Origin of the sequence: Acinetobacter sp. 243_ASPC, assembly GCF_001054715.1 — a bacterium.
GTDB lineage: Bacteria > Pseudomonadota > Gammaproteobacteria > Pseudomonadales > Moraxellaceae > Acinetobacter > Acinetobacter soli.
Genome location: NZ_JVOR01000070.1, coordinates 1 through 47854 on the forward strand (window position 1 = coordinate 1; position 47854 = coordinate 47854).

Genomic DNA, 47854 nt, shown 5'->3' on the forward strand with positions numbered 1-47854 from the left:
CGACTGTTTGGGGTTGTATAGTCAAGTAATTAAGTGCATGTGGTGGATGCCTTGGCAGTCAGAGGCGATGAAAGACGTGATAGCCTGCGAAAAGCTCCGGGGAGGCGGCAAATATCCTTTGATCCGGAGATGTCTGAATGGGGAAACCCACTTATCATAAGATAGGTATTGCATGATGAATACATAGTCATGCAAGGCGAACGAGGGGAAGTGAAACATCTCAGTACCCTTAGGAAAAGAAATCAATTGAGATTCCCTTAGTAGCGGCGAGCGAAAGGGGAACAGCCCATTAAGTTGTGTGTGTTCTAGTGGAACGCTCTGGGAAGTGCGAACGTAGAGGGTGATATTCCCGTACACGAAAGGGCACACACAATGATGACGAGTAGGGCGAGGCACGTGAAACCTTGTCTGAATATGGGGGGACCATCCTCCAAGGCTAAATACTCCTGACTGACCGATAGTGAACCAGTACCGTGAGGGAAAGGCGAAAAGAACCCCTGTGAGGGGAGTGAAATAGATCCTGAAACCGCATGCATACAAGCAGTGGGAGCCGACTTGTTCGGTGACTGCGTACCTTTTGTATAATGGGTCAGCGACTTATATTCAGTAGCAAGGTTAACCGCATAGGGGAGCCGTAGGGAAACCGAGTCTTAATAGGGCGTATAGTTGCTGGGTATAGACCCGAAACCAGGCGATCTATCCATGAGCAGGTTGAAGGTTGGGTAACACTAACTGGAGGACCGAACCCACTGTCGTTGAAAAGCCAGGGGATGACTTGTGGATAGGGGTGAAAGGCTAATCAAGCCTGGTGATAGCTGGTTCTCCCCGAAAGCTATTTAGGTAGCGCCTCGGACGAATACCATAGGGGGTAGAGCACTGTTTCGGCTAGGGGGTCATCCCGACTTACCAAACCGATGCAAACTCCGAATACCTATGAGTACTATCCGGGAGACAGACTGCGGGTGCTAACGTCCGTAGTCAAGAGGAAAACAATCCAGACCGCCAGCTAAGGCCCCAAAATCATAGTTAAGTGGGAAACGATGTGGGAAGGCATAGACAGCTAGGAGGTTGGCTTAGAAGCAGCCACCCTTTAAAGAAAGCGTAATAGCTCACTAGTCGAGTCGGCCTGCGCGGAAGATGTAACGGGGCTAAAACTATGTGCCGAAGCTGCGGATGTAACTTTAAGTTACGTGGTAGGGGAGCGTTCTGTAAGCCGATGAAGGTGGATTGAGAAGTCTGCTGGAGGTATCAGAAGTGCGAATGCTGACGTGAGTAACGACAAAACGGGTGAAAAACCCGTTCGCCGAAAGACCAAGGGTTCCAGTCCAACGTTAATCGGGGCTGGGTGAGTCGACCCCTAAGGCGAGGCCGAAAGGCGTAGTCGATGGGAAATTGGTTAATATTCCAATACTTCTGTGTAATGCGATGAGAGGACGGAGAAGGTTAGGTCAGCCTGGCGTTGGTTGTCCAGGTGGAAGACAGTAGGCATGCATCTTAGGCAAATCCGGGGTGCTCTATGCTGAGAGTCGATAGCAAGCTAGTTTACTAGCGAAGTGGCTGATACCATACTTCCAAGAAAAGTCTCTAAGCTTCAGTTACACAGGAATCGTACCCGAAACCGACACAGGTGGTCAGGTCGAGTAGACCAAGGCGCTTGAGAGAACTCTGCTGAAGGAACTAGGCAAAATGGTACCGTAACTTCGGGAGAAGGTACGCTGTTGATGGTGATGGGACTTGCTCCCTGAGCGATTGACAGCCGCAGAAACCAGGCCGCTGCAACTGTTTATTAAAAACATAGCACTCTGCAAACACGAAAGTGGACGTATAGGGTGTGATGCCTGCCCGGTGCTGGAAGGTTAATTGATGGGGTTAGCGTAAGCGAAGCTCTTGATCGAAGCCCCAGTAAACGGCGGCCGTAACTATAACGGTCCTAAGGTAGCGAAATTCCTTGTCGGGTAAGTTCCGACCTGCACGAATGGCATAATGATGGCGGCGCTGTCTCCAGCAGAGGCTCAGTGAAATCGAAATCGCTGTGAAGATGCAGTGTACCCGCGGCTAGACGGAAAGACCCCGTGAACCTTTACTGCAGCTTGACATTGAACTTTGACCTTACTTGTGTAGGATAGGTGGGAGGCTTTGAAGATGGGACGCCAGTTCCATTGGAGCCATCCTTGAAATACCACCCTGGTAATGTTGAGGTTCTAACTCTGCCCCGTAATCCGGGGCGAGGACCATGTCTGGTGGGTAGTTTGACTGGGGCGGTCTCCTCCTAAAGAGTAACGGAGGAGTACGAAGGTGCGCTCAGCGTGGTCGGAAATCACGCGTAGAGTATAAAGGCAAAAGCGCGCTTAACTGCGAGACCCACAAGTCGAGCAGGTACGAAAGTAGGTCTTAGTGATCCGGTGGTTCTGTATGGAAGGGCCATCGCTCAACGGATAAAAGGTACTCTGGGGATAACAGGCTGATACCGCCCAAGAGTTCATATCGACGGCGGTGTTTGGCACCTCGATGTCGGCTCATCTCATCCTGGGGCTGAAGCAGGTCCCAAGGGTATGGCTGTTCGCCATTTAAAGAGGTACGCGAGCTGGGTTTAGAACGTCGTGAGACAGTTCGGTCCCTATCTACCGTGGGCGCTGGAAATTTGAGAGGATCTGCTCCTAGTACGAGAGGACCAGAGTGGACGAACCTCTGGTGTACCGGTTGTGACGCCAGTCGCATCGCCGGGTAGCTATGTTCGGAAGGGATAACCGCTGAAAGCATCTAAGCGGGAAGCCTACCTCAAGATAAGATTTCCCTAGGAATTTATTCCTCTAAAGAGCCGTTCAAGACTAGGACGTTGATAGGTTGGATGTGGAAGCATAGTGATATGTGAAGCTGACCAATACTAATTGCTCGTGAGGCTTGACTATACAACACCCAAACAGTTGTTGTATCAAGATAAATTCGATACGAATACTTGATTTAGTGAAAGCTAGAACATAAAATACCGACTCAATATTCCAATCCGTTAAACTCATTTGGTACAAAGTACGGCACATACTGTGAAATACAATCCACAGTCTAAGTAAGACCCGAAAATGTCCATAAACAGTTTGCTGGCGACAATAGCAAGAGTGAACCACCTGATCCCTTCCCGAACTCAGAAGTGAAACCTCTTCGCGCTGATGGTAGTGTGGCGTTAGCCATGTGAGAGTAAGTCATCGCCAGCTTTTAAATACGWAAGCCCCCTTAACATACGTTAAGGGGGCTTTTTTATGCCTAAATGAAAGGGAAAGAAAAAAGAATAGAAGATTAAGAAAATAAATAAAAAGTGCATATCAAATTAGAAAATACAAAATCTGCCCAGCACATCGATCACTTTACGTTATGATGAATGAAAACGGAGGGATCTTGTGTGCAGTTTAAAGTAATAAGCGCGAGCGATTTAACGCATAATCAAAGAGAGCAAATCGCAAAATTATGTTTTGAGGCTTTTGATGAAGATCCTTGGAGCCAATATGCATTTATGCAAAATGCTGTGCATGTTATTGGATCAGTAGATAATGTGATTGTGTCACATGCTTTATGGACAAAAAGAAACTTCACTGTAAATACGCTTCAGAATATTGAAACGGCATATGTTGAGTATGTCACTACCGATTTGAGTATGCGGGGTAAAGGCTATGCATCGCAGTTACTTAAGTATTTAATCCATTATTTAACTCTGAATCAGTATCCTCTTGCAGCTTTACAGCCTGAAGACGATGAGTTTTATAAAAAACTAGGTTGGTTACCATGGAAAGGTAATCTATACGTTCAAAATGGGCAGTCGTTGTACCAAACTGAAGACGTCGAGATTTTACTTTATCCATTGAATAAGGAGATTGAGGCACATCTCAAGTCACAACATCAACTTCTGTGTACAGACTGGAGAGAAGGTGAGCTTTGGTAAATGAATCAGATTTTATGATGAGATTTGACATGCTTATTTTGATTCTGAATAATGCATGAGAATCATTCCAACGCTAATAAGGATAGTTATGTCTACCGATCCACACTTCAAAACGCCTGAAAATCGTGGTGTTGCAGTTTATGCGAATAATGCTGATGCCATTGGTAATACGCCCTTAGTACGAATTAACCGTATTATTCAAACGGGTGCAACCGTGTTGGCAAAGGTAGAAAGCCGTAATCCTGCATTTTCTGTGAAATGTCGTATCGGTGCTGCACTGATTGCCGATGCTGAAAAGCGTGGTGTGCTTAAGCCGGGCATGCACATTGTGGAGCCAACAAGTGGAAATACTGGTATCGCATTGGCATTTGTGGCCGCTGCGAAAGGTTATCCAATTACACTCACAATGCCTGCAAGTATGAGTCTTGAGCGTCGTAAAGTGCTGAAAGCCTTTGGTGCGAATCTGGTTTTGACAGAGCCAGCGAAAGGTATGAAAGGTGCTGTCGATGAAGCTGTCAGACTGGCAACCGAGCAACCTGAGCTCTATTTTTTACCTCAGCAATTTGAAAATCCTGCAAATCCGAAAATTCATGAAGAAACGACCGGGCCTGAAATTTGGGAAGCCACGCAAGGTCAAGTGGATATTCTGGTAGCTGGTGTAGGAACTGGTGGTACGATTTCAGGTATTTCGCATTATTTTGAAAAAATACAAAACAAACCGATCTATTCGGTTGCAGTTGAGCCGGCAGAATCTCCAATTATCTCTCAAACCAGACGTGGTGAAGCCATCACTCCAGCTCCTCATAAAATTCAGGGAATTGGAGCGAACTTCATTCCAAAAAATCTAGATTTAGATATAGTCGATGAAGTGATCACGGTCGAGAGTGCAGATGCGATTGAGTGGGCACGCAAGTGCGCAACTCAAGAAGGGATTTTGGTGGGGATATCATGTGGTGCAGCATTGGCTGCAGCAGCAAAAATTGCTGAAAGACCAGAAAATGCTGGAAAAACAATAGTCGTGATTTTACCTGATGCGGGTGAGCGTTATTTGTCTTCTGCACTTTTTGAAGGCATGTTTGAAGAGTAATATCAAGAAGGAAGAAGCCTATGTCGGGCTTCTTCTGATTTGGGTATCGTTCAATAGGTTATACTAAAGTTCCTTTTTTAAAGTTTTTTCAAAACGTTTGACAGATCGCGCATATTTCTTAGCTTTGTGTCTTGTCCAAAAGCTCGATTTATATCCTGTTGGTCCTACATTATAGTAGGCGCTGGCTTTAAACCAACTTCCAGCCATGCTGTTATAGCGTTCTAAAATATAAGCACTACATTGAATATTGGTATATTCGTCCAACAAGTCGCCCGGACAGCTCTGTTGCCAGTAACTTGGAATAATTTGTGCCAGACCGACGGCTCCACCTGAAGAACGAGCGTAGGAATTATAATTCGACTCTTGACGAATCGTGGCTGCAATTAATAGTGGTGGTACATTATAGCGATCTGCACTTTGAATAATCATAGGTGAAATACGGTTCGCTGCATTCGGGGAAACTGAATAGGCACGCTGTAGTCCGTGAGCAAGTTTATTTGAGCGTTCGACTACGGTTCCACTGTGTGGTCCTAGTGTCGTACATCCTGTAAAAATCAGACCGATTGTCATCACACTTAAGGTTTTTAAAGAATGAATCGGATTAATAAGAAATTTATGTTTATAAGATAACTGCGTAAATAAAGCCAAGGTGACGATCTATCAGAAATACTATTGTTCTGGATAGTAGTGATAAGCACATTTGAGGTCAATATATGATAACTTTTCATAACAACATGTTGCTCGCAACAGTAAAATGATGCTTATAAGCAAAATAAGTGTTTTAACGCACGCTAAACTATGAAAGAAATTGCACTCAAGCTAATAATGTAGGACATCAAAAATGAAGTGGATGGTTATTGCGCAGTATTCATTTCCCTATGAAGCACACATTGCAAAGGCTCGACTGGAATCGGTTGGTATTCCAGCATATATTGAAAATGAACATACTATTAATATGTATTGGCTGTATTCAAATGCTTTAGGCGGGGTACGTGTTTTAGTGCCTGATGAGCAGGTAGAAACGGCACGTTATTTAATTTCTCAAGATTTTAGTCAAGATCTAGATGATGAACTGAATCTGACTTCGGTACGATGCCCAAAATGCAACAGTACGCAAATTGAGCCATTTACTCAAGGCAAAAAAGCAGCTTTCATTGCGTTTTTTGTGATCAATGTTCCATTATTTATATACAAGCACGGCATGCGCTGTAAAGCATGCCAGCACTTTTTTAATTAATATTTTGTTTGCTATTGATGCTTTAAGTCCACCAGTATCTCAAAATATGAAAGAAAATCGGCGCTGAAAAACAAACGGAGTCGATACGATCCAGCATCCCGCCATGACCTTGAATCAATTGTCCCCAGTCTTTAACACCGCGATCGCGTTTGATTGCAGACATTACCAGTCCGCCAAAAAAGCCAAAAATACATACCACTAAACCAATTGCTGCTGCCTGCCAAAGATTAAAAGGCGTTAACCATTTCATGGCCACACCTAATGCGCTCGCCAGTATAACCCCACCAATTAAACCTTCAATCGTTTTAGACGGAGATAAAATAGGCGCAACTTTATGTTTGCCAAAGAGTTTGCCGCAGACGTATTGCAGTACATCTGAAGCTTGCACCACCATAATTAACCATATTGCCAGCCAGATTTTATCTCCATGAAAGTGAATTAAATTCAAATTGAGAAGTGCGGGCACATAAGAAACACAAAAGACACAGATCATCAGACCCCATTGAATTTTTGCACTTCGCTCTAAAAAATGTTTAGTATCTTCTTGTTTTAAACTTGCAATTGGAATAAGTAAAAAGGCGTAAAGTGGTATAAAAATAGAATATAACCCATACCAATCGGTATAAACCAAGTAATACTGATATGGAATCATAAAATAAAATGAAATGAGTAGAGGGAAATAATCACCACGTCGGGTCGGCAGTAGACTAATAAATTCACGTAAAGCAAATAACGAAATGAGCCCAAACAGCACAATAAATGCAATTTTTCCAAGCAAAATAGCGGTTGCAAGTACAATCAGCATGATCCACCATGCATTAATGCGTGCATTTAAATTGTCAATCACAGGGGAGGCTTGAGTGCCAGCGCGTTGCTTTAAAACAAAACCGATACTCGATGCAATAAGCAAAACGCCTGCAAAAATAGCAAAAAGCAGATAGGTTTGATATAAATTATGCGCCATCATTGGTATTCCGCCTGTTTAAGTTTAAGCAGTTCATCTTGAGCAAGGCTTAAAAAATGGTCTTTGTCTAATGCAGAAGATACTTGCAACGGACATCCAAAAATGACGCTAGAGAGTAACGGTAAAGGAATAAATGCACCTTTTGGCATGACTCGTTTCAGGTTTGAAATCCATACGGGTACAACTTCCACCTCGGGAAATGCCTGACTTAAATGATATAAACCACTTTTAAATTCAAGTAGTTCAATATCATCGTTTAAATTACGTGTGCCTTCAGGAAAAAAGATGATCGAATAGCCTTCTTGTAACACATCTTTGACGGGCTGTAAGGGATCTTCATGATGTTCTCGTTGGCGTTTAATGGTCACACCAGAGAATGTATCTTGAATTAAAAAGCGTCTGAAACCATCTTTTAACCAGTAATCCGATGCTGCAATGGGTCGGGTTTGTCTTCGAATCGCTTTGGGTAGTGATGACCAGAGCAAAATAAAATCGATATGGCTGGTGTGATTGGCATAGTAAATTCGTTGTTTCATTTCTGGTGCACAGCCCAACCAGACACTCCGTGCACCCGTCAATAACCGTGCACTGCGACGAATAATGAGCGAAATTAAACGCGCAAAAAGTCGACTGATTGTTGAGTTTGTGCGGGTAGTAGGATCAGATTGAGCAGGTATTGTCATTTTTATCTCTATGAATAGCCAGATATCATTTGAATCAAACTCATCATTAACATAGCGTATTGCAGCACAAGAAGAACAATTTGTAGTTTAAATAATCGCTTGCATCCATTTAAACGCTCTGTCCAAGTTCGACCTGCTTTACTGTTTGGCATTAATTTTAACGCGATTAAAGCCAAATCCAGATCATGAGTTCGTTCATTTAGCATTTTGGGGTCATGCTCAGCCAAGTAAAGCAAAAGTTCTGCATCGAGTTTGACACGGATAGAGACATAAAGATGACTAAATATCAGAATAAAAATTACAGCAAAATAACCCCATATCCAGATTGTTGGCCAGAGCGCATAAAAGAAACATAAAATGCATAACACAAAAGCCACATAGCCTGCCATCAACAATGAATGGGTGCTTTGTAACACTTTTGCGAGTACAACAAACTGCATTTGCATGATTAAAACTCCAACTTTTGAGCATAGTCATGTAGACATTGCATTTGCTCAATGTTCAAACGTACCCATGGTCGCTCCGTTTGAACGATACGTAGTGCATCTTCTGGATCACGTGCAAAGTTTTGATCAATCAGCCAGGCACACAAAATAGCGGTACTGCGTGAATAACCGAGTGCACAGAAAACAAGTAATTCATAAGGTCTTTCTGCTGCTTTAGATTTTTGAACGAGATCATCAAAAATACGCACTGCATATTTTAACTGTTTGGGTTGAAGCGGAATAAGATCTAGACTGAAATATGCTTGATAATGTTTTTGTGTGTGAACAGGCAATTCCGCGCAGCAATCAAATAATGCAGTATAGTTCTTTGCCACAGATGACGTTGGTATTCTACCCAGATAAAGATTTCCAGATTGATAAGTCAAAATTTTGGAATCTTCTGGATGTTTTTTGGTCCAAAGTCGACTATTTAGCCAAGCCATTACCAAATAAGGCCCCAACAATAAAGTCGCTGCATGCGTTAAGCGACCGTTGGCTTGTTTCTGAAAAAAATGCGGTCTGACCAACAGATATGCCAATCCGACAATGGTTAAACTGACGGCAGGATAGAGCAACCAGAGTGTCCAGCTGGCATAATAAAATGCAATAAAGCTAAGCCCTAAAGCGCCAACAAGATAATAACTAGCCAGACGAATATGCCGTGATGTACGGTACTGAAGTGCATCCGCTTGATAAGGTGCTTTGACATGAAAAGGGAACAGCCAAATACATAAGGCGCCCGCCAACACACCTGTTGGAATATCGATAAAATGATGTTGCCATGTCGTCAGCACTGAAAGACCAATCAAAAAGGACCACAGATCTACGATCCATTTATATGGAGCAACTACATGCCGACGGTAGAAATCCCACAAAATAACCAGAAGCACAATATGCAAAGAGGGCGCCTGATTAAATGGCTTGTCAAACCCCATCAGCACATCAAACCAAACACCAAAAAAACCATCAAGTGCGGGCCGATCAAAGCTAAATTTAAGCGGGAAAAGTAAGAAGCAACTTACAGCAATTAGCTGTGCGGTGAATAATCTTAGCGCATGTTGTTTAAGTTCTAAGCGATTCCAGCACAATAGCAACGATAAACCATAAAATAGATCAATCGACCAATATGGAACAATCGTCCAAGGCCATAGCGGAATTTTATGCTCCCAGTCAAATATAATACTTCCAACGTAAGGGAGATTGTCCGCATATTGATTGGCAAAGCCATAACTTAAGAAAAAAAAGGGTGCTAAAAAAACTAAACAGAGAAGTCCCCATTTCCATGTGCCAGCCTGTAGTTCAAAATCTTGCTGCATACGCGTCTTTCTCTGATCTCTATTTGATTTTTTGGGCAACCGATACACTAAATATTCCAAATTCATCAATACATTGATCAATTTTTTTAAATCCGGCTTCTTCTACCAACGCATCAATTTCGGCTTGAGAACGTAAACGCATCACCCAAGCATCTCCCTGACGGTGTGAGGTGAGTGCACGAGCTATAAATTCTTGTTGAGGATGCCAGATCTGACCGGTGTAAATAAGGTAGCCTTCTTTTTCAATGGCTTGAGAAAGACCACGAAGTGACTGTCTGAGTAGATCATTATCACTAAAAAGCTCGTACAATCCAGAGACCACAGCCAAAGTGATTTTAGGCTCAATACTCGCCAGTGAGGCTTCATCAAAGGCATCACCTTGTTTAAATACTGCAATATCTTCCAAACCACGAGAGCGAATTAGTGTATTACCTGCATTTACGTTCAGTGGGCTGTAATCTCTTAAAAGCACATGGGCTGGGCGCACAGAGAGATTTTGTATAGCATCGAGAATATATCGGCCATGACCTGCGGCGATATCTAATAGCCTAAGCGGTTTTCCTGATTGATTCAGTTTTTCTGCATATTGAATAAGTAACTGCTCGATATGTTGCTTGCGTATACGAATTCCTCGCCAGCCTATGGCATTTAAATATTGTCGATCAATCAGCTTACCCAATATAGAGGTGCTTTCTGGCTGGTTGCGATAAACAAAATCAAGGGTACTTCCTGAGTCATATCCTGTATCTTCACCCAATTGAAGCCCTTTAGAAAATCGGCTGCCTATTTTTAAATTTTGCTTTGTGATCGACCAAAACCAGTGTTTCAGTGAATTACGAGGAAAAGGCGTACTTAACTGTTCAGCGGTCGCACAGCTTGGCCCGACTTTATCGGCATCTAATATATCTGGCGCGGTATAAGCGTGTGCGAAGCATTGGAGAATATAGCGGCGGATTTTATGTACCGCAATATTGCGGTGCTGCTCTCCCAAAGTATCGTGATAAAAGCCTTCAAGTATATGGAATTCTTTATTGGGATGTGCCAGCCGCTGATAGAAAAGCTGTTGAGGTTTGCGATGTACGACAAAATCTGCACCCGAACATAACACTTGGGTAGGCACAAAAATGTGTTGAGCATCGTCAACGATACGTTGAGCAGCTGCATACAACCCAAGTAACATGCGCACTGAAATTGCTTTGGCAATCTGTGGATCTTGAGCATAGTCCGTTGCACGTTCGCGGTCATGCGTGAGCATGTTGGCTTTCACATAACTGGTAATAAAAAAGTTACCTTTTATCTTGCTGAGTAATGACAAGCCTGGTTTTGCAAACGGAACATAGAGCTTAATATCAAAAGCAGGTGAGGCAAGACACAGTGCCCGAAGTGGTGGGGCATAATCATGTACCCATGTGGCAGCTAAAACAGCGCCTACACTCTGTGCCACAATGGCGATATCGGATGTTTTGATCTGATACTCAGCTTCGATATGTCGCATAAAGTATTGAATATCTTTGACACAAGCCGAAAAACTTGGTGCATCTCCACGTTCGCCGGGTGATTGACCATGTCCTCGCGCATCCCATGCAAAAAAATCAAAATCTGGAAGATTCAGCTCTTCAACCAAGTGTGCCATACGTTCAGAGTGCTCATGACCCCGATGAAATAATAAGATGGCTTTTTTTGCAGGTTGATGTGCCGCCGCCCAGCGCTGATAAAACAGGGTAGTTCCGTCATGTGTGATAAATTGATGATGACTGTTGTGATGCATAGTATTTTGTCCTGTTTATTATTTTGAATGAATTGCGTGTCGAACTCGATTGGATATCGTGAGCATTAAAAGTAAAGCCATAATACCTAAGAGGCCGTTTGCTACAGAATGAAGGATCTGCTCTGAAATGATGGAATTCAACTTACTTGCCAAAACAATCCAGAGGGCAAGAAGACTAAAACAGAATGCTCGATCACTTTTACCCATGGGGCCATCATAGCGTCGTGCTTGACCAATAAGTGGCGCCATTACACCCGCATATTCACTTAAAATAGCCATAAAAATGACCGCCACTAAAAGTATCGGCTCGATAAAACCAAACGCGATAAAGCAGCCGTAGAGCGCCGTATCGGAAATCACATCACACAGCTCGTTTAGGTAAGCACCTAGCATTGTTTGCTGGTTGAATTCTCGTGCCAACATGCCATCTATAGCATTGAAACCCATACGCACCAACATCCAGAGCGGAATGAATAACCAAATCAAATAAGGCGCTATATTTTCATGTAACAGCAAATAGGCTGCCAGAGCGACAGAAATCAGCAATGCGAGTACTGTAACTTGGTTGGCGGTTACTCCCTTGTGATAGAGCTGTTTTACCAAAGGTCGTAAAAGATTCTGAAACGCTGGTTTTAATTGATAAATTGAAGGCATTTTTCGTTTTTTTAGTTCAATCTAAAACTTATTCTTATCATTTTGACTTATAACTTACAAGCTGATGCCGAATTTAACTAAAATAGCCTAAGTAATTTTAAAATCTATATAAAAGAATTTATACTCAATTTGCTTTCAATAACTGGACTAAAACAACATGACACCTGCCTGTAAGCTTCTTAAAAATCAAAAGATTGAATTTAGTCTGCATGAATACGAACACGATCCGCAGGCTAAAAGTTTTGGTCTGGAAGCCGCCGAAAAATTGAATCTGAATGTCGAAGATGTGTTTAAAACACTCTTAGTCACCGACGACAAAAACTATTTCGTTGCGATATTACCTGTTAATCATCAGCTTAATCTAAAAAAAATTGCGTCGGCTTTGGGCTGTAAAAAATTACATATGTCGGATCCTAAAGAAGCGGAACGGCTGACTGGATATTTAGTGGGGGGGATTAGTCCGCTTGGACAAAAGAAACGACTTAAAACAGTCATTGATGCAACTGCGATCAATAAACCCAAAATTTATGTCAGTGGTGGAAAGCGTGGTTTAGACATTGGCGTTTCACCACAAGATTTGTCCAAACTTCTTGGCGCAGCATTTGCCGATTTACTCGATATCTCATGATATTTAAATGAATGTCTTTAAATGGTCGTGAAAGCTTCATTAAAATGACATCTTGACTGCGCAAAATCAGTCAACTTTTTTTAATGCCTAAACAAAATGAAAACAAGAATGCTGCTTTTGATGATCTTGACGGGGAGTGGGTTGATCGGACTGACAGGCTGTAATGACAGTTCGAATGATGATTCGACTACCACAACTTCAGTTACAACCAACACATCTGGTTATTTTCAGACCAAAACACCGTATCAGGCGCAGCAGAGCATTGCTAGCTATCAGGCAGCACCGGCTGGATTTGAGCCCGTATTTACAGAACTGGTTGCGCGTCATGGTTCACGCGGTCTATCGAGTATGAAATACGACTTGGCATTGTACAATCTCTGGAAACAGGCCAAGACAGACAATGCATTAACACCATTGGGAGAAAAGCTCGGCTCAGATATTGAAGCGATGATGAAAGCCAATATCGTCCTTGGTTACGGCGTCGAGGGAATTCGCCAACCGGGTTATGGCAATGAAACTGCACTGGGGATAGACGAGCATCGCGGGATTGCAGATCGTTTGCTGCAACGCTTACCACAGCTTTTTAATGTCTCTGCGATGGGAAATCAGGATATTCTGGTGCAAAGTTCGGGGGTAGACCGAGCCGTAGACAGTGCCAAATTTTTTAGTAATGAACTTATACGCCAAAATGCCGCTTTATCAGGCAAAATTCGTCCTGCAAGCTATACGATTTTAAATACAAGTCTTAGTCCAACTGTTCAAGATCAGGGCATCGATCGCTTCTTACTGTATTTTCACAGCTTAAATAAAGACACTGATGCAAGCGAAATCAATTCAAGCTTCAAACAACGCATTTTTGACGCCAGCATGAATTATCAAAACTTTGAAAGCAATGATCTTCAGTTACAGCAAAAGCTCAAACAACTTTCTAGTCAAACGCAAGCGCAGCAAGTTGCACTGACAGTGCTAGCTCCACTTTTTAAAGATACATTTATTCAGAAGTTGGGAACGCCAGGTTATACCTTTAGCAACACGGGCTCTTTTTCAGCCACAGCATCAGACGGCACTGTTGTTACGGAAAAAGGCAAAGGCAAGAATACCATTAGTAGTGCAGTTGATGCTGCGGCATATTTATATGAGTTATATTCGATTGCACCGGGCATGAAAAAAGAATTGGTCAATACAGATTTTGCTCAATATATGCCACGAGAAGCAGCTAAATTTTATGCGGAATATAATGATGCCAACGATTTTTATGAAAAAGGACCAAGTTTTAGCGAGTCTAATCAGGTTACGAGTATGATGGCTCAAGGCTTGAAGCAAGACTTTTTTAACCAAGTCGATGCTCTAATGAATCAACAGCAGTCACATAAAGCGGTTTTACGTTTTGCACATGCCGAAATCATCATCCCATTGGCGACTGCGTTTGAACTCAAAGGCATGATGACGCCGTTACCGCTTGTCCAAACTTATTCATACAGCAACAGCGCATGGCGTGGTGAAGATATTTCCCCAATGGCAGCCAATATGCAGTGGGATATTTATCAAAATGCGCAAGGTTATACCTTGGTCAAAATGCTTTACAACGAGAAAGAGACCTTATTTAAATCGAATTGTGACTATGCTCGCTACGCACCGAATAGCTATTTTTATGATTATCTGAAATTGAAACAGTGCTACAACATTTCAAATTTTTAACAGATTTTGCGTGGGCAGCAGTGTTTGACTGCTGTCCAATTCTTACATTTAGTTTCATAGATTTCTTATAAAAACAATATTTTCTGATTGATTTGATTAAAAATGTTGAATAATAGACTATATTTTGTTTAAAAAATAATCAAAAATGTTTCATTTATTAAGATCAGCCCGCAAAGGACGATTTATTGGTTACTCTAAAAAACAACAAATTATAAACAAAGGGGAAAAATATGCTGATATTTCACTCGTTTTCTGTTCAGGGCGCGCTTTTTGATATGGATGGTACAATGTTTGATACTGAACGACTTCGGTTTCAAACATTGAAACAGGCATCTCAAGAACTCCTTGGGCAGAGCTTTTCAGATGATTACTTAATGCAGTGTTTGGGTTTAAGTGCCACCACAGCAGAGCAGTTGGCCAAAGAGCGCTACGGCGAGCACGTTCCTTATCAGAAGATTCGCCAGCGCGCCGATGTGCTCGAACTCGAACGTGTCCGTAACGAAGGTGTACCGATTAAAAAAGGCTTGGTGCAAGTTTTGGAGCGTTTACGCAAATCGGGATTACGTATGGCAGTTGCCACGTCGAGCCGCCGAGCGATTGCAGAAGAATATCTGATTAATGCCAATGTATATAAGTTTTTTGATGTGCTGGTTTGTGGTGATGAGGTGACTTGCGGTAAACCGCATCCTGAAATTTTTGAAAAAGCGGCAGAACAGCTCAACCTCAAGCCGACGCAATGTTTAATGTTCGAAGATTCTGAAAATGGCATTTCATCTGCACATGCAGCGGGTGGTGTGACTATTTTGCTCAAAGACATTAAAACGCCAAATGACAACATGCTTTCAAAAGCAAATTTTTACTACGAAACCATGTATGACTGTTTGCATGATCTGGATCAATTTGTCGCAACGATGGACATGCCTGAACTCGATGCGTCATTTCCGCAGTCATTAAATCAGCTCACCGTTGGTATTCATGGTTTTGGGGCAATCGGCGGCGGATATCTGGCTCAGATTCTCTCGCATTGGGATGGTTATACACGACCGCAGCGCATCTTGGCTTCCACCAGAAATTCCTTATATCGTGAAGCCGTCAATGCATTTGGTACCTACTGTATCCGTTATGGGCAACGTTCTTATGATGAGCGTATAGAATACATGTCGGTGATCGATGCCGATAATGAACAACAAATGCTGGATATGTACCTCGAATCGTCTTTGATCGCGTTATGCTTACCCGAACAAGCGATTCAAGATGAAGCCAAAATCATTGCAAAAGGCCTCTATGCACGTTATGCCTCCCAAACAATGCAAAATCATCATCCACTGACGTTTTTAATTATTTTAAATAAAGTCGGCGCTAAAAAGATGGTGATCGATCATATCCGTGACGCTTTGGCTCAGCTTTCAACCGTTGAGATTGCAGAACAAATCATGCAACAGCATTATTTCTGCGACACGGTGGTTAACCGCATGGTTTCAAAATTGTCAGAGCAAAATCTATATCGACAACTTAAGATTAAATACAACTTTTTTAAGCAATATCAGTCGGATGTAGAATGCGATAATGTCGAGATTGAAGATACGTCTAAGTTATCGAGTGAGCAAGAGCATCAAGCTGCGATGTATATCGATGATATGCGTCGAAATTTTCAGCCAAGCCATATTTTGCAAACGATGGATCTGATTTTGTTCAATAGCGAAGTAGATATGCCAATTTATGTAGAAAATTGCAGTCCGCTTTTAGCTAAATTAAGGCAAGTCATCCGAGTAGATAACATTGCAGATATTCAATTGATCAAGAATCGTTTATGGAACGGTGTACACGCCATGATCGCTTGGTATGCAGCGACGCTCGAACACGACACCATTGGAATTGCGATGGGAGATTCACGTGTAAAGGATTTTGCTGATGCATTGATCGGTAATGTGCAGGCGGGATTGAGTCGGCAGTTGCCTCATCGTGAAAAAGATTTACAGCGTTTGGCCAAAAGCTTCATCGAATCGTGCCAATACGCCTATAAAGACCCATGTGAACGTGTGGCACGCGATCCCTTACGTAAACTCAGTTATCCCGAACGTGTTTTTGGTTCGATTGCCATAAATCTTCAGCATGATCAATCTATCGATGTCCTAATTGTTGGCGCAGCGTTGGGCTATTACTACGCACAACATGCGCAAAAGCAGCCTTTAGCAACGATTCAGACACATTTACAGCAAACGCTAGATGCTATGAATATCGCTGCCAAGCACAAACATCTGATCAAGCAGCAAATCGTAAACTATTTAACCGAATGGAATGAAAACCCTGAACAGCTGCTGTCAACGAGTTTTTTGCAAGATGCATTAGAACATCATGCTGTAAGCGCTTGATCTAGACAATTGATTTCTAAATTTAAGCGCACTACAAAATCTAAAAGCATGTTTTAATATTGGTCTTAAAGTTTTCGGTGCCATGATGTGTTTATCAAGCCAAATCAGTTTGTTATACCAACCGAGCAACGTGATTATAGCGAATGGCACCGTGGACGCACACGTTATACACTATGGTATTTGTTGCTTGATCAGGTTAAACATGCAGAGATAATCAAACAGCTTGATCAGATCCGTCATCAGTTTTCGGACTGTTTAATAAAATCTTCAAACCGCCAATACCATATTACATTGTATATTGGCGGTTTTTTGACATGTGATGAGTCTATTTATAACGATGATTTTCCACAGTCATTGTTTGTCAAACAACAGCAACAGCTTGAATCTTTAAATTTATCTCATTCAATCACACTAAAGTTGACCGCTGTAAATAGCTTCGAAAGTGCGCTTTTTGTGCAGGTGAGTGACTCACTGCATCAACTCATATCGATCCGATCCGCTTTAAGATTAGCCCAACATACTGAAGTGGCTGCGCAAACATACTGTGCGCATATTACATTGGGGCTTTACGCTCAAAAAGTGATGGGACAAGATGTTTTGCAGCGTTTGGATGCATGTGCAGCACTTGATGTAGAACTCGAATTTGATCAAATCCATTTTGGTTATTACATTGCGCAAACACTGCAAGGCCCGTTACATTCACTTTATTGTTTTAATCTGGAATGATCTATGCTACAGCTGATCTTGGGCGGCGCACGCTCTGGAAAAAGTCGACATGCAGAGAAAACTGCTAAATCCTTTGCGTGTCCTGTGATTTATATTGCGACCGCAGAAGCGCGAGATGCTGAAATGCAGGAGCGAATTCGCCATCATCAATCACAACGGCCCGCCGAATGGAACCTAGTGGAAGCACCACTCGATTTAGTCGATCAGTTGCTGGCACATGATCATGACAATCAAGTGATACTGATTGATTGCTTAACGTTGTGGCTGAGTAATCTTTTAATCATAGAAGATGTGCATTTTCAGTCACAGCAATGCGATCGATTGGTTCAAATCTTACCGAGTTTAAAATCGGATGTAATCATGGTCAGTAATGAAACAGGCCTTGGTGTGGTTCCGATGGGGGAACTGAGCCGCCGTTTTGTCGATGAGTCAGGCCGATTACACCAGCGTTTAGGCGAGGTGGTCGATAAAGTAGAGTTTTGCGTTGCCGGTTTTGCAATGTGTTTAAAAGGAGAGGCATCGTGAATTGGTGGATGGCACAGATTACACCTGTAAATCAAATCGCACAGCAAATGGCCGAGCAGCGACAGCTTCAATTTACAAAGCCGGCAGGCTCACTTGGAATGCTTGAGCAGGTCGTGATTCAGCTTGCTGGATTACAAGGTACACCTCATCCGCAGCTTTGCAAGCCGTGGATCAGCATTTTTGCAGGCGATCACGGCATTATGCAAGAGCAGATTTCGGCCTTTCCGCAAGCGGTCACGCGCCAGATGCTACAAAACTTTGCAACAGGTGGTGCATGTATCAGTGTGATCGCACGTGAACACGCTGCTTACTTACAGGTGATTGATTGCGGAACGATGGGTGAGGCTTATCACATCGATGGTGTTGAAACCCATTGTATTCGTGCAGGAACAGCAAATTTTATTCAAACCCAAGCTATGACGGCATTCGAGTGTCAACAGGCATTAAATTTAGGGCGTGAAAGTGTCGAAAAAGCCCAGACCGCCCAAGCAGATATATACATTGCAGGTGAGATGGGTATTGGAAATACCTGTGCGGCTGCTGCGTTAGCCTGTTTACTTTTAAATGAAGATCCAGATCAGCTCACAGGCGTAGGAACGGGTATCGATGCAGATAAACTTAAACACAAAAAGGCAGTGATTCAAACTGCGCTGAATCTACATCGAGAAGCAAAAGGTAATGCCTTTCAATCACTGTGTGCAGTAGGCGGGCTTGAAATTGCTGCCATGACAGGCGCCTATATACGCGCAGCTCAATTAGGAATCGCGATGGTGGTGGATGGTTTTATCAGTTCGGTAGCAGCACTCTGCGCTGTACATTTAAATCCAGATGTTCGTCGGTGGATGATTTTTGGCCATGCCTCTGCCGAATACGGGCACCGCCGGGTGCTTGAAGCATTAAATGCAACTCCATTGCTCCAGCTTAATTTACGTTTAGGTGAAGGAAGTGGTGCGGGTGCAGCGCTTGGTTTGATTAAGCTTGCATGCAGCTTACACAATCAAATGGCCACATTTGCTCAAGCGGCTGTGTCGGATCATACAGGTTAACCGAAATGAATCTGCCAGTCATTCAACTCGATCTATTGCGCCACGGAGCCACCGAGCAAGGGCATACTCTACGTGGTCATATCGATGATGCACTGACAGCAGAAGGGCTTGCGCAGATGCAGGCATCAATCGATGCACATAGCAACCAAAACTGGCATGTGATTGTAAGTTCGCCTTTATTACGCTGTGCCCACTTTGCAGCGCCTTTGGCACAGCGCTTGGCTTGTCCATATATAGAAGTTGAGGCACTTAAAGAAATGTATTTTGGTGAGTGGGAAGGTAAAACCACCCAATCCATATATGAGCAATCACCCGAAGAATTGGCAAATTTCTGGCAGTGTCCTACACAGTACAGTGCTCCACAAGGTGAACGGCTAATCGATTTTCAAACGCGGGTTTTAAATGCCTTGAAAAAACTCATCGAACTGATGTCGATGCGGCATCAGTCGCATGCTTTGGTGGTGACGCATGGCGGGGTAATCAAACTATTACGCTGTCTTGCGCAGCAGCGCCCGTTAGACGAGCTCTTGACCATGCAAGCACCTTTAGGTGAGCTGGTTACACTGCAATTAAGCACTCAGGATGATCAGTTAATGATTCAAGAGATGTATCAATGATGCCGTTTTGGATTGCTTTACAGTTTTTGACGATTTTACCTGTACAGCTTGATCGCATGCCGACAGCAGAGGAAAATGCGCGAGCTGTATTGTTTTATCCTGTGGTTGGGCTACTTTTAGGTGGGCTTTTATACGCTCTGGCGCTGCTTCTTGTACCAGTGCCAACCATTTTAACAGCAGTGTTCATAACGCTTTTCTGGATAGGCCTGACAGGCGGATTGCATCTTGATGGTTTGGCAGACACGGCCGATGCATGGGTGGGTGGCTTTGGAGACAAAACCCGAACGCTTGAAATTATGAAAGACCCTGCATGCGGGCCTATAGGTGTATTAAGCTTAATTGCGCTGGTTCTTGTTAAATTGTGCTGTGTATATTTGCTTTTGATGCAAAGTCAGACACTATTTTTAATTTTTGTACTGGCACTGAGCCGCACGGTCCCTATATTACTGTTTTTGAGCACACCTTATGTACGCAAAAAAGGCTTAGGGCGCGATATTGCGGCAAGAATTCCTAGATTATATGCATACTTGATTTCAATCTTGATTGCACTGGGAGGCATCAACTGGGGCTTACGAGGTATGTTGGCTGTCTTGGTTTCGATAACGACCATTATTTTTTTGCGTAGATGTTTTATCAAACGTATCGATGGCATCACAGGAGATACCATCGGGGCGAGTATTGAAATTGTTGAAGCCATGCTCATCTTAAGTTTTGTTTTGCTTGGCTATTACTTGATGTAACCCGACTTAGGTGTTGAGAGTTTCAATTAACCTAGTAACTTGATAACCAGATGAATCAGGCTCGGACCAGCCACCACCATAAAAATACCAGAAAGTACCATCGTAAGGCTGGCAATCACGCCTTCATCTTTATGCCGGGCATAGGCTTTACTGGTGCCAAAACCATGCGCTGCATTGCCTAAAGAGGCACCTTGTGCCAGCGTAGAGCGTAAGCGCAAAATCGCCAATACCACATCACCGAGTACCATGCCTGTAATTCCGGTGATCATGGTAAAAACAATCACCAGTTGCACCGATCCACCGATGTATGCCGTGAGTGCCATGGCAAATGGTGTGGAAATTGAGCGCGACATTAAACTAAGCGTGGTTTGCTCATCAAAATGAAACCATCTTGCCAGATAAAATGCACTCACAATACCCGCCGTCATACCAATACATATTCCGAATCCGATTGCCAATGCATGACGACGGATGATACCCCGATATTCATAAATTGGAATAGCAAACGCGACAGTAGCTGGGCCAAGCATCCACACAATCCACTGGTTATCTTGCATATAGGTGTTATAGGAAATATTGAAAGCCACCAATATAAGTATGATGATGGCCGGCAATAATATGGCGGGTGAAAGCAGTAAATAGGGAAAGCGTTGGTGTAGGGCTTTGACCTGCACGTAACCAGCGAAGGTTCCGATTAAACACAAAAGTGATAGCATCATGACAATGACTCACTTTTACTGTTACCTTTGCCAAAGCGCAACGTATGTTGAAGCCATTGTTCAAGCTTAAAGCACAAATGGACTGTATATACGGTTGCAAGCATGACGCATACTGTACCAAGTACGACCGCCGTGATGAGCTGCAAGCCTTCGCTAAGAAAAAGCACTTTATAGTTCATTAGCCCGACCACACAGGGAACAAAAAATAGAACCAGTTCGCTCAAAATAAAATCTGAGCCCGATTTAATCCAGTTCAGCTTAAAAGTTCCACTGAGTAATCCGAGCAACACCAAAAATAACCCAATCACACCAGCCGGAATCGGAAGTTGAAACAGCTTTTGAATCAGTGATCCTATCCACCACAGCATGATCAAAAGGCCGATCTGTAAACTTATTTTTGCCAAAACCGAATAACGTGAGTTCATCACCAGAAGTATCCTAAACTTATGCGGGAGAAAGTGATGTAATTAGTTTAAATCGACTTTTTATATCAAATTATGAATAATAAAATTATAATTATGCTGTATTGGAATGTTTGATTGTGGATATTAAAGCCTTAAAAATTTTTGTGCAGATTGTTCAATCGCAAAGTTTTACACTTGCGGCTGAATATATGTTTGTAACTCAACCGACCGTAAGTAAGGCCATTTCTCTTTTAGAGAACGAACTCGGAACAGCACTATTTAAAAAAGGCGAGGCAGGGCGTAAGCGTGAAATTGAACTGACCTATACCGGTGAACTCATTTATCAGCATGCATTAAAAATTTTAGCCGAACAAAAGAAAATCTATGAAACCCTAGAAGATATCAAGCAGCTCAAAAAGGGCAAGTTAACTTTAGGTTTACCTCCTTTAGGCTCGGTTCTACTTACTCCTTTAATTGCAATGTTTCATAAACAGTATCCCAACATTGAATTAAGTTTTTTAGAAGTGGGTTCCAATACCATTGAGCAGGCGATTTTAGCGAAAAAAATTGATGTTGGAATTTTATTGAGCCATCTCAATCCGGTACTTGCGACTATACCCATCATCGATTCTCCTCTGTATTTACTTGCAGCAAAAGATTCATACTGGAAACATCATGAAGCTGTGGTATTGAGTGATTTACGTGAAGAATCATTTTTGTTGTACGACGATAGCTTTACCCTGAACCATTTAATTTTACAAGCAGCACAACTTGAAGGCTTTCAACCCAAAATCGTATGTAAAAGTAGTCAGTGGGATTTTATTGCCAAGCTAGTCGAGTTTTCGATGGGTGTTGCACTGCTGCCAAAAATTTATTGTGATCAACTTGATGCCTCCAGATTTACGATAATCCCTTTGATCAACACACCGCTACGCTGGACCTTAAGTATGGCATGGAATACCTCCGTACCCATGACTAGTGCTACGCAAGCGTGGTTAAAGATTGTAGAGCAACATAAGCAGCAGATTGGATTTAAAAAATAACTTGAACAAATTATAAAAAAATATATTATAAAAATATATATTGTTTGGTGAGGCTAAGCACATGCACGAAGTTCTGTTGGCTTTTTTTGGAGGTACGCTTCTGGGGCTTACTGTTGTTGGATATCTATATGTTCATGGACGCATTGCCGGCATTAGTGGCCTAATGGCACAACAATTTGGCTCGGGCTTGCCAACAAAGACACCGGCATTTTGGTTTTTGTCTGGACTCATTCTCACCTCATTTGTAGTCGGGCTATTCTGGCAACCAGAAATTCAGCTTAATAGTCATCCCTTGATACTGATTATTGCGGGTTTACTGGTGGGATTTGGTACACGTTTAGGATCAGGATGTACCAGTGGACATGGCATATGTGGCTTAAGTCGATTGTCATTACGCTCAATCATGGCAACGTTTACCTTTATGCTCACCGGTTTTATCACGGTTTATGTATTACGTCATATCATTGGAGGATTCTAATGAAAAATCTCCTTGCATTTGCTTTTGGTGCTTTATTTGCTTTGGGTCTGTTAATCTCTGGTATGTCGAACCCTGCTAAAGTTTTGTCTTTTTTAGACTTATTTGGAAATTGGGATATCAGCCTTGCCTTTGTTATGCTGGGTGCTATTGTAGTCGCATTTCTGCCGTTTCAGCGCGCCATCAGACACCCAAAAACTTGGTTAGGTGAAAAAATTGATTTGCCTTCAAATCAGCAAATAGATAAAAAACTCATTAGTGGTGCGATCTTGTTTGGTGTGGGCTGGGGGATCGTAGGTGTATGTCCTGCACCTGCATTGACATTGATTGGGCTTGGGCACTTTCAGGTTGTGTATTTTGTGGTTGCCATGCTGATTGGCATGTATATTCATCGTAAATGGTTTGGAGTATAAGCCCATGTCTCTTATGAAGCCGCAAGTGACTGCATTTTTTGATGAGTCGACCAAGACGTTCAGCTATGTAGTGACTGATCCAGACACCAAAATCAGTGCCATCATAGATAGCGTGCTGGATTATGATGCTGCATCTGCAACCACATCGACCGTACATGCCGATCAGATTGTTGAGTATGTCAATCAACATCGCCTTAGTATTGCTTGGATTCTTGAGACACATGTACACGCTGACCATTTAACGGCTTCGCAATATTTAAAAGAGCAGCTGGGTGGCCGAGTGGCCATGAGTGAAAAAATTAGTACGGTACAAGACACCTTTAGCCACATCTATCATCTAAATGCAGAATCATTCAAAGCAAAGCATACTTTTGATTATTTGTTTAAGGACGGTGAACAGTTTCAAATTGGTAATTTACAGGCTTACAATATTCCAACGCCAGGGCATACGCCCGCTTGTTTAAGTTATGTGATTGGCGATGCTGTGTTTGTAGGAGATACCCTGTTTATGCCAGACTACGGCACCGCGCGCTGTGATTTTCCTAAAGGCAGTGCAAGCCAGTTATTTGACTCGGTACAACGCTTATATCAACTGCCTGAATCCACACGGATGTTTTTGTGTCACGACTATTTGCCAGAGAGCCGAAAAGACTATGTGTACGAAACTGATGTGCGTACGCAAAAGGTTCACAATGTGCATATACATGAAGGTACATCTAAATTTGATTTTGTCGAAATGCGTCAGGCGCGTGATGCAACATTGGCAATGCCCAAACTCATTTTACCGGCGATTCAGATCAATATGAATGCGGGGAAATTTCCAGAACCGGAAGCCAATGGTCAGCGTTACCTTAAACTTCCTTTGAATTACTTTAAAGTCTAAATTATGTCTAATCTTGAAGATCCGCGCGTTTTACTCGCGCTTGAACGTACTTTACTGGCATGGAACCGAAGCAGTCTTGCCCTGATTGCTTTTGGTTTTTTAATTGAAAAATCGACACTTTTGGTTCATTTGATTGATCCAGTGCGTTATCACGACAAAATTATTTTCAATCGCTGGTTAGGCGTGATCGTGATCGTGATGGGTGTTGTGGTCAGTATTCTTTCGATCCAGCAGTATCGAATAGCACTACGTTCTCTTACACCGCTCGAAATGATACCTGGGTACAAAACCAATCTTGCCAGTGTATTAAGCTATTTCACCATTTTAGGTGCAATTATGCTGATTATTTCATTTTGGATGTAGTTTTTAACAGTAGCCCTCGAGAGGACTACTGTTACCTAAAAAATAATATTGAAGCGCTTAATAACACGCTTATTATACGGGCCACCTAAGGCTGGCCTGTATCTGATGTGCCCAAGGGCAATATTAGACATTATGATTGCTGCGGATCGTATTGTTTTTCCTTAATCAATAATGCTGGAATTACACCGCAAATCAAATAGGCAGCGCCCATGACTAAAAAGCCTAAGCCGATGGAGCCGCCCGAGGCTAAAAAGCCAATAGTCGCAGGTGCAATTGCCGCACCCAAACGACCCACATTGTATGCGCCACCTGTAGCGCTACCGCGAATATGGGTAGGGAAGCTTTCCGTCATATAGGTGGCATTCACGCCGTAAGGAATGCCATATAAGAAGCCAAACGCAATCAAAAGGAAAAGAATATTATCTGGGGAGTTGTAAAACACAATGAGTGGAAGAAAGATTGCAGTTCCAATGGCACCAAAGGCATAGGTAAAACGCCGTCCAAGTTTATCTGCCATAAAACCTGCAAGAATTTTACCTAAGATCATTGCACTGTATGTTCCGACCATGTAGGCAGTCATTTGCTTAAACTTCATGCCTAACTCACTTTCAAGGTAAGAAGGCATCCAGTTATTTACGCCATAATAGCCAAATTGCAAGAAACCCGCAGTTAAAGCCCACAAAATAAACATCTTACGGTTTCGTGGGTCTGCAAAAATGCGTTTTAACGCACTTTCTTGCGTGTTGGTATTTTGCCCATTTAGATCGTTGCGAGAATGATACCAAGCTTGTGGTTCGGGAACTAAAAAATGCATCAATACTGCAATAAGTACCGGCACGATCGCAACGTAAAATAGCATTCTCCAGCCATGATCCGGGATAATCCAGCCTGCAAGTAGAGTTGCTACAATATATCCAACCGTCCAGCCCGCTTGAAGTGTACCTAGAACAGTTGTACGGTAGCGAGTTGGCACATACTCGGCCATGAGAGTATTACAGGCAATATAAAGTGAGCCTAAACCCAATGATGCAAAAAATCTTAAGATACTAAATTGTATGAAATTTTGTGTGAGTCCTAATCCACAAGTCAGCACTGAAAACAGCAAAATCGAAATCACAACAATCCGAACTCGCCCGAATTGATCACAGGCCCAACCGCCAAAAATTCCACCAATTGCCATTCCCGCAAGGGTAAAGCTACCGAGCATACCTGCTTGAACAGAACTTAATTGGAATTCAGCCTTGATGCTATTAAGGCTGTATGACAGCAACATCAGATCGGCGCCATCGACTAAAAGGGCAAGAAAAGCAAAAAAGAATGCGATTTTCCATGTATGAGGGCTGAGATTGACCTTATTTTTCATATTTTTCACTGCTCTGTTCCTTAAGCACAACAACCGATATATCTCGTTAGCACTGATGATAGTGCGAGATGAAATCGATGAATTTTCCGGATAGTAAAACAAGAAAATTATATTTTCAATTAAAATAAAATTAAATATCGCTATGCGGTATAATATTTTCTTATATAAGATAATGTTTTTGCTTACAAATCTTTTGTGTTGGAAAGTTTAATCTTTTATTCAGTTTTTAAATCAATTTGATGTTTCATTAAATATCTGTATTATTGAGTTTTCATATCGCTATGCGAAATATTTTGCTAGTGTTTAACTTTTAATACGCCATAATAATGGAAATAAGAATGGGTGCACTTCAAGGAATCCGTGTTTTAGATTTAACTCGTGTTTTGGCTGGCCCGTGGTGTGGCCAAGTACTTGCAGATTTGGGCGCCGAGGTCATCAAGGTTGAGCGGCCAAAAAAAGGCGATGATACGCGTGCTTGGGGGCCACCCTGGATGAAAGACAACACAGGCCAAAATACTCAAGAGGCTGCTTACTATCAGTCGACCAACCGCAATAAACTTTCGGTTGCCATTGATATTTCTACGCCTGAAGGGCAAGAGCTTGTTCGCAAACTTACAAAAGAATCTGATGTTTTGATTGAAAACTATAAAGCGGGTTCACTGAAAAAATATGGTTTAGATTATCAAACTTTGGCAGAAATAAATCCTCAGCTGATTTACTGCTCAATCACCGGTTTTGGTCAAACTGGCCCACGTGCACAAGAGCCGGGTTATGATTTTATCATTCAGGGTATGGGCGGTCTGATGTCTGTTACAGGTGAGAGAGACGATTTACCCGGTGGCGGCCCGCAAAAACTTGGGATTGCATTTTCAGACATTACCACGGGCCTATATGCGGCCATTGCCATTCAAGCCGCGATCATAGATCGATATACGTCCGGACTTGGCCAATATATCGATATGGCTTTGCTCGATGTGCAAATCGCAACACTTGCCAATCAAGGCATGAATTATCTGGCATCGGATCAAATTCCAGTTCGCTATGGCAATGCGCATGCCAATATTGTGCCGTATCAAGTCTTTCAGGCGTCTGATCGGGATTTTATTATAGCCTGTGGTAACGATTCACAGTTTATCAACTTATGCACCGCGATTGATCGTTCAGATCTGGCACGAGATCCACGTTTTAAACGTAATGCCGACCGGATCGCACATCGAGAGCAAATTATTTCAGAGTTAGCGCATCATTTTAAAACCAAAAAGGCCGATGAATGGGTGAGAAAAATTCATGCTGCGCATGTTCCAGTTGGGCTAATTAATGATTTGAAGCAGGCTTTTGAAGAGCCACAGGTACGAGAGCGAAATATGCTGATCAAGATGGAGCATCCTCAGCGAGATGAGCTCACCATTGTGGGTTCACCTATTAAAATGTCGAGAACACCAGTTGAGTACAAACTTGCGCCACCCACTTTGGGGCAGCATACTAAAACAGTACTTGGGCGTTTTTTATCTTCAGATGAGCTTCAAAAATTATCGCAGCAAGGCGTGATTGAATAGTTAGCTTGAATTATTGAGTAAAAGAGGCTGGGCATTTGTCGCTTCTTTTGCTATTCCCAGAATAATTAGATTATAATTTTCGCAATGCGAAACATTAATTGAGTTGAGTGCACTCATTCTTATGACAGATTTAAATGACATTGAACATAATGAAAAATTATTAGCCCCGCTGCGTCATGAATTGCTTCATCCCATCGAAGATATGCAAGATGAAGATGACCGACAATTTATCACGGCTTTGGCGCGTGGTCTGGAATTATTGCGCTGTTTCTCTGCCAAACAACCGCATTTAGGTAATCAAGAATTGTCACAGATGACAGGCTTGCCCAAACCTACGATTACTCGCTTGACACATACCTTGTCGCGTTTGGGGTATATTCGTCAGGTGCCCAATTCGACCAAATTTCAATTGTCTGTTGGCGTCTTGGCGTTTGGTTATTCCATGCTTTCCAATGTATCCATTCGTTCAATTGCTCAGCCCTATATGAAAGATCTGGCCGATTATGCTGGTGCTGCTGTGGCCATGTCGACCCGCGATCGACTCAACATGATTTATCTGGATGTTGTGCAAGGTAAAGGTAATGTTACCATGCGCCGTCAGGTCGGAACGTATTTACCCATTCACCTCAGTTCGATGGGGCGTGCCTGTCTTGCTGCTATGCCTGAAGATGAGCGCGACTTTCTGTTAAACGCGATTCGTAGCAAGCATAAAGAAGACTGGATTAAAATTAATCGTGATCTGGATAAAGCATTTCGTGATTACCAAGATTTTGGTTACTGTTTTTCGATAGGCGACTGGCATAAAGATGTTAATTCGGTGGCGGTGCCACTCATGCATGAGCAACATGGATTACTGGTATTTAATTGTGGTGGGCCAAGTTTCATTATGAAGCGAGAGAAACTCGAAGAAGATATTGCACCGCGCTTATTGCATATGGTCAATAACATCAAGACAGAAATTAGCTGATTTTTTTACTATCACGCTGATTTCTAAAGCTGTTAAGCCTGCTTTGATATTAAAGTACTTTTACTGTCGAGGTAGGCAATCCATAAGGTCAGACCTCCAAAACCAATGCCGATCAAACATACGCCATGCCATCCTGAATGTCGCCAAGCATAACTTCCGACCGCTGTGCCGAGTGCGCCACCAAAAAAATAAGCCGTCATATAAATTGCGTTAAAGCGTGATTTCAACACCTGATTCAATCGAAAGACGATACTTTGATTGGTGACATGAAGCGCCGATAATGAGGCATAAATCAAAAGAGTTGCCAAAATATAAAATATAAAAGAGACAGGTAAAAATAAAAAAGAGGATCCAGCTCCCAATAAAGCCACCAGCAGAGATATAGGATATCCAGTGGACATTATGCTCATTTAAATGATGACCAGCCAGATTTGCAACCAAAGTTCCTAAAATGCCCACAAAGCCGAACAGTCCGATACTAAAATCAGAAAAATGATATGGCGCAGGCGCAAGTAGTAAAGACATTGTTGTAAATACCATACTCACACTCGCAAAAATTAAAAAACCAAGTGCGGCACGTCGGGCCAAGCAGGGTGAATTTTTTAATAATACTGGAATAGAAACAAGCGTTTGCATATAGCCCTGTCGCTGTGTGGCGGGAAACACATCGAGCTTGCGATACAACATAAATGCAATCATGAGCAAGGCGATTCCGCTGATCAAATAAATGATTTGCCAGTGCCAGAGCGTAGAGGCCAAACCAGATAATGACCGAGCTAATAAAATTCCAAGCATGAGTGCGCTAATTAAAAAACCAACCACACGGCCACTTTGTGTAATAGGCACCAGACTGGCTGCAAGTGGCAGGAGTAGCTGAGCAGAAACTGAAAATAATCCAGTTAAAATTGTGCCTACGATCATCCATCCCAAACGATCTGCGCTTCCGGTAATGAGCAGTCCACAGGCGGCAAGCACCATCAAAATGACCACCAATTGACGCTTTTCTAACAGATCTCCAAGTGGCATCAACACCAATAAACCAATGGCATAGCTGATTTGAGCACATGTGGGAATCCAAGCAACAGATGTTTCTGGAAGTGCAAGAGATAGCGCAATGGATTGAATAAGCGGTTGGCTAAAATAATTACTACCCGAACAAATTCCCGCTGCAATCGCCATGAGTATTAATGTAGGCGTATAAAATGAACAAGATCTCATAAAACCAGACGGCCATTGCTGTGCTTACAGAATTTAAGAGTAATAAATTTAAATTGTATTTACAATTAAATAAAACATTATTTTGCTATGCGGTACTTTAATTTGATATAAACATGAATCATGTGTCAGATGCATATATTACAGAATGAGGGATGCTATGGGAGCCTTAACAGGATTTAGGGTGTTGGATTTAAGCCGTATACTTGCTGGGCCTTGGTGTAGCCAGATTCTTGCAGACTTAGGTGCAGAGGTCATCAAAATTGAAAAGCCATTTCAAGGCGACGATACGCGTATCTGGGGACCACCGTTTTTAAAAACCGATCAGGGTGAAGATTCAAATGAGTCAGCCTATTATTTATCTGCAAATCGCGGTAAATATTCGGTGGCCATTGATATGGCAAGCGTTGAAGGTCAGGCTCTCATTAAAAAAATGGTACTTGAAAGTGACGTTCTACTCGAAAATTACAAAGCGGGTTCTTTAAAAAAATACGGGCTGGATTATGAAAGTTTAAAAGAAATTAACCCTAAACTGGTGTACTGCTCAATCACTGGATTTGGTCAAAAAGGCCCACGTGCTCAGGAGCCGGGTTACGACTTTATTATTCAAGGTTTGGGCGGGATGATGAGTGTGACGGGGGAGCGCGATGATTTACCGGGTGGCGGCCCTCAAAAAGCAGGTTTAGCTTTTGCAGATTTAACCACAGGGTTATACGCTGCGATTGCAATTCAGGCTGCTTTATTGTCTCGTGTGAGTACCGGTGAGGGGCAGCATATTGATATGGCTTTACTCGATACACAAGTGGCTTCACTTTCTGTATTGGCCATGAATTATTTAACTTCAGAAAAAATACCGGGCCGTTTGGGTAATGCGCACGCAAATATTGTCCCGTATCAGGTATTTAAAGCCTCTCAAGGCGAATTTATTATTGCATGTGGCAATGACCAACAGTTTAAGGCCTTATGTGAAAGTATTGAGCGTCCAGAGCTGGCTGTAGATTCAAGATTCAAACAAAACAAGGGAAGAGTGACGCATCGTGATGTACTTGTAGAGATCTTGCAGCAACACTTTATGAGCAAGCCTGCACAGGTCTGGGTAGAGCGGATTCATGCTGTGCAAGTACCTGTTGGCATGATCAATAATCTTCAACAAACGCTTGAAGAAGAGCAGGTGCGTTTTCGTGAAATGGTTGTTCAAATTGAACATCCGCTTAAGAAAGACTATGTATCGATTGGCTCGCCAATCAAACTCTCAAAAACTCCGGTGCAATACACCAAAGCACCGCCGTTTTTGGGTGAAGACACTGATCTCATCTTACAGCGTTTTGTTTCGCCGCAAGAACTTGCGCAGCTCAAAGATCAGCGTGTTGTACAGCAAGGTTAATAACGCAGTGAGGTGTGAGGCAGCGCGTATCATGATTTGGTTTAAGATCACAGGCTCTCAGTCAGCGCATCTTGAATACTATGCACCATATATTTCAAACGTGGTCCGATCTCGTCGACTAATTTTTCTGCGCTGAGCAAATAAGAAGGCGAGCCGCAGTTAAATACATAAATGCCGTGCTTTAAACTGACGAGGGGTACTGCAACTGAGTTAATGCCTTGTTGCCAATCGCCCAGAGACAAACAATATCCGTACTGGGCGTACTCTTCGAATGCTTTTTTGAGCATCGTTTCAATTTGTGGCCACTCTTCAGGATGTTTCTTCTGAATGGCCTCAAGTAAGCGTTTACGTTCAAATTCTGGTGTCGCAGCAAGGCAAGCTCGTCCCATAGAACTGCTATAAAGTGGTAAGGTGGAACCAATCGGGCGACGAATTTTACTATTGGTTTGAACAACATCCAGGTAGAGCATATTTAGACGATCACGCGCTGCCAATGCAACGGGTGCCTGAGCATATTGGCTCATTTCTTCCATATAGCGATGTGCAGTACTACGCACAGTTAAATTCGAGAGCGCGGCATAACCCAAAGACAATACGCCAATATCCAGCATATATTTTGGAGAATCTGGCATTTGTTTTAAATAGCCTAAGCAAACCAGCGTATTGGTTATTCTGGCAATGGTAGGTTTAGGTAGTCCTGTCATTTTTGCCAGCTCGAGATTACCAAGAACTTGGTGCTGTAAAGAAAAACAACGCAGAAGTTCAAGGCCACGTGCCAAAGACGCAATAAACTGAGGATTGTTTTCTCGATGAATATGGGAAATTGGATCTAAACGAATTTCATCAAAATTGAGTGGTTTATCATTTTTTTTAAGTTCAGTACTTTGCGACATTCCATGCTCAAACAGAAGGCTAAAGACCGATAATAGAGCATTTCATTTTGTATTGTAAGTATCTCCATTCATCGCAAGATACGATGAATGGATCTGATGAATACATGTAGGGCAGATCAATTATCCAGAAACATTTTCAATGACCATCGCTAAGCCTTGTCCTACACCAATACACAAGCTCACCACCGCATACCGTTTATTACGACGCTGAAGTTCTCTAGCAACCGTAAGAGCTAAACGTGCACCGGAAGCGCCCAGTGGATGACCGATCGCAATTGCTCCGCCGTTTGGGTTTACACGCGGGTCATCGAACGAAATGTCTAATCCCTTTAAACATGAGAGTACTTGTGAAGCAAAGGCTTCATTAATTTCGATAATATCTAAATCATCTAGCGTAAGTCCTGCACGCTGTACTGCTTTTTTGATGGCTTCAATTGGGCCAGCACCCATAATTCGAGGTTCAATACCTGCTGCTGCCGCAGAAAGTATTTTAGCCATAGGCTTTAATCCATATTTTTGACCCGCCTGTTCAGAACCGATCAGCAGTGCCGCTGCACCATCATTAATCCCTGATGCATTACCTGCTGTCACTACACCACCTTCAAAAAGAGGCTTAAGTTTACTCAAGGCATCGACGGTTGAGCTTGGGCGAGGGTGTTCATCTTCGCAGATGAGTTTAGGTGGCAGTTTTTTACCCTGAGGCACTTCAACAGGCGTGATTTCGTCAGTAAAAAAGCCATCTTGTTTGGCTTGCTGGTATTTTGCCTGTGAATCTGCTGCAAACTGATCGGCCTGTGCACGGTCTATACCGTATTCCACCGCGACATTGTCGCCTGTTTCAGGCATGGAGTGCCCACCAAACTGCGCGGTAATTTTTTTATTTGGGAAGCGGGTACCAATGGTGGTGTCATAAATTTTTGCTTCGCGGCTAAACGCACTTTCTGCCTTGCCCATCACAAATGGCGCTCTAGACATGCTTTCTACTCCACCCGCAATGTATAAATCGCCTTCACCACAGGTAATTGCACGTGCCGAATCGATGACTGCCCCAAGGCCGCTCGCACAGAGACGATTGATCGTCTGACCCGGTACCGTTACGGGTAAGCCTGCGAGTAATGCAGCATGCCGCGCAATATTGCGACTGTCTTCACCCGCTTGATTGGTATCTCCTAAAATAACATCTTCAATGTCTGCACCCGGTACGCCGGTTTTTTCAATGAGTCGTTGAATGACCAATGCGGCCAAATCATCTGGTCGAATCGAGGCCAATTCACCTGCATGGCGACCAAATGGTGTACGTAATCCGTCGTAAATATATGCATTTAACATGTCTGAAATCCTGAATTATGATGCGCTATAGGTAAGGGGTAATTGTAATGTCACTCTACGTTGCAGCCATGGACTAGGTCGATAACGTGGATCTAGAGTAAGTGCCGAGATGCGCGTTAGAATCAGTAAAATCTTATCGGCGCCCAGTACTTCGCCCCACTCAATAGGACCGTGTGGATAGCCTAAGCCTAAACGTACTGCTGCATTGATGTCATCTACGGTTGCAATATTTTGCTGAGCCATGTCACAGCCCAAGTTAATCACCATGGCGAGTACGCGCTGCGCAACAAAGCCAATACTTTCTGCAATCGTGCTTGCACCAACGCCGTCAAGGTTAAAAATAGAATGTGCAGCTTGGCAAAGTTCTGGTCGTGTTATCAGTGAAGGCATCAAGGTTCGATGGCGCTCAAGCCCATACAGTAGATCAATCGCAACGCATTGTTTGGCATCGAGTCCTAATCGCTTTGCGGCATGTGTTGTATCTTCGCCGTAGCAGGCCAATAAACATAAGCTGTCTGGCTGCGGTGTTGCGCCGTTATCCATTGTGATCTGCTGTTGTTTTAAATAATGGATCAGGGCATCATGATCTGCCGTGTAATCTGCAGCAACCCAGACCGCTGGATATTGTTCAAGCCGAGCGACATGTGAGGGGGCGGCTTCATTGGTTTTTTTACCAGCTTCGTAACGATAAAAGCCCTGACTGGTCTTACGTCCAAGCTGTTTACCCGCTAGAAGTTGTTGGGTAAGCGGGTTTGGACGATAGCGTGGCTCTTGATAATATTGCTGATAAATAGACTCCATGACAGGATGTGATACATCTAATCCGGTCAGATCGAGTAGCTCAAATGGCCCCATTTTAAAGCCAACACCCTCTCTTAATATTCGGTCAATTTCGCTGAACGTTGTAACCGATTCATTGAGTATTTTCAGTGCTTCAGTGCCATAACCACGGCCGGCATGGTTTACGATAAAGCCCGGTGTGTCTTTTGCCACAACTGCCCGATGTCCGAATGCATGAGACAGTTGAGTCATAGTCTCTACATGTTTTGCATCGGTTTTTAAACCTTGTATGACTTCGACCACTTTCATAAGTGGAACAGGGTTAAAAAAATGATAACCAATTACACGTTCTGGAATACGACACTGCGCCGCAATCGCAGTCACAGACAGGGATGAGGTGTTAGAAGCTAAAATCGTGCTGTCTGGCACAATCTCTTCAAGCTGCTGCATTAAGGCCTGTTTGATGTCTAGCCGCTCAATAATTGCCTCAATAATCAGATCACATACTTTCAGATCAGGTAGGCTTTCGGTCACGATCAGGCAGTCGATGGCCTTTTGAGCCTGTTCAGACGTGATTTTATTTTTTTCGACCAGTTTATTGAGGGTTTCAGTCAGTTTATCTTTGGCTTGTAAGGCTGCGCCTTCTTTGGTGTCATACAAATAGGTGGTATGTCCTGATTGAGCTGCAATTTGGGCAATTCCACTGCCCATAATGCCGACCCCAATAATCCCTATATGTTGTATTTGCTGTGTCATACCGTCGTTCCTCGGGTATTTGATTATTCTCTTAAACGTTGCACAAGTTTAAAAATTATTTGCCCTGATAAACGGGTTTACGTTTTTCCATAAAGGACTGAATACCTTCAGATTTATCTTGTGTTGAAAAAAGCAGCTGAAAAGACTTCCGTTCTAATGTCAGTCCTGCATTGAGAGGTACATCTTCACTGTGTAGCGCCACTTCTTTAATCTGCTGTAGCGCGATGGGTGGCATTGCGGCAAGGTTTTCTGCCATTTTGATTGCAGTTGGAATCGTGTCTGCATCTTCGGTCACTTGAGATACCAGCCCAATGCGATAGGCTTCATCGGCAGGTATCAATACACCAGTCATGATCATGCGCATGGCGTGAAATTTACCGACCGCACGAAACAGGCGCTGCGTTCCACCTGCACCCGGCATAAGTCCCACTTTAATTTCTGGCTGGCCAAAATTGGCACTTTTTCCGGCAATGATAATGTCACTATGCATGGCAAGCTCACAGCCACCCCCCAAGGCAAAGCCGTTCACTGCTGCAATAATTGGTTTTGGACACTGCGCAATGGCATTCCAGTAACGTTCGGTGTGTCTGAGCAACATCTCTGTAGAGGTAGCATTTGCCATTTCTTTTAAATCTGCACCCGCAGCAAATACCGAGTCTCCACCAGTGAGTACAATCGCATGAATATCATCATTAAAGCTTAAATCGTTAAATGCTCGAGCCAAATCTTTACGGATTTGCGTATTGAGCGCATTTTTTGCTTCTGGTCGATTAATTTTCACAACGGCTATGTTTTTAACTGAATAATCGACTTCTATGAAACATTCCTGTTGAAGATTTGTCATTTTATTATCCTTAATTTCGCACATCAAAACACTGTTCCTCATATCATGCGTATTTGTGATTTTTTTTCAAGCACTTTTTCCTTAATTGCGTATCATTTTTAAAAGATAAACAAAATAAAGCATCAAAAATTCAAAATTACGATAAAAAATTTCGTTTAACGAAATTTATTTTTAAAAAGTATTGTAAATTTGGTTTTAGTTCTCGTAGTATGAAATTAGTTCAAATTAATTTAGATATGTGAATTTGGTGGACAGGGAGAACACACATGATCCGCGATGATGGAATGTTGCAGCAGTTACTTTCAACCATTCGAGACTTTGTCCGCAATGAATTGATTCCCAGAGAGCACGAAGTAGATGAAAATGACCGTATTCCACAGGATATCGTGCAGCAGATGCGTGAAATGGGCCTATTCGGATTAACCATTCCAGAAGAATATGGCGGCCTAGGTATTACCATGGAAGAAGAGGTCAATGTTGCATTTGAATTGGGGCATACATCGCCAGCGTTTCGTTCACTGATTGGAACAAATAATGGCATTGGCTCGAGTGGCTTAATTATTGATGGTACAGATGAACAAAAGCAGAAATACCTGCCCAAATATGCCAGCGGTGAGATTATTGGTTCGTTTTGCCTCACTGAACCAGAAGCAGGATCTGATGCAGCATCCTTAAAAACGACAGCAGTGAAAGACGGTGACTTTTATGTGATCAATGGAACCAAACGTTACATCACCAATGCACCACATGCTGCAACCTTTACCGTGATGGCGCGAACCAATCCAGAGATCAAGGGGGCAGGAGGAATTTCAGCATTTTTGGTTGAGGCCAATACACCAGGAATATCGTTAGGAAAAATTGACAAGAAAATGGGCCAGAAAGGCTCACATACCTGTGATGTTATTTTTGAAAATTGTCGTGTTCCGGCTTCAGCACTCATTGGAGGCGTAGAGGGCGTTGGTTTTAAAACCGCGATGAAAGTACTCGATAAAGGGCGCTTACATATTGGTGCGTATAGTGTCGGAATTGCCGAGCGCATGCTCGATGATGCACTGCGTTATGCGGTAGAACGCAAACAATTTGGTCAACCGATTGCCAGTTTTCAATTGATTCAAGCCATGCTGGCCGATTCAAAGGCTGAGATTTATGCAGCAAAATGCATGGTGCTTGATGCCGCTCGACGTCGTGATGATGGTCAGAATATCAGTACAGAAGCCTCATGTGCCAAGATGTTTGCTACTGAAATGTGTGGCCGTGTGGCAGATCGCTGCGTACAGATACACGGCGGCGCTGGATATATCAGCGAATATTCCATCGAACGTTTTTATCGAGATGTTCGTTTGTTCCGTTTATACGAAGGCACAACTCAGGTTCAACAGCTCATTATTGCCAAAAACATGATTAAGGATATTACACACTAAACAAAAGTATATGAGGCAGAGGATGCCTCATCATTTAATTGTCTGAGGAAATAGACATGACAACGGATACAATTACACAAGATCGTCCTGTTGCAGTGATTGAAACACCCAAAAAGATTTGGATTACCGCGTTTGTTTTTGCTTTTTTAGCGCTATTGTGCGATGGCGCAGACCTTGGATTTCTGGCACTAAGCTTAACTAGCTTAAAGGCAGAGTTTCACCTTACGGGAGTACAGGCTGGTACTTTAGGCAGTTTGACTTTACTCGGATCGGCCATAGGCGGCTTGTTTGGTGGTTGGGCATGTGACCGTTTTGGACGAGTCAGAATTATTGTTTTTTTTGTTGCTTACTCGTCGATTCTCACCTGTGCGCTCGGATTTACTCAATCTTATATGCAATTTGCATGTATACGTGTGCTTGGAGCAATGGGGCTTGGTGCGCTATATATCGCGTGTAATGTGTTGATGTCTGAAATGGTGCCTACCAAACACCGCACCACCGTTTTGGCGACACTCATGACCGGCTACACTTTAGGCTCATTGCTTGCAACCTTACTCGCGGGACATATTATTCCCGATCATGGCTGGCGCTATTTGTACTGGTTATCGATTACACCTATTGTATTATCATTTTTTATGCATTTTATGGTGCCTGAGCCAGAATCATGGAAAATCTCATTCGAACGTCGTGCTCGTGTGCATGCCCAGCAACCAGCTGTAAAATCTACAAATCCATATCGGGAAATCTTTAAAGAGCGCCGTCATGGCGTCATGTTTTTACTTTGGGTGGTGAGTACAGGCGCCTTACAGTTTGGTTATTATGGTGTGAGTAACTGGTTACCTGCCTATTTAGAATCTGATCTTGGTATTAAATTTAAAGAGATGGCCATGTATATGGTCGGTACCTTTATGATCATGATCTTTGCCAAAATTATTGCTGGTATGATTGCCGACCGTTTGGGCAGACGCGCTGTTTTTGCCTTTGGTACGATTGGTACCGCACTGTTTATTCCGGTGATTGTTTATTTAAACACGCCTATGAATATCTTATGGCTCATGTTGATGTTTGGGTTTTTATATGGCATTCCGTATGCAATTAATGCCACATACATGACCGAAAGCTTTCCAACCTCAATGCGTGGCTCTGCCGTCGGGGGTGCCTATAACGTAGGGAAAGTGCTCTCTATTTTTTCTCCACTTACCATTGGTTATTTATCACAGCAAGGTTCTATTGGTTTAGGGCTACTCGTGATGGCTGCGGCGTACTTTATTTGTGGTGTCATTCCTTTGTTATTTATTAAAGATCGTTTGTTTAATCCACAAAAAGCAGATTAACTCTACGTAATTTTAAATGCGTAGAAAAGATTTCAAATGATTTTAGCAACAATAATGAGAACAATGGATCAATTAAAAAAGGTGTATCAATGAAAATGGAAGTTTTAGATTCGATACAAAATGACGTGGTTCAAACGCCTAAACGCATCTGGATGACTGCATTTATTTTTTGTTTTTTTGTTTTATTGTGCGACGGAGCCGACATCGGAATTTTGGCATTTACATTGACCAGCTTAAAGGCGGAGTTTGGCTTGACCAGTGTTCAAGCAGGAGCGCTGGGAAGCTGGTCAATTTTAGGCATGGCCATTGGCGGATTGGCGGGTGGTTGGGCCAGTGATCGTTTTGGTCGCGTCCGGATTATTGTGATTGCCACTGCCGCATTTGCAATTTTATCTGCATGTACGGGTTTTGCGCAGTCTTATACCCAAATCGCAATTTTAAGAACGATTACCTGCATGGGGCTGGGGTGCCTGTATATTGCCTGTAATACCCTAATGTCGGAATTGGTGCCAACCAAATATCGCACCACAGTTCTGGCCACACTCATGACGGGATATACCCTGGGCTCGTTAGTTATTACAGGTCTATCGGGTTGGATTATTCCAGAGTTTGGCTGGCGAATGCTGTATTTCATCACCATCATTCCCATTGTACTGGCTATTTTGATGTGGATGCTGGTACCAGAACCTGCCTCTTGGCAACGTGCACGCGAGTTAAAGTTGCATGCTGCACCCACAAATCATGCTCAATCGAAAAACCCGTATGTCGCTCTTTTTAAAGATAAACAGCACGGCAGAATGCTGCTGCTCTGGTCGTTTAGTTCTGGATTTTTACTGTTTGGTTACTTTGGAGTCAGTAACTGGCTGCCTGCTTATCTTGAGGCCGAACTCGGCATCAAGTTTAAAGAGATGGCGGTATACATGATTGGTACTTTCATTACCATGATGTTTGCAAAAGTGGTGGCCGGTTTTGTAGCGGATCGTATTGGTCGACGTATTGTGTTTGCTTTTGGCACCTTTGGAACAGCCCTGTTTATACCGGTTGTGGTCTACTTTCATACCGCTCAGAACATTGGCTGGCTGATGCTGATCTTTGGTTTTCTCTACGGGATTCCGTATGCCATCAATGCGACCTATTTAACTGAAAGTTTTCCAACCTCGATTCGTGGTACAGCAGTGGGTGGTGCCTTCAACATCGGACGTATTGGGGCTATTTTTGCACCGATCGCGATTGGATATCTTGCCATGCACAATTCCATTGGTGCCGGATTGTTACTCATGGGCGTGGCTTATTTTATGTGTGGCCTCATCCCGACATTACTGATTAAGGATCGTTTATACGATCCGCAACGTGCGGATTGAATCCGGTTTGTTTATCGAAACCATTCAAGGAATAGATGATTATGGTGAATAAAATCACGACAAACATAGAGTCGGTTTTAAAATCGATTCCAGATGGTGCAACCATTATGACCAGTGGCTTTGGTACGACAGGGCAGCCCGAAGCCTTGATTGAAGCGCTCATTGATATTGGCACCAAAGATCTGACCATTATTAACAATAATGCATCTTCTGGGCCGGGAGGGCTCACCAAGCTATTTTTGGCCGGTCGAGTGAAAAAGTTAATCAGTTCGTATCCTAAATCCATCAGCTCGACAGTATTTGCAGATTTATATCGTGCAGGGAAAATTGAACTTGAACTGGTGCCTCAAGGTAATTTGGCCTGTCGAATTCAAGCTGCTGGCGCTGGTCTGGGTGCAATTTTTACCCCAACCGGCTATGGAACCAAAATTGCCGAAGGAAAAGAGACACGTCATATCAACGGTAAAAACTATGTACTTGAATATCCATTAGAAGCGGACTATGCCCTGATTTATGCAGATAAAGCGGATCGATGGGGAAATCTGACTTACCGAAAAGCTGCCCGAAACTTTGGTCCTATTATGGCCAAAGCTGCAAAACAGACCATTGTACAAGTGAACCAAACCGTTGAACTGGGAACACTCGATCCCGAATGTATCATTACCCCCGGGATTTTTGTTCAACATGTCGTTGCAGTAGGAGACATTTAATGCATGTTCAAAAAAGAAATCGCGAAGAAATTGCTGCGCTCATTGCACAGGATATCCCTGATGGTGCCTACGTAAATTTAGGAATTGGCCTTCCTACGCATGTGGCAAAATATTTGCCAAAGGACAAAGAGATTTTCTTGCATTCGGAAAATGGTGTCTTGGCATTTGGTCCACCACCTATGGCAGGTGCAGAAGATCCCGATCTAGTCAACGCAGGAAAAGAGTTGGTGACGCTCCTTGATGGTGGATGTTTTATGCATCACGGTGATTCGTTTGACATTATGCGTGGCGGCCATCTGGATATTTGTGTGATTGGAGCATTTCAGGTGGCAATCAATGGAGATCTGGCCAATTGGCACACTGGGCGAGCCGATGACTTACCTGCGGTGGGTGGCGCAATGGATCTGGCAGTTGGTGCAAAAAGCATTTTTGTATATATGGAACACATCACCAAAAAAGGTGAACCCAAAATTGTGGAAACACTACATTATCCGATTACTGGGCAGCAATGTGTGGATCGAATTTACACCGATCTATGTGTGATTGAATTAAAAGCAGGTCAGGCGCATGTCATTGAAATGGTCGACGGACTAACATTTGAAGCATTGCAGGCTGTGACCGGATGTAAATTAACTGATGCAAGAGCCGCTGCATGATGATGTGCTCAGTACAGCAATGTGATCTCGCAGGTTGAAATCAAAATAAAATCTTTAAGGATAAAAGATGAAAAAACTATTACTGGCTGTGGCTTGTACCACGGCCTCAGGAGCGCTTTTTGCAAATTCGGGTACTACAGAACAACGAATTCAGACATTAGAAATGGAGTTAGCGCGCTTAAAGGCCGATTTGGCTCAGCAAAAACAACAAAATCAATCGGTTGAAAGTGTTCAAGCACAGCAAGTGAGTACACCTCAAAATACAGCCCCAAAAGATAAAGTAATTCCACCGTCTTGGGTCAATTGGACGGATCAAGTGAAGGTGTATGGAATTGCACGTCTTGATGCCGCTGTAGATTTTCAGTCTTCACCAGACAGTGGCGGACGTACTACAAGTAGTCTATATCGTACACCTTTTGAAAGTAGCACCAGAGCCAATCACGCACGTTCGGATGCCAGTATTAATGCCAGTCGAATCGGCGTGTATTTTAATAATCCCGATAAAACAATTTTAGGTAATGTCGAAGCAGACTTTTTTGACAGCTCGACCATGGGTACAGGCGATGGTAAATTCCGTATCCGACATGCATTTTTCACTTATAAAGATTGGACTTTTGGTCAAACATGGTCCTTGATGTCGAATATGGAAACTCGAACGGAGTCTGTCGATTATACGCAGTTCTTAGGTACCTCATACACCCGCCTGCCACAAGTACGATATGACTGGAAAATAGATGCTCAGCAGGACTTGAAATTAGCACTGGAATACACCGGTTCACGTGTATCGGCGTTGCCGTCTTTCACCACACGTTATAGTTATAAACAGGGCCCACTCTTGGTTTTGGCACAAGGTTTTATCAATGAAAAATCGGTCGATGTTGGGACAGAGAATATTAAAAAAATCAGTTGGGGCGCTGGTGGTGGCTTAAAATATGCCTTTACACCTATGCAATCGATTCAAGCCAATTATCAATATATCGTGGGCGATCAAAAATTTATGCCTTATACCGCGCAAAGTGGGCTGGCCAATGCTTCTACGCTCAATGCTGCTGGAGACTTTTCTTTAAATCAGGATAAAACGGCATTGGTCATGAATAAGTTGCATGCCTTTAATTTAGGATATACCTATAAGTTTAGTCCGTATTGGCGCACCAACTGGTCGGCATCGTTATTTAAGTATGACGATCGTACCACCTATGCAAAACTAAATCCCGATGCCAATAAGCAGCTTGTCGATTACGTAGCAAACTTATTTTATAGTCCGAATACTCAGCTCGATTTCGGTATTGAATATCATCAGGGGCAGCGAAAAGTGTTTGATGGTCGTACCGCCGATGTATCACGAATCAATGTTGTCTCTATGTACAAATTTTAGTTTGGGATGATCTAAATACAATGCAAAATGTCATGCAGTCTGCTGCTCAACCCTTGAACATGTCACGAGGTTTGGTATTTATCTTGGCCATGACATGCGGCATTTGTGCAGGCTCAAACTATTATAATCAGCCGTTGATCTATTCTATCGCGCACGCATTAGGAGTCAGTCCAGATCAAGCGGCACTAGTGATTGTGATTGGGCAGCTCTCATATGCGGTGGGGCTGTTTTTACTGGTGCCGCTGGGCGACTTTTTTGAAAAAAGACGCTATATCGTTCTGTTAATGTTATGCACCGGATTTTCACAAATCGGCATTTCATTTAGTCCAAACCTGAGTGCATTGTATGTTTTAACATTCATGTCGACATTTTTTTCGGTATCGACACAAGTGCTGGTTCCTTTTGCGGCTGGGCTGGTCTCTACACAGCAAAGCCCCCGTATTGTGGGTACGCTCATGAGTGGCCTGTTTATGGGGATTTTATTGGCCCGATCTGTTGCAGGCTTGATCTCTACATTGTGGTCGTGGCACGCGGTCTATTTACTCAGTGGTGGATTAATCCTGATTTTTGCAATTGTGGTTTGGTTCCGTTTACCTGAAGCACATCGAAGCGGGCAGATCAAACTTTGGCAAATCTATGTATCACTTTTTACGCTTGCCACCCATGAGCCACATTTGATTCGGCGTGGTATTGTGGGTGGTATCGGTTTTGGAATTTTAGCGCTCATCTTTACCACCATGACTTTTTTACTGGCCAATGCACCTTACTATTTTAATGATTTTCAAATTGGTGTATTTGGTGTGGTAGGGCTGGCTGGTGTATTTGCGACACATTGGGCAGGTAAAAAAATTGCTAAAAAACAAGAAAATTTAACCGCATTGCTCAGTTTGATCTTACTTATAGCAGCATGGTTTCCATTATTTTTTGCTCAAAAATCATTGATTCTTTATGCTTCAGGTGTAATTTTGGCCTATTTTGGATTATCTGCATTACACGTATTGAATCAAAATCTGGTCTATCGGATCTCACTTCAGGCAAGATCAAGAATTAACTCGATTTACATGACATTGTATTTTGCAGGTGCTGCACTGGGCTCACTCATGGCGGTCTATGCTTGGAAACATTGGGGCTGGACCGCCTGTGCAAGTATAGGTTTAGGTATGGCGATACTCAGTTTTATGATTGATCGTTATGACTTTTATATCATGAAACGCTCGGCTGATTGCGACTAAACAAAGCGTTTCATCGCGCTGACTTAACGTCGGATAATCATAAAGGTTGCTGAGGCAAAGGCATAAATCTTACCTTGATCATCAACAATTTTACCCTCGGTGGTAATGATATTCCGTCCCGCATTAATCAGTTCCCCATGCGCATAATAGGCGGTATCTATTTGCATAGGACGGATCATCTTCACATTTAAATCAATGGTGCCGTAGCCCGTATTTGAGCCAAGTACTGAATGTGCTGCGCCACCCGTGGATGTATCTAAAGCAGTGGCACAAAAACCGCCGTGTACGCCACCTTGTACATTTAAGTGGCTCTTGTTGGGAGTCACTCTATACACCACTTTTCCTTCAGATGCTTCAATTAATACCATTGGCAAGGTGTGTGCCATTGGGGAGGCATCTACTTCTCCTTGTTTTAAAGCGGTTAAAAACTCAAGACCCGTTTGCATATGACATCCTTGTTAAATGGTAGAATAAAAGAGAATTAAACATACTATAAAAACAAATTATTCAAAATATAATTTTGCATAACAAAAATAAAATTTATTTTCAGTTTTTATTTAATATTTTTATTAATACGTTGATAAGTTGTTAAGATGTTGTAATTATTCATTTATTTTTAAAATAAAAGTTCCTCTAAGCTATGTATTTGCATAATTAGCCTCGAATTCATGTTGTTTTGCAGAAATTAATTTTGCATTATGAAATTAAATTGGTTATTTTTGATTCATAGAATTACAAGATTGGATGTGTCTATCCATCACTTACAACACTGCAAGGGATTACAGAGATGCCGGTTTATCAAGCGCCACTTCGTGATATGCAATTTGTTTTACATGAGCTTTTAGAGGTTGAAACTACATATCAGCAATTTCATGATTATAAGGATATGCTCAGCACAGAGGTGATCAATCAGTATTTAGAGGCAGCCGCAGATTTTTGTGAAAATGAAATTGCACTGCTCAATCAATCTGGTGATCAGCACGGGTGTCGATTACATGAAGGTGTTGTGACCACGCCACACGGCTTTAAAGCAGCGCATCAAAAATATGCCGAGCTGGGTTTTCCATCCTTAACAGCAGATCCCGAATATGGCGGGCAAGGGATGCCAACCTTGCTTCGAATCGCAATTTCTGAAATGTTGTGCGGCTCGAATTGGTCTTGGGCCATGTATCAAGGGCTTTCACATGGTGCAATGCGTACGCTTGAGCATCATGGTACACCTGAACAAAAACAAAAATTTCTGAGTAAACTGATTACAGGCGAATGGACAGGCACCATGTGCCTCACCGAGTCACATGCCGGATCAGATTTAGGCTTGATACGTACAAAAGCAGAACCCAATGCAGACGGGAGCTATGCAATTTCTGGTGAAAAAATCTTTATTTCTGCTGGAGAGCACGATTTAACCGAAAATATTGTACATATTGTGCTGGCACGTTTGCCTGATGCACCTGCTGGAACCAAAGGTATTTCGCTTTTTATTGTGCCAAAATTTAATCTTGATAAGGCGGGAAATATTGCAGATCGAAATGCAGTGCTGTGTACATCAATCGAGCATAAAATGGGGATTCATGGTAACGCCACCTGCGCACTCCATTTTGATCGAGCAATAGGCTACTTAATTGGTCCGCCACATCGTGGGCTCAATTGCATGTTTACCTTTATGAATACTGCACGTATTGGAACGGCTGTACAAGGACTTGCAGCATCACAAATTGCCTTTCAAGGGGCTTTGGCTTATGCCAAAGATCGTTTGGCTATGCGTGGACTTACGGGTGCACATTATCCCGAAAAAAATGCCGATCCGATTATTGTACATCCCGCTGTTCGTAATATGCTAATGACGCAAAAAGCCTTTGCAGAAGGCGGCCGTGCACTTGTGTATTTTTTAGCACAGCATGCAGATATTATCGAAAAATCAAACGATCCTGCCCAAATTCAACACTCCGATGAGCTGCTGGCCTTTTTAACTCCAATTGCCAAGGCATTTTTGACCGAAACAGGTAATGAGTCGGCCAAACATGGTATTCAAATATTTGGTGGTCATGGATTTATTGTAGAACATGGTATGGAGCAAATTGCACGCGATGCCAGAATTTCTACGCTTTATGAGGGAACCACTGAAATCCAGTCGATCGACTTACTTGCGCGTAAAGTATTAAAGTCTAAGGGTAAACTTCTGAACAATATGCTTGATTTGATCGATACATTTATTGCAGCGCATCATGCAGATCCAGCCTTGAGTCTATATATTGAAAAGCTCATTGCATTAAAAAGAGAGTGGTTGAATCTTACTCAAGAGGTTACAACGGTTGCAAAGCAAAACCCTGAAGAAATTGGCGCTGCCAGTGTTGATTACTTATATTATTCTGGTTATGTAGTATTTGCTTATCTATGGGCAAAAATGGCACAAGTTGCCCATGAAAAACAACAAAATACAGCACAGGATACTCGTTTTTATGCGGCTAAAATTAAGACTGCGAATTTCTTCTTCGATAAGCTGCTGACCAGAACACAAAGCCATGCCGCTTCAATTAAATCAGGCGCTTCCTCTGTAATGGCATTGAGTGAAGAGGACTTTGCTTTTTAAAAAACAGATGATGCTTGAAGGCATCAGATTCTATTGATATACATTTTAAGCGCGACATTTTCACTGTTATTATACTCAGCCTATGATGAGGCTGAGTATTTCTTTATAAAATGATCAGATACGATCATCGAACAAGATGTATGGAAAATGAATTATAAAATATTGCGTAACTCACGTGCTGTTTCTTGCAATAGGGGCAAGATATGCTGAATCAGATATTCTTTTGTGGTTCGCATCGTGGGCGACACAATATTGAGGGCGGCCACCACACGTGATTGCTGCCCATAAATAGGAACAGCCAGTGCATGTACACCGAGTTCATGTTCTTCACTTGAATAACACCAACCCTGTTCTTTAATTTCAGATAACAGATCTAGAAAAATCACATTATCGGTATGGGTATACTTGGTTAAACGCTGTAAAGGATACTGATTTAGCCATTCTTGTTGTGCGAGATCATCTAGATAGGCCAACAGAATTTTTCCAGCTGAGGTGGCATGTGCAGGAAGTCGATTGCCCAAATGTAATCCGTAAGGATTTACACGATCTGTCTGTTGGTGCGCTGCGCTACGTGCAATGGTAATGGCTTCATATCCATCTAATACCATCACGGAGTAGATTAAGGAAGTTTGTGTGGTTAGTAAGTTGAGTAGGGGTTGCGAAATTTTTGGAAGCTGGGCACCGCCCAAATAAGAGCCTGAAAATTTTAAAATTTTTGGTGTTAAATAAAAGTAATGACCATCTGAATCTAGATAACCAAGATACTCCAGCGTGAGTAGATGCCGACGTGCTGCTGCGCGCGTCATGCCGGTGCGTTCGGCTGCCATGGTAATATTAAGGCGATGACGATCTGTGCCAAAGCTATCAAGTATTGCCAGACCTTTGCTAATACCTGCAACAAAGTCTTCATGACGAATCGTTTTTTTATTGGCAGGATTTTGAAGAATATTTTCTTCTCTGACTGAATTTCTATCCATGACGCACTCAAAATATGTTCGTTACAATACAGGTCATATTGCATGCTTACTATACTCTTAAAACGGATCAATTAAATGATGTTTTGTTCGAACATCGAACATAATTTTTATAAATCGAACAAAACCTTGTGGGTTGCTCTAGCGCTCAACCATAAAATTATAAAAAATGATCAAACAAGGGAATCCTACTAAATGACTAAGGAATAGTGATTTGTATCTCTCATTCATCTCCTTCTTCATGTCTGTTTTCCTTCCTTTCAAATTTGCTAGATGCACATTGGAGTTATCTAATGATAGATAAAAGTGCAGCGACCCTAACGGAAGCGCTCTCCCA

45 protein-coding genes and 2 rRNA genes are annotated in these 47854 nt (G+C 42.7%); 29 read left to right on the forward strand and 18 right to left on the reverse strand.

The window, feature by feature from the left end; translation table 11 throughout:
* Positions 1 to 19 precede the first annotated feature (19 nt).
* From ADA42_RS06745 to cysK, 4 genes are all read left to right on the forward strand, one after another.
* Positions 20 to 2909: ribosomal RNA gene (locus ADA42_RS06745) — 23S ribosomal RNA — on the forward strand.
* A gap of 185 nt (positions 2910 to 3094) precedes the next feature.
* A 5S ribosomal RNA gene (rrf, locus tag ADA42_RS06750) occupies positions 3095 to 3209 on the forward strand.
* Between the two features lie 185 nt (positions 3210 to 3394).
* Complete coding sequence (locus ADA42_RS06755) at positions 3395 to 3931, forward strand: GNAT family N-acetyltransferase (RefSeq protein WP_004947656.1); 537 nt, start codon at positions 3395 to 3397, stop codon at positions 3929 to 3931.
* A gap of 88 nt (positions 3932 to 4019) precedes the next feature.
* Entirely contained in the window at positions 4020 to 5018 is a 999-nt protein-coding gene (gene cysK, locus ADA42_RS06760) for a cysteine synthase A (RefSeq protein WP_004947653.1), read from the forward strand.
* A 63-nt stretch (positions 5019 to 5081) separates the two neighbouring features.
* Here cysK and ADA42_RS06765 read toward each other — a convergent pair whose 3' ends face one another.
* Positions 5082 to 5588 carry a lytic transglycosylase domain-containing protein gene (locus ADA42_RS06765; protein WP_227265891.1) on the reverse strand — a complete coding sequence of 169 codons (507 nt, stop codon included), beginning with the start codon at positions 5586 to 5588 and terminating at the stop codon, positions 5082 to 5084.
* Positions 5589 to 5859: 271 nt separating this feature from the next.
* On the opposite strand from ADA42_RS06765, the gene ADA42_RS06770 reads away from it, so the two are divergent.
* Positions 5860 to 6255, forward strand: a complete 396-nt coding sequence (locus ADA42_RS06770) for a DUF2007 domain-containing protein (RefSeq protein ID WP_004947649.1) — start codon at positions 5860 to 5862, stop codon at positions 6253 to 6255.
* Between the two features lie 22 nt (positions 6256 to 6277).
* Here the strand turns inward: ADA42_RS06770 and ADA42_RS06775 are convergent, their stop codons facing one another.
* The 6 genes from ADA42_RS06775 to ADA42_RS06800 are packed head-to-tail and all read right to left on the reverse strand — an operon-like array spanning position 6278 to position 12125.
* Positions 6278 to 7222 carry a phosphatidate cytidylyltransferase gene (locus tag ADA42_RS06775; RefSeq protein WP_048764288.1) on the reverse strand — a complete coding sequence of 315 codons (945 nt, stop codon included), beginning with the start codon at positions 7220 to 7222 and terminating at the stop codon, positions 6278 to 6280.
* Complete coding sequence (locus ADA42_RS06780) at positions 7219 to 7902, reverse strand: lysophospholipid acyltransferase family protein (protein WP_004947643.1); 684 nt, start codon at positions 7900 to 7902, stop codon at positions 7219 to 7221. The genes ADA42_RS06775 and ADA42_RS06780 overlap by 4 nt, the downstream gene beginning before the upstream one ends.
* Before the next feature lie 8 nt (positions 7903 to 7910).
* Positions 7911 to 8348 carry a hypothetical protein gene (locus tag ADA42_RS06785; RefSeq protein ID WP_004947640.1) on the reverse strand — a complete coding sequence of 146 codons (438 nt, stop codon included), beginning with the start codon at positions 8346 to 8348 and terminating at the stop codon, positions 7911 to 7913.
* Positions 8349 to 8350: 2 nt separating this feature from the next.
* Positions 8351 to 9703 (reverse strand): phosphatase PAP2/dual specificity phosphatase family protein, encoded by a 1353-nt coding sequence (locus tag ADA42_RS06790; RefSeq protein ID WP_048764291.1) that lies wholly within the window; start codon positions 9701 to 9703, stop codon positions 8351 to 8353.
* 19 nt (positions 9704 to 9722) lie between these two features.
* On the reverse strand, positions 9723 to 11471 hold the full coding sequence (locus ADA42_RS06795) for a bifunctional alpha/beta hydrolase/class I SAM-dependent methyltransferase (protein WP_004947635.1): 1749 nt from the start codon (positions 11469 to 11471) through the stop codon (positions 9723 to 9725).
* Between the two features lie 18 nt (positions 11472 to 11489).
* Positions 11490 to 12125 carry a CDP-alcohol phosphatidyltransferase family protein gene (locus tag ADA42_RS06800; RefSeq protein ID WP_004947633.1) on the reverse strand — a complete coding sequence of 212 codons (636 nt, stop codon included), beginning with the start codon at positions 12123 to 12125 and terminating at the stop codon, positions 11490 to 11492.
* Positions 12126 to 12282: 157 nt separating this feature from the next.
* On the opposite strand from ADA42_RS06800, the gene ybaK reads away from it, so the two are divergent.
* The 8 genes from ybaK to ADA42_RS06840 all read left to right on the forward strand — a co-directional run bounded on the left by ybaK (position 12283) and on the right by ADA42_RS06840 (position 20477).
* Complete coding sequence (gene ybaK / locus ADA42_RS06805) at positions 12283 to 12753, forward strand: Cys-tRNA(Pro) deacylase (RefSeq protein WP_004937900.1); 471 nt, start codon at positions 12283 to 12285, stop codon at positions 12751 to 12753.
* 120 nt (positions 12754 to 12873) lie between these two features.
* Complete coding sequence (locus tag ADA42_RS06810) at positions 12874 to 14451, forward strand: histidine-type phosphatase (protein WP_048764312.1); 1578 nt, start codon at positions 12874 to 12876, stop codon at positions 14449 to 14451.
* Positions 14452 to 14681: 230 nt separating this feature from the next.
* Positions 14682 to 16823, forward strand: a complete 2142-nt coding sequence (gene mtlD / locus ADA42_RS06815; protein ID WP_004947628.1) for a bifunctional mannitol-1-phosphate dehydrogenase/phosphatase — start codon at positions 14682 to 14684, stop codon at positions 16821 to 16823.
* A gap of 87 nt (positions 16824 to 16910) precedes the next feature.
* Complete coding sequence (locus ADA42_RS06820; RefSeq protein ID WP_048764295.1) at positions 16911 to 17549, forward strand: 2'-5' RNA ligase family protein; 639 nt, start codon at positions 16911 to 16913, stop codon at positions 17547 to 17549.
* A 3-nt stretch (positions 17550 to 17552) separates the two neighbouring features.
* Positions 17553 to 18074: a bifunctional adenosylcobinamide kinase/adenosylcobinamide-phosphate guanylyltransferase gene (gene cobU / locus ADA42_RS06825; RefSeq protein WP_048764299.1), complete on the forward strand. Its 522-nt coding sequence runs from the start codon at positions 17553 to 17555 to the stop codon at positions 18072 to 18074.
* Positions 18071 to 19120, forward strand: a complete 1050-nt coding sequence (gene cobT / locus ADA42_RS06830) for a nicotinate-nucleotide--dimethylbenzimidazole phosphoribosyltransferase (RefSeq protein WP_048764304.1) — start codon at positions 18071 to 18073, stop codon at positions 19118 to 19120. Before cobU ends, cobT begins: the two co-directional genes overlap by 4 nt.
* 5 nt (positions 19121 to 19125) lie before the next feature.
* Positions 19126 to 19737, forward strand: coding sequence for a histidine phosphatase family protein (locus tag ADA42_RS06835; RefSeq protein ID WP_048764306.1), 612 nt, complete (start codon positions 19126 to 19128; stop codon positions 19735 to 19737).
* Complete coding sequence (locus ADA42_RS06840; RefSeq protein ID WP_004947618.1) at positions 19734 to 20477, forward strand: adenosylcobinamide-GDP ribazoletransferase; 744 nt, start codon at positions 19734 to 19736, stop codon at positions 20475 to 20477. Before ADA42_RS06835 ends, ADA42_RS06840 begins: the two co-directional genes overlap by 4 nt.
* 26 nt (positions 20478 to 20503) lie before the next feature.
* Here ADA42_RS06840 and ADA42_RS06845 read toward each other — a convergent pair whose 3' ends face one another.
* Positions 20504 to 21196: an LrgB family protein gene (locus ADA42_RS06845; protein WP_004947616.1), complete on the reverse strand. Its 693-nt coding sequence runs from the start codon at positions 21194 to 21196 to the stop codon at positions 20504 to 20506.
* Entirely contained in the window at positions 21193 to 21621 is a 429-nt protein-coding gene (locus tag ADA42_RS06850) for a CidA/LrgA family protein (protein ID WP_004947614.1), read from the reverse strand. Before ADA42_RS06850 ends, ADA42_RS06845 begins: the two co-directional genes overlap by 4 nt.
* 116 nt (positions 21622 to 21737) lie before the next feature.
* Here ADA42_RS06850 and ADA42_RS06855 point away from each other — a divergent pair, with 116 nt between their 5' ends.
* From ADA42_RS06855 to ADA42_RS06875, 5 genes are all read left to right on the forward strand, one after another.
* The gene (locus ADA42_RS06855; protein ID WP_004947611.1) at positions 21738 to 22643 is read left to right on the forward strand and encodes a LysR family transcriptional regulator; all 906 of its coding nucleotides are present in this window, start codon (positions 21738 to 21740) and stop codon (positions 22641 to 22643) included.
* Positions 22644 to 22704: 61 nt separating this feature from the next.
* Positions 22705 to 23121, forward strand: a complete 417-nt coding sequence (locus ADA42_RS06860; protein WP_004947606.1) for a YeeE/YedE family protein — start codon at positions 22705 to 22707, stop codon at positions 23119 to 23121.
* A complete protein-coding gene (locus tag ADA42_RS06865; RefSeq protein WP_004947604.1) occupies positions 23121 to 23531 on the forward strand; it encodes a DUF6691 family protein in 411 nt (136 codons plus the stop codon). The genes ADA42_RS06860 and ADA42_RS06865 overlap by 1 nt, the downstream gene beginning before the upstream one ends.
* A 4-nt stretch (positions 23532 to 23535) precedes the next feature.
* Positions 23536 to 24414 carry an MBL fold metallo-hydrolase gene (locus ADA42_RS06870; protein WP_004947601.1) on the forward strand — a complete coding sequence of 293 codons (879 nt, stop codon included), beginning with the start codon at positions 23536 to 23538 and terminating at the stop codon, positions 24412 to 24414.
* A 3-nt stretch (positions 24415 to 24417) separates the two neighbouring features.
* Entirely contained in the window at positions 24418 to 24777 is a 360-nt protein-coding gene (locus ADA42_RS06875; RefSeq protein ID WP_004937858.1) for a YidH family protein, read from the forward strand.
* 130 nt (positions 24778 to 24907) lie between these two features.
* Here ADA42_RS06875 and ADA42_RS06880 read toward each other — a convergent pair whose 3' ends face one another.
* A complete protein-coding gene (locus ADA42_RS06880) occupies positions 24908 to 26140 on the reverse strand; it encodes an MFS transporter (protein WP_039909943.1) in 1233 nt (410 codons plus the stop codon).
* Positions 26141 to 26478: 338 nt separating this feature from the next.
* Between ADA42_RS06880 and ADA42_RS06885 the strand changes: the two genes are divergently transcribed.
* Positions 26479 to 27696: a CaiB/BaiF CoA transferase family protein gene (locus ADA42_RS06885; RefSeq protein WP_004947597.1), complete on the forward strand. Its 1218-nt coding sequence runs from the start codon at positions 26479 to 26481 to the stop codon at positions 27694 to 27696.
* A 121-nt stretch (positions 27697 to 27817) separates the two neighbouring features.
* Positions 27818 to 28663, forward strand: coding sequence for an IclR family transcriptional regulator (locus ADA42_RS06890; RefSeq protein ID WP_004937849.1), 846 nt, complete (start codon positions 27818 to 27820; stop codon positions 28661 to 28663).
* A 32-nt stretch (positions 28664 to 28695) separates the two neighbouring features.
* Here the strand turns inward: ADA42_RS06890 and ADA42_RS18485 are convergent, their stop codons facing one another.
* Positions 28696 to 28863 carry a hypothetical protein gene (locus tag ADA42_RS18485; RefSeq protein ID WP_155857826.1) on the reverse strand — a complete coding sequence of 56 codons (168 nt, stop codon included), beginning with the start codon at positions 28861 to 28863 and terminating at the stop codon, positions 28696 to 28698.
* Between the two features lie 10 nt (positions 28864 to 28873).
* Positions 28874 to 29881 (reverse strand): MFS transporter, encoded by a 1008-nt coding sequence (locus ADA42_RS06895; RefSeq protein WP_081407821.1) that lies wholly within the window; start codon positions 29879 to 29881, stop codon positions 28874 to 28876.
* 157 nt (positions 29882 to 30038) lie between these two features.
* On the opposite strand from ADA42_RS06895, the gene ADA42_RS06900 reads away from it, so the two are divergent.
* On the forward strand, positions 30039 to 31262 hold the full coding sequence (locus tag ADA42_RS06900; RefSeq protein ID WP_004947591.1) for a CaiB/BaiF CoA transferase family protein: 1224 nt from the start codon (positions 30039 to 30041) through the stop codon (positions 31260 to 31262).
* A gap of 47 nt (positions 31263 to 31309) precedes the next feature.
* Here ADA42_RS06900 and ADA42_RS06905 read toward each other — a convergent pair whose 3' ends face one another.
* The 4 genes from ADA42_RS06905 to ADA42_RS06920 form a co-directional block, all read right to left on the reverse strand.
* Positions 31310 to 32155 (reverse strand): IclR family transcriptional regulator, encoded by an 846-nt coding sequence (locus ADA42_RS06905; protein WP_004947588.1) that lies wholly within the window; start codon positions 32153 to 32155, stop codon positions 31310 to 31312.
* A gap of 120 nt (positions 32156 to 32275) precedes the next feature.
* Positions 32276 to 33484 carry a 3-oxoadipyl-CoA thiolase gene (locus ADA42_RS06910; RefSeq protein ID WP_004947585.1) on the reverse strand — a complete coding sequence of 403 codons (1209 nt, stop codon included), beginning with the start codon at positions 33482 to 33484 and terminating at the stop codon, positions 32276 to 32278.
* A 15-nt stretch (positions 33485 to 33499) separates the two neighbouring features.
* Positions 33500 to 35020 (reverse strand): 3-hydroxyacyl-CoA dehydrogenase, encoded by a 1521-nt coding sequence (locus tag ADA42_RS06915; RefSeq protein WP_004947583.1) that lies wholly within the window; start codon positions 35018 to 35020, stop codon positions 33500 to 33502.
* 55 nt (positions 35021 to 35075) lie between these two features.
* Positions 35076 to 35864 carry an enoyl-CoA hydratase gene (locus ADA42_RS06920; protein WP_004947580.1) on the reverse strand — a complete coding sequence of 263 codons (789 nt, stop codon included), beginning with the start codon at positions 35862 to 35864 and terminating at the stop codon, positions 35076 to 35078.
* A gap of 266 nt (positions 35865 to 36130) precedes the next feature.
* Here ADA42_RS06920 and ADA42_RS06925 point away from each other — a divergent pair, with 266 nt between their 5' ends.
* The 7 genes from ADA42_RS06925 to ADA42_RS06955 all read left to right on the forward strand — a co-directional run bounded on the left by ADA42_RS06925 (position 36131) and on the right by ADA42_RS06955 (position 43953).
* Entirely contained in the window at positions 36131 to 37285 is a 1155-nt protein-coding gene (locus tag ADA42_RS06925) for an acyl-CoA dehydrogenase family protein (protein WP_004937831.1), read from the forward strand.
* Positions 37286 to 37341: 56 nt separating this feature from the next.
* A complete protein-coding gene (locus ADA42_RS06930) occupies positions 37342 to 38619 on the forward strand; it encodes an MFS transporter (RefSeq protein WP_004947575.1) in 1278 nt (425 codons plus the stop codon).
* An 89-nt stretch (positions 38620 to 38708) separates the two neighbouring features.
* Complete coding sequence (locus tag ADA42_RS06935) at positions 38709 to 39980, forward strand: MFS transporter (protein ID WP_004947573.1); 1272 nt, start codon at positions 38709 to 38711, stop codon at positions 39978 to 39980.
* 41 nt (positions 39981 to 40021) lie between these two features.
* A complete protein-coding gene (locus ADA42_RS06940; protein ID WP_004937825.1) occupies positions 40022 to 40690 on the forward strand; it encodes a 3-oxoacid CoA-transferase subunit A in 669 nt (222 codons plus the stop codon).
* The gene (locus ADA42_RS06945) at positions 40690 to 41346 is read left to right on the forward strand and encodes a 3-oxoacid CoA-transferase subunit B (protein WP_004947570.1); all 657 of its coding nucleotides are present in this window, start codon (positions 40690 to 40692) and stop codon (positions 41344 to 41346) included. The genes ADA42_RS06940 and ADA42_RS06945 overlap by 1 nt, the downstream gene beginning before the upstream one ends.
* 67 nt (positions 41347 to 41413) lie before the next feature.
* Positions 41414 to 42721 (forward strand): outer membrane trimeric porin-like protein DcaP, encoded by a 1308-nt coding sequence (dcaP, locus tag ADA42_RS06950; protein WP_004937823.1) that lies wholly within the window; start codon positions 41414 to 41416, stop codon positions 42719 to 42721.
* Between the two features lie 20 nt (positions 42722 to 42741).
* Positions 42742 to 43953, forward strand: a complete 1212-nt coding sequence (locus ADA42_RS06955) for an MFS transporter (protein WP_004947565.1) — start codon at positions 42742 to 42744, stop codon at positions 43951 to 43953.
* 23 nt (positions 43954 to 43976) lie between these two features.
* Here the strand turns inward: ADA42_RS06955 and ADA42_RS06960 are convergent, their stop codons facing one another.
* Positions 43977 to 44399, reverse strand: coding sequence for a PaaI family thioesterase (locus ADA42_RS06960; protein WP_004947562.1), 423 nt, complete (start codon positions 44397 to 44399; stop codon positions 43977 to 43979).
* A gap of 341 nt (positions 44400 to 44740) precedes the next feature.
* Between ADA42_RS06960 and ADA42_RS06965 the strand changes: the two genes are divergently transcribed.
* Positions 44741 to 46543: an acyl-CoA dehydrogenase C-terminal domain-containing protein gene (locus tag ADA42_RS06965; protein ID WP_048764309.1), complete on the forward strand. Its 1803-nt coding sequence runs from the start codon at positions 44741 to 44743 to the stop codon at positions 46541 to 46543.
* A 152-nt stretch (positions 46544 to 46695) separates the two neighbouring features.
* Here ADA42_RS06965 and pcaU read toward each other — a convergent pair whose 3' ends face one another.
* Entirely contained in the window at positions 46696 to 47520 is an 825-nt protein-coding gene (gene pcaU, locus ADA42_RS06970) for an IclR family transcriptional regulator PcaU (RefSeq protein WP_004947557.1), read from the reverse strand.
* Between the last annotated feature and the right edge of the window lie 334 nt (positions 47521 to 47854).

Excerpts from the sequence above, each read along its gene's own strand:
- ADA42_RS18485 (WP_155857826.1), bottom strand. The coding sequence starts at position 28,863 with ATGACGGCTTATTTTTTTGGTGGCGCACTCGGCACAGCGGTCGGAAGT.
- ADA42_RS06880 (WP_039909943.1), bottom strand. The coding sequence starts at position 26,140 with ATGAAAAATAAGGTCAATCTCAGCCCTCATACATGGAAAATCGCATTC.
- ADA42_RS06790 (WP_048764291.1), bottom strand. The coding sequence starts at position 9,703 with ATGCAGCAAGATTTTGAACTACAGGCTGGCACATGGAAATGGGGACTT.
- ADA42_RS06960 (WP_004947562.1), bottom strand. The coding sequence starts at position 44,399 with ATGCAAACGGGTCTTGAGTTTTTAACCGCTTTAAAACAAGGAGAAGTA.
- ADA42_RS06945 (WP_004947570.1), top strand. The coding sequence starts at position 40,690 with ATGCATGTTCAAAAAAGAAATCGCGAAGAAATTGCTGCGCTCATTGCA.
- cobU (WP_048764299.1), top strand. The coding sequence starts at position 17,553 with ATGCTACAGCTGATCTTGGGCGGCGCACGCTCTGGAAAAAGTCGACAT.
- ADA42_RS06800 (WP_004947633.1), bottom strand. The coding sequence starts at position 12,125 with ATGCCTTCAATTTATCAATTAAAACCAGCGTTTCAGAATCTTTTACGA.
- ADA42_RS06795 (WP_004947635.1), bottom strand. The coding sequence starts at position 11,471 with ATGCATCACAACAGTCATCATCAATTTATCACACATGACGGAACTACC.
- ADA42_RS06875 (WP_004937858.1), top strand. The coding sequence starts at position 24,418 with ATGTCTAATCTTGAAGATCCGCGCGTTTTACTCGCGCTTGAACGTACT.
- ADA42_RS06765 (WP_227265891.1), bottom strand. The coding sequence starts at position 5,588 with ATGACAATCGGTCTGATTTTTACAGGATGTACGACACTAGGACCACAC.
- ADA42_RS06905 (WP_004947588.1), bottom strand. The coding sequence starts at position 32,155 with ATGTCGCAAAGTACTGAACTTAAAAAAAATGATAAACCACTCAATTTT.
- ADA42_RS06915 (WP_004947583.1), bottom strand. The coding sequence starts at position 35,020 with ATGACACAGCAAATACAACATATAGGGATTATTGGGGTCGGCATTATG.
- ADA42_RS06860 (WP_004947606.1), top strand. The coding sequence starts at position 22,705 with ATGCACGAAGTTCTGTTGGCTTTTTTTGGAGGTACGCTTCTGGGGCTT.
- dcaP (WP_004937823.1), top strand. The coding sequence starts at position 41,414 with ATGAAAAAACTATTACTGGCTGTGGCTTGTACCACGGCCTCAGGAGCG.
- ADA42_RS06940 (WP_004937825.1), top strand. The coding sequence starts at position 40,022 with ATGGTGAATAAAATCACGACAAACATAGAGTCGGTTTTAAAATCGATT.
- ADA42_RS06840 (WP_004947618.1), top strand. The coding sequence starts at position 19,734 with ATGATGCCGTTTTGGATTGCTTTACAGTTTTTGACGATTTTACCTGTA.
- ADA42_RS06845 (WP_004947616.1), bottom strand. The coding sequence starts at position 21,196 with ATGATGCTATCACTTTTGTGTTTAATCGGAACCTTCGCTGGTTACGTG.
- ADA42_RS06910 (WP_004947585.1), bottom strand. The coding sequence starts at position 33,484 with ATGTTAAATGCATATATTTACGACGGATTACGTACACCATTTGGTCGC.
- ADA42_RS06835 (WP_048764306.1), top strand. The coding sequence starts at position 19,126 with ATGAATCTGCCAGTCATTCAACTCGATCTATTGCGCCACGGAGCCACC.
- ADA42_RS06865 (WP_004947604.1), top strand. The coding sequence starts at position 23,121 with ATGAAAAATCTCCTTGCATTTGCTTTTGGTGCTTTATTTGCTTTGGGT.
- ADA42_RS06890 (WP_004937849.1), top strand. The coding sequence starts at position 27,818 with ATGACAGATTTAAATGACATTGAACATAATGAAAAATTATTAGCCCCG.
- ADA42_RS06925 (WP_004937831.1), top strand. The coding sequence starts at position 36,131 with ATGATCCGCGATGATGGAATGTTGCAGCAGTTACTTTCAACCATTCGA.
- ADA42_RS06935 (WP_004947573.1), top strand. The coding sequence starts at position 38,709 with ATGAAAATGGAAGTTTTAGATTCGATACAAAATGACGTGGTTCAAACG.
- ADA42_RS06955 (WP_004947565.1), top strand. The coding sequence starts at position 42,742 with ATGCAAAATGTCATGCAGTCTGCTGCTCAACCCTTGAACATGTCACGA.
- ADA42_RS06850 (WP_004947614.1), bottom strand. The coding sequence starts at position 21,621 with ATGAACTCACGTTATTCGGTTTTGGCAAAAATAAGTTTACAGATCGGC.
- ADA42_RS06885 (WP_004947597.1), top strand. The coding sequence starts at position 26,479 with ATGGGTGCACTTCAAGGAATCCGTGTTTTAGATTTAACTCGTGTTTTG.
- ADA42_RS06810 (WP_048764312.1), top strand. The coding sequence starts at position 12,874 with ATGATCTTGACGGGGAGTGGGTTGATCGGACTGACAGGCTGTAATGAC.
- ADA42_RS06900 (WP_004947591.1), top strand. The coding sequence starts at position 30,039 with ATGGGAGCCTTAACAGGATTTAGGGTGTTGGATTTAAGCCGTATACTT.
- ADA42_RS06785 (WP_004947640.1), bottom strand. The coding sequence starts at position 8,348 with ATGCAAATGCAGTTTGTTGTACTCGCAAAAGTGTTACAAAGCACCCAT.
- cysK (WP_004947653.1), top strand. The coding sequence starts at position 4,020 with ATGTCTACCGATCCACACTTCAAAACGCCTGAAAATCGTGGTGTTGCA.
- ADA42_RS06920 (WP_004947580.1), bottom strand. The coding sequence starts at position 35,864 with ATGACAAATCTTCAACAGGAATGTTTCATAGAAGTCGATTATTCAGTT.
- ADA42_RS06870 (WP_004947601.1), top strand. The coding sequence starts at position 23,536 with ATGTCTCTTATGAAGCCGCAAGTGACTGCATTTTTTGATGAGTCGACC.
- ADA42_RS06930 (WP_004947575.1), top strand. The coding sequence starts at position 37,342 with ATGACAACGGATACAATTACACAAGATCGTCCTGTTGCAGTGATTGAA.
- ADA42_RS06965 (WP_048764309.1), top strand. The coding sequence starts at position 44,741 with ATGCCGGTTTATCAAGCGCCACTTCGTGATATGCAATTTGTTTTACAT.
- ADA42_RS06770 (WP_004947649.1), top strand. The coding sequence starts at position 5,860 with ATGAAGTGGATGGTTATTGCGCAGTATTCATTTCCCTATGAAGCACAC.
- mtlD (WP_004947628.1), top strand. The coding sequence starts at position 14,682 with ATGCTGATATTTCACTCGTTTTCTGTTCAGGGCGCGCTTTTTGATATG.
- pcaU (WP_004947557.1), bottom strand. The coding sequence starts at position 47,520 with ATGGATAGAAATTCAGTCAGAGAAGAAAATATTCTTCAAAATCCTGCC.
- ADA42_RS06895 (WP_081407821.1), bottom strand. The coding sequence starts at position 29,881 with ATGAGATCTTGTTCATTTTATACGCCTACATTAATACTCATGGCGATT.
- ADA42_RS06780 (WP_004947643.1), bottom strand. The coding sequence starts at position 7,902 with ATGACAATACCTGCTCAATCTGATCCTACTACCCGCACAAACTCAACA.
- ybaK (WP_004937900.1), top strand. The coding sequence starts at position 12,283 with ATGACACCTGCCTGTAAGCTTCTTAAAAATCAAAAGATTGAATTTAGT.
- ADA42_RS06775 (WP_048764288.1), bottom strand. The coding sequence starts at position 7,222 with ATGATGGCGCATAATTTATATCAAACCTATCTGCTTTTTGCTATTTTT.